The following is a 57,671-nucleotide window of genomic DNA, read 5'->3' as shown; positions in this document are numbered from 1 at the left end:
AATCGATTGCGGTCAGGGCGGGTGAAGAAACTGTAATATAGCCTGAATCAGTTTTTAGGCGTCTCAAGAAATGGTTATTAATCTCATTTCTGCTCAGGTAATTAATTTTTATCCCGGCGGTAACTGTATTTCGGAGTACCGGGAATTCCGTAACAACAAAAAACTCCTGAGGTTTTTGATGGGAAGATCCATAAAATCCGGCAGCACTTAGCAATCCTGCATAATAGGAACGGTGGAGCGAATTCATCAGGTCGTCGATGAATAATGAAGGGGGCAGTATTCCCATACCTGCATATTGCGGGGGGAGAATAATGTAAAATCCACGGAACACCGACCGTATTTTCTTTTTTATCGCTAAGCGGGATATTGTGGCTTGCACAGCCTCATCAGACAGAGCAACAAATTCTGATCTTGCTTCTTCCAGAGTGAAAGAATATCGGCCAAAAGACTGTAGTTTCTCAATCCAGTGATTCAAACGGTTCTTTATCAATGCAATGTTTCCAATATTTTTTTGCGTTACACTACAATATACATTATTTATCGCAAAATTTTTAGTAAAAATGATTTCCATAAAAAAAGGCTGCACCCTTCTTTTGATTCAAAAGGTGCAGCCTTAAAATTATCCGGATTGAATTACTTCAGCTCGGGGAGTCTTCCGGGGGTGAGATAACCTCCGAAGGAGTCAAGCTCGTCTTCGAGTTTTCTGACTTCAACTTCGGCCATCCTCTTGATGATCTCATAGAGAGGAGGGAATTCCGATTTCAGAACATCATAGGCAACCCTCTCGTTCTTTGTGACGCCTGAGGTCGAACGCCAGTGCGTCCAAAGCAGTGTGTTAAGCCTCTCGTTGATAGTAACCGGAGATGGTGGATTCTCTTCCGCACTTGGGAAATTCGATTTCCTCTCGAATTTCAGAAGCACCGTATTGAGAGTGTCCAGTATCCTGTCAACCCTGCGAAGAGGCTCATAACCCGTACTTGGTGAGTAAAGTGCCGCCTGCTTAAGAGCGTTAACTTTTCCGATCAGTTCGGTCAGGTAAATATAAGTGCCGCGTACAATCCGCGAAAGTTCGCGCACATCAGACTGAAATTTCACCAGTTCCGCTCTGTCGACGGCGGGGAGAGTCGTGTTCCGGAGAGCTTCCGCCTTGAACTCAACATTATCCGCAAGTGGAGATACACCCTCACGGTCTACCATGAAAATGGTGGCGGTGAATTTTCCTGGCATCACGAGGTTGGAACTTTGCGTCTTCATGTTCGAGTTGAACTTATCGACTTTCAGATTCGTAATCATCTGATGTTTTAGATCCCAGTTGATCCTGTTAACTCCTTTTGTGGCAGGTTTCGTGAGTTTTCTCACAATCTGTCCTGTTTCATCCTCGATCCACACGAGGAGATACGGCGCGACCTCACGCTGTTCGGCATCAAGTTCCGCGTCAGTCGGTATCGGTATCGGCTTCCCTTCCTTAAACAGGTCGGCTTCTTTTGCCTTCCGGATCTCCTTGAGGGTTTTCGGCACTTCCTTTATGTAATAGGTGATATTTACACCGAACTCGGGATTTGGTGCTTTGTAGTAAGTGTTGCCAGTCCCGTATCTGCCCGCCATCTCGATGAACATCAGGCCGTCCCTGACACCAAAGATGTGTCCATCTTTCTGTAGCAGTTCATTTGTCACGCTTCGGAGCGGCGTGTAATCGTCGAGAATATAAAATCCCCTGCCGAAGGTCGCAATTACAATATCACCTTCCCGCTTGTGAAGGAAGATATCTCTCACGGGGATATCAGGCAGGCCGTTCTGGAGCTTTATCCACTTGTTACCACCGTCCACGGTGAAGAAAAATCCGAACTCGGTACCCGCAAAAAGGAGATTTGGATTTTCAAAATCTTCCGCAATACTCCAGACAGAGCCGTTTTCAGGAAGTGAGGCAGAAATTGGTTTCCACGATTTCCCTTTATCCTCACTCTTAAGGATGTAGGGTTTAAAATCATCCCGCAGGTGGTTGTTGAAGGAGGCATAAACCACATTCTCATTGAATCGTGAAGGAAGGACATCACTTACATAAGTGTATTCAGGAACTCCGGGGAAGGAACCAGCCTTGCTCCAGGTCTTTGCATCTTCGGTGATCTGAATCAGTCCGTCGTCAGTGCCTGCATAGAGAAGATTCTCTTTTACGGGGGATTCTGCAAGTGAAACAATCGTTCCAAAAAGTGAAGTCGAACGGTCTTTGGCAACCGCATCCACTCCCCAGTATTTATCCATAACGGGGAAAGAATTTCTGTCGATTCCCGTTGTCAGGTCGGGACTGATCACTTCCCAGTTGTCACCCCTGTCATTGGTCCTGAACACCATATTTGCAGCGGTGTAGAGCCGTGTATTTTTATGAGGACTGATAAAAAGAGGGGTATCCCAGTTCCATTTGTAAGTTTTTTCACCTTTTCCGGGTTCAGGTCTGATATCGATTGCTTCACCGCTTTTTTTATCATATCTGACCATTCCTGCATACTGTGACTCCGCATAAACAATGTCGGGATTTTCAGGATCGACAGCCGACCAAAAACCATCGCCTCCGTTGGTAATAAACCAGTCGGAGTTTACAATGCCGTCAGAACTGAGTGTGCGTGAGGGTCCTCCCATGCTGCTGTTATCCTGTGTACCGCCGTAAACATTATAGAAGGGAGCAGAATTATCAGCAAAAACGCGATAAAACTGAGTAACGGGAAGGTTTTCTTTGAAGTCCCAAAGTTTTCCGCCATCAAAAGACTCGTAGATACCGCCATCCCCACCTATTAAAAGGTGGTTTGTGTTTGAAGGATTTATCCAAAGGGCGTGATCATCCACATGTCTGTCATCTACTCCGAGTGCAACCCAGGTCTTTCCTGCATCAGTGGTAACGCGGGAAACCACTTCCATCGAATAAACCTTATCGACATCCTTTGGATCACAGTAAATCTCGTTGAAATATTGTCCTGAGGAGGCATAATCGCTCATTTTCTCCCAGGTTGCCCCACGGTTGGTGCTTCTGTAAAATCCGCTCTGATTTTCGGCTGCTTCCACAATCAGGTACAAAACATCAGGATTAACAGGAGAAATATCGATTCCCATACCGCCAAGATGCACAGAGGGAAGCCCCTTCATAATCTTTTCCCATGTCTCTCCGCCGTCCTCTGATTTATAAACAGCAGATTCGGGTCCACCGCCAATCTTTCCGTAAACATGTCTTCTTCTCTGCTCCGAAGTGGCATACATGATATCAGGATTTCGGGAATCGAATGTAACATTATTGACACCCGTGTTTGTACTGATCTCGAGCACTTTTTTCCATGTTTTGCCACCGTCAACGGTTTTATAGAGGCCTCTTTCACCGCCGGGTCCCCAGACCGATCCTTCAGCAGCAACGAAGACAATATTTGAATTTCGGGGGTCTATAACTATATCGCCAATTTGACGGGAATCTTTCAAACCCATGTTTTTCCACGACTTGCCACCGTCAACCGATTTGTAAACACCGTTTCCATAACCGAGTGCGCGCTGGTGGTTGTTTTCACCTGTACCAACCCAAACCACATGCTGATTATTGGGATCGAGGGTTACACATCCGATCGAGTAGGCTCCTTGATTTTCAAATACAGGATCGAATGTGATGCCTGCATTCGTGGTTTTCCACACATGTCCGCTGGCAACGGCTACGAAATATTCGCTGTTGTTTTTCGGGTTTATGGCAAAATCGGCGATTCTCCCGCTCGTAAGTGCGGGTCCGATGTTACGCCATTTCAATCCACTGAAGTTTTCCTTTTGAAGAGGGTCTTTTTTCTCTTTCTCTTCGTCCTGTGCGAAAAGTACACCGGTCACGAGAAGCGGGATCAAGAACAATTGGATGAGTTTTAAACGCATAAAGCTTTTCTCTTGGTGGTTTAAATTGAAAATTTTTTAACTCTCGAAAATAAGAAAGAAATCGATTCCCCTGCTTTAAAATGTACAGGCGGTTCTATTTTGTTTCGGTAACCCATTTAAATACAAATTTCTTAAAAATGAAAAATTTTTTCTATTAAATGAGAGATATACGGGAATTTTATAAAGTAATCAACGGGAAACAGATTTTCCGTTTGGCATACTTCTTGATTCACGAGCAGTTGGTTCAAATTGCCTGATGCGGTTTTCATCATCGTTCGCACAAGGAATTCGAAGATTTTGAAGGAAGGAATATAACCATGAAGACTTTTTTCTCTTTTTTTGTCGCCATCTCAATGATGGTTGTTTCAACCTCTGCACAGGGGGTTACAAAACAATCACTGCCTGACATGCCATTCCCTCGAATGAACAGCCAGACCGTAGCCACTTCAAGCGGACTCTACCTCGCAATAGGTGGTCACTCCTCAGGTTTTACTCGAATGAACACAGTAACTTCAGTCGCACACAACGACTCTGCCTGGGCAAACTTCACCCTCACAGACTTCAGAGATGCGACCGGAATAGTGCATCTCAGTGACTCCACCTGCCTCCTGATCGGTGGGATGTCTTCCGATCTGGGAGTGGGTCAGCTCAGCACAACCGAAAGGGTTTACCCGAATCTGTTGCAAAGTGCCGCAGGACCAGCCCTCCTGAATGCCCGTACAATGGCTAACGGTGTCCAGCTTGCAAACGGAAAAGTGTTAGTTGCGGGATGCTGGTACAGCGATGTTGCAGCGGCAGTCGGCGAGGTTATCGATCTGGCAACTAATCAGGTTACTCTTACCGGCAATCTGAATCAACCACGGGCTTATCCTACTTTTGTACCGACTTCCGACGGTGGTGCCATCATGTTCGGCGGCTGGGGAGTCTATGGCGGTTTGTTTTCCGGAGCAGTTGAGGAGTACAATCCGGCAACCAATACATTTACTAAAATCCGTGACAATCTTTTTGCAGACGATCCCGATTACAGGGTGGTAACCGATTTTGGCGAAGACATGCAACACAAAAAACTCTCGAACGGTAAATATGTCTTTCTTGCCAGAAAATTTCAGAATGGTGAAGGCTGGAGAGTCTTTACTGTTGATCCGGTTACAAAACAATTCGAAGTAATCGTCCCATCACTTCCGATAAGCCAGACAGGCACCGGCTTTACATATCTGTATCTTTCTCCAATTATTGATACCCGGGTAAATGATCTGGTGATGATCCCGCAAATATGGACCGATCCCCAAGGGAAGAATCATGTGAGTATACCATTTTTCTTCCATCAGTTTACATCAACCATTGTGTTCCCTGTTTCAGATGTAATACTCGATCACTGGCCTTATTACTCCTCCAGGTCTTTGTATATCACCGAACAGCAGCAATATTCCGGAATCATTTTTATGGGTGGAAACCTGACGAGCAACTTTGACGCTGTACCGAACGCATTTATTGCCCAGTTGTGGACACATGCAGGAGTTGATGACGGTTCAGGAGCAATCGAAGGTTTCACACTGGAGCAGAATTATCCAAATCCGTTTAATCCGTCAACTGTTATAAAGTTTTCTCTCCCGAATCAGGGAAATGCAAAACTCACTCTTTATGATGTAACAGGAAAAGAAATTGCAGTAATTGCAGACGGTATGTTCGAATCAGGAAACCACTCAGTGAATTTTGATGCAACGGGACTGACAAGCGGAGTATATTTCTATACCCTCTCATCAAATGGAAACTCGATCACAAAAAAGATGACTGTGATTAAATAGGGATGAATTTTTGAAGTTTGAGGTTTGAGGTTTGAAGTTTGAAGTGGATTTTTGGAAGGTCTGATTTCTTATTGTAACTATTTCAAATAAGTAATCAGATCTTCCTCAGCGTAAATCCGTTTAATCTGCGTGCATCTGCGTCCCCTTCAAACCTCAAACTTCTGACATCAGACTTCAGCCTTCATAACCAGGATTGTGATGTCGTCTCTCATGGGAACATTATATGTAAAATTATTGACCGAGCGGATGAACATTTGGAGGATTTCTTCGGCAGATTTATCAGTGCACTTGAGGAGGTTTTTCTCGATCCGTTGAGTGCCATATTCGTGCCCGTGCTCATCGACGGCTTCGTTCAGACCGTCGGAATAGACCAAAAGTATGTCACCGGGTTTTAAAGTTACAGAATGCTCATTAAGTGATTTTTCAAAGATTCCCCTGTCCCTCATTCCTATTCCGATGCCGTCAGGTTTTATCTGCGACACTTCCTTTTTTTCGGCATCATAATGAACAAACGGCATATGCCCGGCTCTGAAAAGTTTCAATTCATTTTCATTTTCCACTTCTACTCCGGCAGCGGTAAAGAAAAGTCCCGGTTTAAAAATGGCATTCAATACTTTGTTTAATTCCACGAGGATGTTGCGGGAGTTCTCCTCTTCCTTCGTCAGATACATCAACAGAGAGTGAACCCGAACCATATAGAGAGCCGCAAGCATCCCTTTCCCGGAAATGTCGCCGAGAAGGTAAAGATGCCTTTTCTTTTCATGGTTGAGGTGGAACCAGTTGAGAAAATCTCCTCCGACAGTCTTTGCAGGTTTTGAGTAGGATGCCACCTGAAGCATTTCATATTGAGGAGGTTCCTTCATAATTAACTCTTCCTGAATGCCTTTCGCGATGTCGAGTTCGTTGGCGGCTGTAAGTTTTTCAGCTACCTCGAAGGCAAGAAGTGCAACTATTGTTAAAAATGAGAGACCTGCCCAAAACCACAGATTTGCAAGGTATGCATAGAAGAAAATGACAAATGCGAGTGAGAATGCAATTCTTCTTACCGGTGAGAGCTTGCTTAAAAAAGCGTAAATTATATCCTTTATGAGAGCAAAAGTCTTCTGCTCTTTATTCATCTTGGCGTAGTTTCGCTTTTTTGCACTCTCCAGATAAAACTGGTAAACTTCGGGTGCCTCCGACCGTATCAGCCGCTGGACATCACCGTCTTTAAGGTCGCTTGTGTAAAGTTTGTAGAGATTTGAAAATATTTTTGCCAATTAGCTTTCCTGATTAAGGAACAAAATTACGGAAAAATCACGCGGTCAAAATTAAATAATGATCTGCTGCCGGGAACAGGTTACAAACGGCGGAAATCAACGATAAAGGACCTGCAGCATCGGAGCCACCCTCTTCACCTGTGGCTCCGCCGCTCTCGGGAAATCTTTTTACTTTTTAACCAGGATGACTCCCCACATCGGTGGTATCTCGAGCAGATTATAAGAAGCCGAAAACGAAACCTCCTTACCGTTGAGAACATCAAGGTACTTCCCTCCCCTTAACACGGGGAATGATCTTTTTTCCGGTGAATTGTTCAGGAAGACCATCACTTCCTCGTTCTCAAATTTTCTTTCGAACCCAAAAACACCCGTCTCGTCATCAGCTTTTATGGTTTTGTAGCTGCCTCTACGGAGTGATGCATGGGCATTTCTTATCGTAATCAGTTTTTTGTAGTGCTTCAGAAGATCATGGTTTATACTGACTTCATCGGGAGTGGCTCTCTTGGTTCCGTCTGGATTGTAAACCTCGGGTTGATATTCAATATCGTCCCAAAGCATCGGTTTTCTGCAATCAGGATCGTTGGCACCCCACATCCCGACTTCGTCGCCATAGTAAACCATCGGTGCACCTACATAAGTCATCTGCAAAATGGCAAAGAGCATCTGCTTTTTGAATGCTTCGGGGGATGGTTTTCCTGTGAAATAATTTGAATTACCGGCGAACGAAATACCGTACCATTTACCCCAGTCGCTGTATCGTCCCAGATCTGCATTCATTGCGTGTGAGGCGATCCTGTTGGCGTCGTGACTTCCGAACAGATTTTGCTGGACATATTCGACCCCCGCCGGGAATGCTTTCCTCAATTTTTCAAGTTTTTTATCAAATTCAGAGGTTGATATTCCGGTTTTTTCCGCCATAATCCAGTCAGCGCAAGCGAAACCGAAATTGTAGTTCATCACGGCATCAAATTCATCGCCTTCGAGATAAGGCTTGATCACCTTGATCGAGTCGATCACCTCTGCAGTGAGGTAGGCTTCACTGTTTATCGATTTGACATGCTTTCTCCAGTCTTTCCAGAAGGGATGCTTAACACAGAAAGCCACATCGAGCCGCCAGCCGTCGATACCGTCAGAGACATTCCCGTCACCATTGGGGTCCATCCATCTTTTTGTGATATCAAAGATATACTTTTTCGGTTCGGCGACAATTCCGTTCTCATCCTCATTTATTTCTGGGAGTTCCTTTACATTAAACCAGCCGTCATATTCGAATTTTGTCCCTTTTTCAGGATCAGCGAAAGATTTTATTGCGAACCAGTTTTTGTAGGGAGAGTTTTTTTGATTTTTGACGATATCCATGAAAGCGGGTGATTTTAACCCCATATGGTTGAAAACTCCGTCGAAAATCACCTTTATTCCGAGTTCATGAGCTTGCTGAATAATCTGCAGGGCAAGTCTGTCTGCCGATGTCCATTTCCAGGTCGAAGGGTCATTAAATACCTCCGAGGCTATCAGTTTTTTGTCCCCTTCAGGGTCGGGTCCGAAAGTCGGGTCTATATGATGAAATGTAGCCCCGTCATATTTATGAAGTGAAGGTGCCATGAATAAAGGATTGAAATAAATTGCATTTATCCCCAGGTCTTTCAGATACCCGAGTTTTTCGAGAACTCCCTGAAGGTCACCGCTGTATCTTCTTCTTTGCAGATTGAACCAGATATCTTTACCGTTTTCCTTTTCCCACGGCTGAAGTTCATACCAGTCGGATCCCCATGGACTTATTTTCCAGGGAGATGTAATATCATGCGGGTATGCCCCGTCAATATCCTGAAGTGTCGGGTCGTTTTTCCTGTCGCCATTTCTAAATCTTTCAGGAAAAATCTGATACCAGACGGCATCTTTTGCCCAGTCAGGCACAAATTCAGCTTTATTCGCCATTAGAGAGTCTCCATTACCGGCAAAAGCAGACATCGTCAAAAGAACGAGTGCGAGCGCCGTTACTGATTTTGCAATACCGTTCATTTTAATTTCCATGATTCGTTACCTCAAATATAGCAATCGTGAATAATTTAACATTAATCCGTTCGCAGAGGTATTTTTAAATAAAAAACAATTTTCCTCTTTGTTATTACTATTTTTTTGGATAACTTTAGCTACATTTATTTGACAGTTCGAAAAATGTCACATAATCAAGGCATTTCCGGGCTGTAAATTATATAAGGAGACCTCATATGAGATCCTATCGACTTCTTTTTCTTCTCGTGGTTTTGTTTTCTGTGGCTAATGCTCAATGGGTAGAGCAGACCTCAGGCGTTACAGGCGCACTTTATTCCGCTTCCGCACCTACAGATCAGGTTTGCTGGGTTGGCGGAGCTGCCGGAATCGTACTCCGTACTGTTGACGGCGGAACAACATGGGCAAATGTCGGCGGTGCCGGAATCGCTAATCAGGATGTCTATGCAGTTTTTGCAATAGATGCAAATATTTGCTACATCACCACCTCCCCTGCCACAGGAACATACATCTACAAAACCACAAACGGTGGAACAACATGGGTTACCCAGTTGAACCAAACCGGCGGTTTCGGTGATGGTATATGGTTTTCTGATGCCAACACAGGAATTTTCTATGGCGACCCTGTAGGTGGCAGATGGACAATTTTCCGCACCACTAATGGTGGTACTCTTTGGGATTCCACAGGAATGTACCTCCCGTCAGAGGGTTTTGCCGGATGGAATAACGGTCTTTTTATGTCAGGTACCAATGTTTGGTTCGGTACCAACGGAACTAAAATATGGTACTCTACCAATTTTGGAGCCAACTGGACAGCTCAGCCTACCACAGGTCAGGTTAATTCATACACGGTGTGGTTCAACTCACCAACTGTTGGACTAACGGGTGGTTCAAACTTTATGGCAACCACCAACAGTGGCACAACATGGTCAGCTCTTACCGTTCCCGGATCAGGTAATATCAGCGGTATCACGGGTGAAGGTTCCAACTGGTGGGTAACCAGACAGGCAACCTCTATCTATGCTTCCACTAACAATGGTACTGCATGGACCACTGCCTACACTGCTACTGCCGGAAGCTACTACCATATCACAAAAGCCCGCACCGGAACAGCAGTTTGGGGTGTAAGAAGCAATGGAGCCATCACAAAAGGTTATGGAGCCGCAGTTCCTGTTGAACTCGCTTCATTTACTGCTTCCTCCAGCAATGGTTCAGTCGTTCTTGACTGGAGCACTGCCACCGAAGCAAACAACAAAGGTTTCGAAATCGAAAGAAAAGCTGCCGGCACTGAATATTCTTCAGTAGCTTTCGTAGCCGGAAACGGTACTTCAACCATTGTTCACAATTACAACTTCACAGATGCCAATCTTCAGGCAGGTAAATACACTTATCGCCTGAAACAAATCGATCTCGACGGAACATCTGCCTACTCAAAGGAAGTTGAAGTTGATGTTGCCATGGTGAATTCCTACGCACTCGATCAGAACTACCCCAATCCGTTCAATCCGACAACTTCGATTTCCTACAGAATTCCTGAAGCTTCCAATGTTGTTATAAAGGTTTATGATGTTATGGGTACCGAAGTTGCTACCCTTGTAAACGGGAAACAGGAAGCCGGCAATCATTCGATAGCTTTTGATGCTGCTAAACTTTCCAGTGGATCCTACATCTACACCATCAAAGCCGGAAACTTCACTTCTTCCAAAAAAATGATTTTAATGAAATAATTGTGAGTTAAACTCATAAATCATAATTCAAAAAGAGGTTGTTCATGAAAATGGACAACCTCTTTTTTATTATTGGTATATTTGCATTACGAAAAACAAAATATTTGCAGAATGAAATACGACAAATTACTTTTCCTTTTAATATTGTTTGCATCGACGGCATTCTCACAATCCAATAAATGGACAACTCTTGAAGAACTGACCCTTGTTCAGAAAGAACATGAAAAACTCTCCCTTTTTGAAGGTGAGTGGGATGTGCAGATTGAATTTTTCTTCGACACAGAAGGAGAAAAATCACTTAAGGGGACAGGAGAATGCAGAAATCAGATTGTACTCGGTGGCAGATTTCTCGAATCCCGTTCACAAAACATCGCTTTTGGCATGTCAATAACTTCAATTGCTTACCTCGGTTACGATGTACGGCTTCAGAAATACACTCTCTACTCAATGGACGAACTCGGAAATTTCGCAATTAATGCTTACGGTGATTTCAAAAAAGATGATCAAAAATTCATCTTTGAAGGGAGCAGTATGGATTATGTAACCCGTGAAGATCAGATGTTTCGAATAATCTACGACTTTGAAGGTGATTCACTCATCAAATATGAAGTCGACTTTTTACTCCCGGATCGCTCGTATAAATCGTATATAAATGCCGAATTCAGGAGAAAACAATGAACTTCTGGCTTGTAAAATCTGAACCTGATGTCTTTTCCATTGATGATCTCGCTAATTCACCTCTTCAGACAACCTGCTGGGACGGGGTTCGCAACTATCAGGCGAGAAACTTTCTCCGTGACTCGATGAAAAATGGTGACAAGGTGCTTTTTTACCACAGCAGCACAGACCCGACGGGTGTCGCCGGATGGTGTGAAGTGGTACGGGAAGGATACCCCGACACTTCCGCCTTCGATCCAAATTCAAATTATTTTGACCCGGATTCAACGCCCGATAAACCTGTCTGGATAATGGTCGACATTAAACTGGTTGAGAAATTTCCCCGGCTTGTCACACTTCAGGAGATAAAGGAAAACCCTGCTTTAAAGGATATCCTTTTAATCAAAAGAGGGAACAGGTTGTCAGTCTTCCCCGTAAAAGAGGAAGAGTTTAATGAAATTATTAGAATGAGAAGGAATTAATTCCCGCTCACTATTTGCTTGTTTTATAGAAAGAATCTCATTTTACTTATCTTTGCAGGTGCATTTTGATGATATTTATAAAAAGAAATTAGCCCGAATACTCTGATGATCCTTGATACCGATGTAATAATTTTTACTACCACCGCCTTTCTGAGCCTCTTGATGCTCTCCGCAATTTATTTGGCTTTTCGGGCATATCGAAAAAACAAAGGAATTGCTGACAACCTGCCTGAAAGAGATTTTCAACTCCCCATAGACAAGCAAAAACTTTATTTCTACGGCTCTTTTTTTAACCCCGACTCAAGCCTCCCTGTACGCAAAAGATTTATTCCCCTTTACATTTCAGTGGTTGCGCTTTATACACTTTCGATGCTGAGCTACTTTTGGGGAGCACTTCTCTTTGCCTGGCTTTTCAATTTCCTGATTTTCGCGGTGGTAATTTTTGTCGGAATAAAATTTATTAAAGTATTAATCGATGATCAAACAGCCTTAAAGATCAAATGAACGGAAGAAAAATGGATAATTTTACTGTTGTCAGCAATAATCTGGTAGTGAGAGATCTCACCTATCTTCGTGATAAAGAGACTCCTCAACGCGATTTTCGTAACGCCCTCGACCGCATAGCCTACTCGCTTTGCATTGCGATCAGTCCAAAAATTAAAATGAGGGAAGTGGAAGTGGAAACTCCGCTTGAAACCACCAAAGGGAAGAAAATAGCCACCCAGATAGTACTGGTACCTATTTTACGAGCCGGACTAAGCATGGCGAACGCCTTCCTGCAGCTCCTCCCTCAGGCAAAGATGGGACACATCGGCTTAAAAAGAAACGAAGAAACCCTCGAGCCTATCGAATATTACTACAAAACCCCTAAGAACCTTGAACACTCCCTTGTAATCATCCTCGATCCGATGCTCGCAACCGGCGGAAGTGTATCCGCAGCAATAAATATCCTGAAAGACAGCGGAGCAAATAATATTATCCTCGCTTCCATCATTGCGGCTCCCGAAGGTGTAAAAAGACTACTGAACGATCATCCCGATGTAGCTATCTATACCGCTTCTCTGGACAAAGGCTTAAATGAAAAAGGATATATCGTCCCGGGCTTGGGTGATGCCGGCGACAGGGTGTTTGGAACGCTATAATATTGAGGTTTGAGGTCAGAAGTTTGAGGTTTGAAAAACCTGTTGCCACAGGGGTTTTCTCTTAAGCATCAGATATTATTTTTGTCGGTTTATGAATTACTTCGAGGCAGCTCACAGTTCATAGATAATAGCTAATAACTTTTCGCACAAGGGCTCTTTCAGGTCAGTTCATAGATCATAGCTAATAGCTTTTCGCACAATGGCTCAAAATCCCCATCCGTGATAATCTGTTTAATCCGTCTCATCCGTGTTCAATTAAAAAAAACCCCTCTGCGTCCCCTGCGCACCCATCGCCCCTAAAACACAAATACACATCCCGAAAAATCAGGATGTGTATCAGTGAATAAGATTTTATAGCAGAAAAAGATTATCTAAAGAGATTCTTTTCCTGTTTTACATTCAATGCTTCGCCTACTTCGTAGAGGGCGCGCTCAAGGTCTTTTATGATATCCTTGTGGTTTTCGATACCAACTGACAATCTTACCATGCCTTCTGTGATTCCGGCTTCTTTGCGGGCATCGGGTCCCATCGAGAAGTGGGTCATACTTGCGGGATGCTGAATAAGTGATTCAACACCTCCGAGGCTTACCGCGAGCTGGCAAAGTTTGACGGAATTCATCATGATTTCACCGGCATCATAGCCACCCTTCAGTTCGAATGTAATCATACCTCCGTGCCCTTTGTGCTGTTTCAATCCTGTAAAGTATTGAGGATGTGAACGCAATCCGGGGAAAGTAACAGACTCAACCATATCGTGTTTTTCAAGGAATTCAGCCACTTTTTGAGCGTTTTCGCAGTGTCTTTCCATTCTGATGGCGAGTGTCTTAATTCCGCGGTGCACAAGGAATGAATTGAAAGGATCGATAACGCCACCCGTCTGATTCAACACTTTCTTAAGTGGTGTATAATCAGCAGCATCTTTTACAACTACAATTCCCGCAACCACATCTGCATGTCCGTTAAGGAATTTCGTCATGGAATGAATAATAACATCAACCCCAAATTCGAATGGTCTTTGAAGTGCAGGCGACATGAATGTATTATCAACACAAACTTTTGCACCGTATTCATGTGCAATTTTTACAATCTCTGCCAAATCGCTGATTGCGAGTGTGGGATTTCCGGGTGTTTCCACATAAACCAAAACTGTATTTTCTTTCATTGCAGCTTTTACTGCAGCAATATCGGTCGTATCAACAAATGTTGTTTCAACGCCAAATCTTGAGAAAACGGTCTTCAGCAGGGTATTTGTCGGTCCGTAAACAGCCTGCGAGCATACTATATGGGTACCTGCAGAGAGATAGGTAGCAAAAACAGTATTTATTGCTGCCATACCGCTTGCACATCCGAGTGCCTTGGCACCCCCCTCGAGCGCTGCAACAGAATCTTCCATCGCTTCAACTGTCGGGTTGCTCATTCTTGTATAGATGTGTCCCTTGCCCTCACCCATAAAAAGCGAGGCACCATGCTGTGCGGATTTAAACTTAAATGTTGATGTCTGGTAAATCGGCGGAACTACCGCCCCAAACTCATACTCATCAATGCCTGCATGAACACATTTCGATTCAAAATTGATGTTTTCGTGATCTTTCATATGTATCTTTCAAATTTTGTAAGAGTGATTTGAGAGACTCGAGTGACTCGAGTACTTGAGAAACTTGAGTATCCGAGTGACTTGAGTAACTGAGTGATAACCGCTTTTACAGCAATCTATTTTTGTAATTTTAAGAGCCAAAGATAATAAACTTAAATGATTCTCAGATACTCTGGTTTCTCGAGTCTCTCAAGTCTCTCAGATACTCTGGTTTCTCGAGTCTCTCAGGTTTCTCAAGTCTCTCAATAATAAATAGCCTGAACTTCAATCTCCTCTGTCGAGGCATCTTTGTCTTTCAGGAATTTGATAAAGTCGTTATTGTAGAATTCCTGATGATTTTGTTCAAAGTCGGTTTTCAACTTTTCGATCTCCTCGTAAGTGAGGTTGGTTTTGAAGTAGCTTTTAATGCCTTCATCATCATAGATCTTGAAGTAATTTCTTTGTTTATCCATGGTCTGTCTCCTTGGTTAGATTAAGATTTCGTCTGAATGAAGAAGGTCTGAGAAGAGTTCATCCTTTATCGATTCAGCGTTTCTCTTGGCGTGTGAAAGTGCGTTAATAATAAATCTGTTGGCAATAAACCGTTTACGGGACTCTTTTTCAGCCTCGTCGAGCAGCAGATAGCCTGTGTAAATGTAGCTGTAGAGTTCCACAAGGTCTTTGGCAGCCACTTCCTGAAACACGGGATCTTTTTTATCCTGAACATATTTGACACATTCGTTAAAGACGGCCCTTATTTCCTTAAGAAAATTCTGCAGTCTTGTAAGTCCGGCATCATAAACCTTTGCATCCTTTTTATCGAAGTACTCTGCGAGCACATCGGCATAAACACCTGAGGAAGCTGCGACAATCTGTAGTTGGGAAGTTCCTTCGTAGATGTTTGTAATCCTTGCATCACGGGCGAGTCGTTCGATCTTGAATTCTCTCATGTAGCCTGTTCCGCCATGAATCTGAAGTGCATCATAAGTGATTTTATTGGCAGATTCAGTAACGATATACTTTGCCATCGGAGTGAGCAGATTTGCAACTCTGGTGACATATTTAAGTCTCGCATTCACTTCAGCGAATGGTTTTCCCTCTTTTTTCAGCTTATCGATCACTTCTTCAAGTTTTTCTTTCAGATCAACCGTAATCGCGGTTGAATAGAGAAGAGACCTGTTGCTCTCGAGAGTGGTCCTCATATCCATAAGAATATTGGTGACCACAGGGAGATTAATGATCGGTTTGCCGAACTGTTCCCTTTCTTTAGCGTATTTCAGGGCTTCTTCATAAGCTGCCTGGGAGATGCCGAGAGCCTGCGCAGAAACTCCTGCTCTGGCACGAAACATAAGGTCTAAAACATATTTAATTAGTCCCATTCTTCGGGTACCAACCAGTTTTGCCGGGGTATCGTTGAACTGAAGTTCACAAGTTGGTGAGCCGTGGATACCGAGTTTGTGCTCAATTCTTCTGACTTTTACGGTTTCATCACCGTAGCAGGCAAAAAGGCTGAGACCGCGACCGTCCCTGGAACCGCTTTCGCTTCTTGCAAGAACGAGCAGCACTTCACCGTTGCCGTTTGTGATAAATCTTTTTACACCGCGAAGGAACCACTCCCCTTTTTCATTTTGATATGCGGAGAGCTTTACTGCCTGCAGATCACTGCCGGCATCGGGTTCTGTAAGTGCCATTGCACCTGTATATTCACCGGTCGAGAACTTTGGAAGAAATTCCTGAGCAAGTTCCTCATCTCCAAACTTCCTGATAGTGTCTGCGATATCCTGCAATCCAAAAAGATTCATCAGGGAGGCGTCAGCCCTGGAGATCATTTCCACAGAGACGAGATAAATAAAGAAGGGGAAATTTAATCCGCCGTACTTCCTGGGGAGGATCATACCCATCAGGTCAGCCTGAGCAAGCTGCTCAAGATTTTTTCTTGTACCGTCGGCATATGTTACCTTGCCATCTTTGAAAATGGCACCCTGGTCGTCAACACCTGCCGCGCGGGCTTCAATAAAATTGGCTGCAAGATCTCCCACCACTTCCAGCACCGCCCTGTAATTTTCCATCGCATCTTCAAATGAAACAGGAGCATAGTCATAATGGAGTGATTCCTTGTAATCTTCTTCACTAATCTGAATAATCTCTTTCACATCATCGGTACCAAACTGGTTGAAGTGAAACTGAATATCGACATTGTCGGTAAAATAATTTGCCATGTTTGTTCCTATTTCAACTTGCTCTTGTAAACTTCAATAAATTTCGGGATCACCTGTGTGGCGTCGCCGACAATTGCGTAATGACTTACATCAAATATTGGGGCGTCAGGATCGCTGTTGATGGCGATTATCTTTTTAGCTTCCTGCATTCCGGCACGGTGTTGAATTGCACCCGAGATACCTACTGCGATATAAAGTTTGGGTCGTACCGTAACACCGGTCTGACCTACCTGTCTTTCAGAAGTGATAAATCCTGCATCCACAGCGGCGCGGCTTCCCGCCACTTCACCCCCGATGGTGTGGGCAAGTTCTTCAACGAGTCTGAAATTTTCTTTGGTTCCGAGTCCGTAACCGCCTGAAACGATTATGGGGGCTGCTTTCAGGTTCACTTTGCTCTCTTCAATGTGCTGCTCCAACACCTCAACAAGGTCATCTTCTTCTGTCGGAACAAACTTTACATTCTCAATCTTTACAGGGTGTGGGTTGTCAACTTTGTGCATCTCCATAACACCCTCTCTCACCGTTGCCATCTGGGTCTCGGTGTCGGGAGTGATAATTGTTGCGATGATGTTTCCGCCAAAAGCAGGTCTGATCTGCAGCAACAGTTCCTTGTATTCCTGGTTCAGATATTTTACATCGGAGATTTGCAGGTCGGTGCAGTCAGCCGTCAGTCCGCTTTTTGTGAAGGATGCGACTCTGGGAGCGATATCCCTTCCGATTACGGTGGCACCAAAAAGCACAATTCTTGGTCGTCTTTCGGAAATAAGATTGTTCAATACTCGAGCGTATGGAAGTGTTCTGAAATATTTCAGTGCGGGGTCATCCACGAGAATCGATTCGGAGGCTCCGTATAAAAATGTATCTTCTGCAATTTGTCTTACATTGTCACCGATTACAACTGACTTTAACACTGAATCTGTGATAGCGGCAAGTTTGTTCCCTTTGGAGAGAAGTTCGAGGCTCACATCGGCGGGTTTACCGTTCCTGACTTCAACAAAAACCCAAATTTCGTTCTTTTTTTTCATTGTCTTATCCAAAAATGTGATCGGCTAAAAGTTGATCTACGAGCTTCTCGAGCCCTTCTTTTGTCGGCTCCACTCTGATGTGGTTTCCACCGCCAAGAACCACAGAATCCACTTTGTGAACTTTTGTTGGCGAGCCTTTGATGCCGCAGCGTTCGGGGTCGAGCCCCAGTTCATCCATTGTAAGTGTGGGGATGAAGAGATTCTTTTCTTCGTATTCATGCTGGAGTTTATCTGTGTAGAGAAGACTGTTTCCCTCTGTCATTTTTTCGAGATCCATCAGGGATTTTGCTCCCTTGTATGCCATCACTCTTTTTGCACTGAATGGTCTTGGTTCGGCGGCATCCTTAAGAACTGTCAGCAAAACGGGAAGTTTAGCCCTTACGATTTCGTAACCACCGTCTATTTTTCTTTTAATCTTTGCGTGGGTATTCGAAACTTCAAGAATTTCTTCCACATAAGTAACCTGCGGGAGATTGAGTTTTTCGGCTGTCTGAGGACCAACCTGAGCGGTGTCGCCATCAATCGCCTGTCTTCCGGCAAAAATAAAATCGAAACTGCCGATCTTTTTTATTGCCTCGCTAAGCACATAAGATGTGGCGAGTGTATCAGCACCGGCGAATTTTCTGTCACTTATCAGATAAACAGAATCGGCACCCATATAGAGGCATTCTCTTAGTATATCAGACGCTCTCTGCGGTCCCATGGTGATAGCAGTAACGGTCCCGCCGAATTTTTCTTTAATACGAAGGGCAAACTCGATGGCTACCCTGTCTTCGTTGTTAAATATTGCAGGGAGCTTCGAACGGTTGACGGTTCCGTCCTCTTTCATTACACTTCCCGAGATATTTGCGGTATCGGGAACCTGCTTCACTAAAACAATGGATTTAAACACAGTCTCTCCAAATTATAAAAACTTTCATTATTAAAATAAGGGTTTTTCTATTTTCAAGCAACAGGTTTTTTGCACAAACGAGTGTAGATTGATTCCTGAACTTATTTTATAGGAAACACTCAGACATGAAGACCAGCCTCAGCGGTCTCAGTACACAAAGATTGGGAAGCTTTGGGCAGAGGGGAATGAGAATATCTGTGAGATACAACGAAGATATCAACTGGGGAGATTTGCGCTGAGAAGAATTCCAAGAATTAATTCCAAAGGGTGAAATGGCGTTTTAGTGAGGGAAGTAATTGTCATGATTACTTTTGAAAGGAAGCAGATAGAAAAACCACTTAACTCTTCGTATTGTCATTCCGCGTGGAAAACTGAATTATTATGTTGAATTGATTTGAAAAAATTAGTATATTTGAAATGCTTTTATCGTCCAGTGCCTCCGAGCAGGCTCGATACCCCTTCATTGGGGGCTGGACGTCATTTTTGAGCCCGGTTCGAGAGAATCAGGGCTCTTTCTTTTTCAACCTCTTTTATAAAATCAGCCCATCTGTTATCTTCCGGAAATACTTTTAGTCCTTCAATTTTATCAGCTCTCCTGTTTTTATTCTTGTGATAGTAGGGTAAAATCTTTTTGAAGAAGGGATAAGAACTGTTTTGATCCAGAAATGCTCTGTAAACATTGTATGCACAAAGGTCTGCAAGTTGGACTCCATTTGACAAGTAGCTCTCTACAAAGAAAGGAATTTCGATAACATGTTTTATTTTAACTTTAGCAGATGTCCCATCTCTAAGAAAAAAGGAATGCTTCATGGCAATACTTCGGTTCAACTGTTTATTTGTGTTATCCAAAACAAATATTGAATTTTGCTTTGGATGTTCCGAATTTAAGAAGTTTTCTACCCTCTCCAACAATAATTCATAAACCTTCTTAAACAGTTTTTCCAAATCAAGATAAGTTTGTATTTTGCTTTTATCTACTACCACAGAAAAAATTGTTATATGGTTTTCTTCGAATTGGCTGTAAAACAAATCAATCAGCTGACTCAACTCATCTTCTGTCAAATATTTTAAGAAGGAATGATTTCTTCTGTTTCTGGGGATTCTAACATCAGAAGAGCGAATTTCAGCATCTGCCAGTTCTAATTTTACACCTTCAGTGTCATAAATTCTTTTGATTAATTGAAGTTTTTTATCATTAATTTTAGCTTCAAATTTCCTCCATTGATATTCATGCAAACCTAACGCAAGTAAAACAAATGGTTCGTCTTTTTTAACAGCAGGGTTTTTCTCCCCCGACTCATCCAGATAGAAAAAATACATCGGCCTCTTTCCTTTTCAAATAATTGTGGTTCTATCAAATAAAACCTGAATTTCCAGATTTTATTCTCCAGAAATCATTTTGCATAAAAATCAATGTCCAGCTTGTTGCTGAAAAAGCAAGACACCATTGGGAATCAATAAAATGCTAAAAAAGCTATTCTTAAGCTAATAAAATTCTTTGACATCGCATTTAATGTTCGACGACTTTTCACGGATGTTGTAGTCTAAGGGGGGGGGATTCATATGAGTCGGGGTGGGGACTAATTATGAGCCTCCCGCTTTTTATGGGGAATTACTTTAAGCCTCGACACAGGAAGAATGTATAACTAAGAAAGGTGATAAATTTCAATAAATCATACTCATGCGAAATGTATTTTATAATAGTGAGTAGAAATTATAATACTTTTGGATAAATTCTAATCGTAAAATCCTTTTTTTCACAGAAAGCAGTCGAGGTGCCTTTTGGAGCAGCCAAATCCTGTTCTAACCGCTATTATCGTCGACGATGAATTTCACGGCAGAGAAAATCTGAGGATGATAATCGAGAACTGGTGCCCTGAAATCAGGGTGGCGGGCACTGCGGATTCGACCGTTGAGGCAAAGTTACTCGTTCAGGAATTCAAACCTGATGTGGTATTTCTCGACATCAACATGCCCGTTCTCGACGGTTTCGATTTCTTGGGTGAATTCGATGACCGCGAATTTATGGTCGTGTTCGTAAGTGCTTATGCCGATTACGGAATAAAAGCTGTAAAAGCGGGAGCGGTTGACTATCTGCTGAAGCCGGTTAACATCAAAGAGTTAAAACTGACTGTTAAAAAACTGATCGGACTGAAGAAAAAAGAAGGGGAAAATGCCCCTTATTTTGAGGAGGAAAAACTCGTCATCCCGGATACCCATGGATTTAACATAATCGATCTGAATGAGATTATAAGGCTTGAGGCTGAAGGAAGCTATTCAGTTGTCCACCTCAGGGAGGGAAAATGCAGAATAGTTTCGAAGACACTTAAGGATTTTGAAGATTCTCTCCCTGAATCTCTCTTTTTCAGGGTTCACAAGTCACACATCATCAACCTGAAATGCGTTAAAGAGTATTCAGTTACCGATGGCGGATGGGTAAGGATGTCCGATGGCAGCAAAGTTGAAGTTTCCCGCAGAAAAGCCGCTGAATTTGTAAAGAAAATCAAATCGGGATTGAGATCGGTTTGACAGGTTTTACGCGAAATCTTGCCGGAAGTTTAATACTTTTCTGCCTGTCGCTGATTCTGAAAGCACAGACCCCTCCCTTTTATCACTACACCTCGAACGAGGGACTCGCCTCCTCAACAGTCTTCAGTATGATGCAGGACAAGGAAGGATTTATGTGGTTCGGCACCCTTCAGGGGTTGAGCAGATTCGACGGAAAGCATTTTGTCTCTTTCGACAGCAAGAACGGTTTGAACGCAAACTCTATCGTCTCTCTCGCACTGGGGCGTGAAGGAGAGATCTATGCCGCCACTTATGAGAACGGCATAAATATTATTAAAAACGGGAAGATTGACAATTTCTTTCGATATCCCGCAGGGAAGCAGTTCGCCATAACTTATTTACTGACAGAACCCTTTTCGAAGAATCCGCAAAAACTGTATGCCTACAAAAACGCAGGATGGATTTTTGTGGTTGATGGAGACTCAAAAAGAGGAAAAAGTGCATTATCCATAATGACGAATCCACCGGCAGTCCAAAGAATCGCTTCAATGGAAGAAGGGGGTTTCCTCGTGGCTGCAAAGCAGGGTTTATTCACTCTAAAAGATGGAATTTTTGCAAAAAAGAACATCTCCGGCTTACCTGATGAGCCGTTTTTCTCTCTTTTTATAAAAAAAGATGGCGGTTTCTTTGTCGGCGGGAAAGGAAAGATTTACGAAATATCCAACAATTCGGTTATAAACACTTACAGTATCAGCCCGGATGTGATTTCTGCTGAAGTTGTGGAACTGTTTTGTGACAGCAGAAATAATCTTTGGTTCTCTGTTTTAAATGCCGGTTTTTACATGATTAAAAACGGAGAGAAAAAGGTAATCGATATGGGAAAAAAGTTCGGTCTCCGGAATACCCATGTCAATGGATACCTTGAAGACTCTCAGGGCAACCTGTGGGTGAGCACTCACGGGAAAGGGGTTTTCTGCCTGAATAATCTGTATGTCTCCCGGTATAACGAGTCCGACGGCTTGAGCAACAATAACATAAATTTTATAGCAAGGGATAAAACTCTCGGGTTGTTTGTCGCATCGTTCGACGGATTGAATGTCTTCGAAGGTGAGGGATTTAAAAGAATTGAGACCCGCGCAAATGCCACCACAAATGAATATATCTACAATGTAAAGTTTTATGATGATCAGGTGTTTGTGTGTGGTGTTTTCGGCTCAAGGGGAATCAAAAGCGCAACATCTGCAGGCAAAGTTATCAATCTTGTCAATTATACTTCCTTCTGCAAAACTTCATCGGGGCTGTATCTGTTCGGCTACGGAGGTAATATCATATATGTGAAACCGGACTTCAACAAAAAAGACCTTGATACTCTTTTTTTTCCTGTCTTCGGCGAGAAAGAAAGTGTGAACCGTATCAATGATATAGTGGAAGACCGTCTTGGGAATATCTGGATCGCCACAGGTGCCGGTTTGTGCATGGTAAGAGAAATTAAGTTTACGGGTGGCAGACCGGTCGCTAGCAAAATGTTTTTTGACGGCGATTCAATACTAAACAGCAGGATCAACTGGATATGGAATGACGGGCGGGATAAAATCTGGTTCGCATCAGACAAAGGGATAGCATATTATGAGTTGTCAAGCGGGAAAATGAGGAGTTATGCCAGCATTGGCGGATACGACCTCTCCTCATCCACCTCTGTAGTCACTGACAAAAAAGGGAGAATCTGGATTGGTAACCTCAGGGGATTGTTTTTATACGACAATTCGAAAATAGAAGTCTTTAACCGGTTCAGGGGACTGGGCTCAAACGAGGTGTTCTGTCTTTTATACGACGAAGATAAAAACAGACTGGATGTCGGAACCAGCGGTGGAGTTTCGGTAATCGATCTCAATTATCTTGAAAGTTATTCCGCACCAAAATGTGATGTTGTTTTTACTGAGGTGAGGTCGGGAGGGAAATCCTTTTTCGGCAATGATCTCTTTGAACTTGAGAGGGATTATCACGACCTTTTAATCTCATTTTCAGCACTAAATTATTCCTCTCCCGGTTCAGTTAAATACAGATACCGGTTGGAAGATGAGTGGGTTGAAACTGACAACGATTTTATCAACGCGGTCTCATTGTCCCACGGAGAATATCAACTGGAGGTTTCAGCGAGGGATATCAACGGAGACTGGGGGAAACCGGCAACACTCAAATTTACTATTCGCCCGGGATTTTTCGAGTCAATCTGGTTCAAAGTTATCATCGCAGTTTTCTTTTTGGTATCTGGTCCCCTCATCCTTCGCTGGGAACTCAATCTGCAAAGAAAGAGGAGCAGGGAACAACTGGATCTCACGGAAAGAATTAATCAGTTGAAGCATCAGGCACTCTCTGCGATGATGAATCCTCATTTTGTTTTTAACTCCCTCAATTCCGTTCAGTATCTTATCAACAGCAACAGAAACGAGGAAGCCAACAACTACATAGCAACCATGGCAAACCTGATGAGAAAAAATCTCGAGACTGCCGGAAGTGGTTTTATCCTCCTTTCTGAAGAGATATACAGGCTGAGTTTGTATCTCGATCTGGAAAAACTGAGGCTTGGAGACAAATTTGTGTGGGAGATAATTACAGGTGATGACATTAACCCGGCGACTCTGATGATTCCAAATATGATCATCCAGCCCTTTGTTGAAAATTCCCTCTGGCACGGCATAATCGATTCGGGCAGAAAAGGAGAATTGACTGTCTCCTTCAATTTTGAAAATATTAAGATGCATGAAGAAACAGACACGGCTCTGATTATCAAAATTACCGATAACGGAGTCGGCATTCAGCAGGCAAAAATGAACAAAAAAGCTGATCATATCTCTAAAGGTATCGAGATTGTCGAAGAAAGGTTACGCCTGCTTAGCTCAAAAATGGAGATTCCACAACCAATCCTGTTCGAAGACCTTGGAGGTAAAAAGCCCGAATCTCAGGGGACGGAAGTGGTTATTTCACTTCCTTCCTCGCTCTACAAATTAACGGGAGGTTAAACACCGGGCAATACTTCCCCCCGTTAATTTCCTCTCATACCCCTTTAACTAACTGAAACACTCCGTTCGTTGTCTCTCTGTTTTAATTGTAAGACGGAGTGTGCAACTTGCAACAAAACAAGGAGTGTTTTATGAGTTTTTTACAGACAGTTATTAACTTTTTCTCACGATCCAATGGAGAAAAAGAGGCAAAACGGTCATCGTCACCTGTTATCATAATCAGACGGGGAAAAGACACGGGTTCACCACCTGAAGAGAAAAAGGCGAATCTAACCCCGAAGCTGATTTTTATCCCGCTCCTCTTTGTCCTCCTCGTCTCGCCCGGAGTTGCTCAGTGGCAGCAAACCAATCTCACCGGAGCCATCAACGGAATGTTCTATGACGGAACAAACCTTTTTGCAGCTACAAATGCAGGAGTACTAAGAAGTACCGATGACGGTGTAAACTGGAACGGTGAAAATACAGGTTTGACCACTCTGACCGCCAGGAATTTCACCACAAGCGGCAGCGATATATTCGTCGTTACACTTTCAGGGGGTATCTACAGATCGGCAAACGGACCCTCATGGAACTGGAGCCTTTTGCAATCGGGAAGCTTTCATTGTTTATTAACTTCCGGCACTACACTTTTCGCCGGATCGATCGGTGGTGGTATCTACATCTCAAACAACAATGGAAACACCTGGGCACAATCGAATACCGGACTGGGTAATCTGAATGTCTGGGCACTTTACGGGACCGGATCGGCGATTTATGCCGGCACAACCGGGGGAGTCTTTAAATCAACCGATAATGGTGCCACATGGGCAGCTGCAAACTCGGGGATATTATCCCTCGATATCCGCGGATTCATTTCAGTCGGTTCAACTCTTTTTGCCGGAAGCATCGGAGGCGGGATTTACAGATCAACAGATGCAGGTGCATCATGGACTTTCGTCGCCGGCGGGTCTGTTGATGCTTTCGCTCTTACATGCGGAACGGATATCTACGCAGGCGCAACCAACCTCGGAGGTATAAGTAAATCCACTGATAACGGACTAACCTGGGCGGGTGACAACTCGGGACTTACTAACACCTCTGTGACAGCAATGGTCTCGACTCCAACGCATGTTTTTGCGGGCACTTTCGGAGGGGTTTACAAAAAAACACTTTCATGTCCGGTTAATACCTGTACAACCTGGGATTTATTTAACTCTGGAGCGGTTACTACAACAGCCCCTAACATGACAGCATCGGCTGAAGTTATTGGCGCCGGTACATCGGCTCCATTTATGTCCGTTTTTACACCATATGTTTCGACAGGACAGCGTCTTTGGGTGGGAAACACCGGATGGGTAGCCGGAGCCCGTGACCCTAACCGGTACATCGAGTTTACCCTGCAAGCCACTGCAGGTAACCAACTTACCGTGAACAGTGTGGGCTTTAATTACGGTGACAACACCCTGACTACAAATCTCAACATACTTCAGTCAGAAGTCTATTTCTCCACTGATGGCTGGTCATCGAGCACACAACTTGGAGGAACACTCTTCTACCTTAATACTGCAATGCAGACATTTAATGTCTCTATTCCGGGCGGTCTTGTTGTACCCGTCGGACAACAATTTTCAGTAAGAATATATCCTTACTCTCCTGTCGGGAGCAGTCCGATGAGCCCTTCGTTTGCAATCCACAACAGTGTTCAGATATGCGGTGAATCAAACCCCTATGTACCACCAACTTCCACCTGTGTTACATGGAATCTGCTAAGTAACGGATCTGTTTCCACTATCTCAGGAAATATATCCGCCACACCGGAGGCTTTGTCTCCGGGCACCTCGGCACCCTTTATGTCAGTCTTTCTCCCTTACACAATCAACGGGCAGAGGCTTTGGTTGGGAACTGCCGGCTGGCCCGCAGGTAACCGCGATCATAACCGGTATATCGAATTTACAGTCTCACCAACACCCGGGCACAGCCTGACAGTGAACAGTGTTTCATTCAACTACTCTGACAATCCACTCACAACAAATTTAAATATCCTGCAGGGGGAAGTCTATTATACGGTTAACAACTGGTCGAATACTTTCCAGTTGGGAAGCACTTTTAGTTATTTAAACACAACGACACAAACTTTTAACCAGACAATTCCCGGTGGAGCTCTGGTACCCAATGGACAGACATTCAAAATGAGAATCTATCCCTGGTCGTCTGTGGGGAGCAACCCGATGTCTCCCTCGTTTGCCATCCATAAAAATGTACAGATCTGCGGAACAACAGATACCGTTCCACCAAACAACGCTTCAATCTGCGGAACCAAATTCAACGATTTGAACGGAAATGGTATAATGGATTTAAATGAACCGGGTCTCCCGGGGTGGCAGATCGGACTTGGAATCGCTACAGTTCCCTATGCTGTGACTGATGCCAACGGCGACTACTGTTTTACCAATCTCCCCGCCGGAAACTATACTGTATCAGAAGTGCAGCAACCGGGATGGGTTCAGACTTTCCCCGCAGCCCCGGGAACTCATTCTGTAACACTTGCGGCAGGACAGCAACTCGAAAATGTTAATTTCGGGAATATGAGAGCCACTCTCCATTGTGATTCCCTCTCGGCTACAGCAGTGAGGACAAATCCCGACGATTGCAAGTGGGCGCTAAGTCTGAATCAACCTGCGAATCTTCCGGGAATCGCATCAATACAGATTTTGTGTCTCGCTCCAAACCAGTTTACCACAGGAACAGGCTTGGGAACCAACTTCCAAAACTGGTTCACTTCAGGAAACAACATCTTTACACCTCCTTCAGGACTTGTACCGGGCGGCAACCTGAACAATTTCTTCAACATGTCGCTCCTCTATGTTACCTCTCCCCAGTTTGTTGTGGTAAACTGGATCGATACCTCAGGTAACATTGCCTGCTCCGATACTGTATCGCTAAATTGCCAGATTTCGTGCACGACAATTCTTGAAGATACTGTAATCTGTAATGATGGAAATCCGATTCTGAAATTCAGATTCAGAAATGATGCGGGCTTCGATATGAAGACCCTTCAATATACGGTTGTCTCTCCATCAGGTGTTACAGTGAATCCATCGAATGTAACCCTTACACCACCTGTCAATCCCGGTTCAATCTCGGGACTTCAAAGCGTGCTGATTTCAGGTGCTTCAGTTGGTGATACCGTAAGACTTTCAGTGAAGTTCACAAGTTCTGACGGTTGCTGCTGGTGTTATGGTTCAATTACGGTAGTTATCCCCGATTGTTACACTTTCTGCGATTCGCTTGGAGTAAGTGCTGTCGGAAACCCAAAGAATTGTTCGTACGACATATCTCTCTTCAACAACAGCACAATGGTCTTCTCGAGTGTACAGTTTGAGCTGATCTCAGGCGGAGTTTTCACAAACTTCACAGCTTCAACTACTGGCTGGGGCTTCACAAATGTATGGCCCAACAACAGCATTACACTCGTGAAAATGCCGATCTCCACCGGAATTGGAACAGGGACATACAACAACATCCTGAATATGAGCATCTCGCAATATACTAACCCTATCCAGAAAATTGTTGTGAGATGGATGAAAAACGGTGTGGTGATGTGTACCGACACTCTTCAGTTCAGTTGCACCCCGACTGTTCCGCCCGATAACGACTGCTCGCAGATTATTGACCAAACCCTGACCTGCAGAGCAAACGGCTCATTCATGCTCAAGTTCCGTGTGCAAAACAATTCAAACATTATTGCAACAGGATACGGTATTCATCCGACAGCACCCGGAGTAACATTCTCGAAAACCCTCGTGAATAATGTCTCCATCCTGCCGGGTCAGGTATCACCGTTTGACAGTTTGATTGTAACCGGAATTGCTCCAAATACATCTCTCTGTTTCCAGACTGCGATTTTTACGACCGTTGTACCGGGAGATACTGTTTATAACTATTGCTGCCACAGTGATACCATATGCATCACCACCCCCGACTGCGGTGCCACAGATATAAAAGATTCCGGGATTCCGACACAGTTTGAACTTCTGCAGAATTTCCCGAATCCGTTCAACCCGTCAACTACAATCGCATTTAACCTGCCAAAATCAGGAAATGTAAAGTTGAGCGTTTTCGATCCTCTCGGAAGGGAAGTGGCAGTACTTGTGGATGACTTCAGATCAGCAGGTTCATACAGAGTTAATTTCGACGCCTCGGCGCTGAACTCTGGAATCTACTTTTACAGAATAATTTCAGGCGAGTATAACCAGACCAGAAAACTTATTCTGCTGAAGTAGAAGAGGCTGCTTATGAGTTTTGAGCTATTATTTATGAATTAAATTGACTCAGGCTTAAATTCCGAACAAAAAAAGGTTGTCTCAATCTCAACTATTGAGCAACCTTTTTTGTTTTAAAAAGTATAACTTACGACTTGGAAATTCAACTTTTCCCTGGCTTTATAATCGATTTTAATGAACCCTTTTTCATCGTCACCAAACTCAAAAGGTAACTTTATGTCAAGAAATTTTTTCTCCCTGTTTCTCTTTTTAACTCTTTCTCTCTCTCCGCTGTTCGGACAAAAGGGAGTTGAATACCTTAGCCCGACCCCGACCGCAAGCGTAATGACCGATATCGCAGTGGTGGATAAAAACACCGCATGGGCATCGGGAACACTGGGAACCGTTCTAAAAACCACCGATGCAGGGAAAACCTGGCTGACATTAAAGACGGGTGAGGATATCTGGTACACTTCCATTTATGCAATCGATGCCGACAAAATCTTCCTCACTTCCTGGAACCAGAATCTGCAATCGACAACTGACGGAGGGAAAACATGGAAATCGCAACAAATCGGCAAGCTTTTCTATCTGAAAAAGGTCCAGTTTACTGATGAAAAAAATGGCTTCCTGCTCGGCAGCAAAGAAATTTCGGAAAATGAAATTGAGCCCGTTATTCAGCTTTGGGCTACAACCGATGGGGGTGCCACCTGGAAAGAAAGAAATGCTGCTCTCAAGATCGACCCCGCTGATTTCCGCTTCTTCACTCCAAAAATTGGAATTGCCACTGTAAAAGTGAACGACGGCAGCAACAACGACAACATCTACAGAACCATAGACGGCGGAGCGACATGGAGCGTAGTGAAAACTCCTCAAGACCTTGGTATTTCCGGATTCTCCATTACTGATGCCAAAACCGGATTCGCAGTTGCCGATGTCCCCGTAAAAAAAGGTGATAAAACCACTTCGAAAATGGTTATACTCAAAACCGTTGATGCGGGTGCAACCTGGACATCGATCGATATGCCAATGTCTGCAACTTCCAACGAAGGTAAGGAACCACATTTCATCTGGTTTATGGATAATAAAACAGGCTGGGTTATCAAATCAAATCCTTATTCCGAAACTTCGAGAGGTGACCTCCTCAGAACTGATGATGGTGGAAAGTCCTGGAAAAAGACCTGGTCAGCCGACGAGACCGGTATCAGCAGAATCGGGTTCTTCGATAAAAACAACGGCATCTTGCTCCCCGGCTTATGGTTCCTAACCCCAAAAATTTACAGAACAACCGATGGCGGCAATTCATTCAAACAGCTTGCAGAAGGACTTGACAATAATTTTACAACCCTGGCTTTCCCTGATGCAAAAACAGGTTTCGCTTCCAACAACAAGGGGGTAATAAAAACCGTCGACGGTGGTTACACCTGGAAGCAGTCTTTTGAAGCTAAATTCAGCTACATCGATCAGATTAAATTTTTTAATACCAGAGAGGGGCTCGCCATCCTGAGAAGTGATGATGGTAGTGGTACAATCTACCGGACAGGCAATGGTGGCGAAACATGGACATCCTCACCACTCGTCTTTAAAGGATATGCCCAGAAAATCATCAGCACCAATCCAAACACCATGTTTGCCACTGTAATAGAGCTCGATAACAAATCTGTCATCAAGTCTGTTGATGGTGGAAAAACATGGAAAGACCTGGTTACATACACGGTAAAGGAATTTGATCTGTATGACCTGCAGTTCATCGATGATAAAAACGGCTGGGTGCTTGGCACTATGGTTCTCCCCGGCGCTCCACCGGAGTCTTTTCCGACTGTGTTCATAAAAAGAACGACTGACGGTGGTGATTCATGGGAAGATTATATCCTCTACGGGCAAACAATGCCGTCGAACCTGACCTTTGTTGATCCGCTCCACGGCTGGTATGTTTCCAATATCAACGACACTTCAAGAGTTATGTCGAGAACCTCGGACGGCGGAAAAACCTGGGAAAATCTCCCATTCCTGCCGCCATACGAGTTGATCGAGTTCCTCGGATTTTCAGACCCGCTAAACGGCTGGATGGTTCGGGTTTACGGAGCCCCCCTCTCTCCCGGATTCGTTTACAGAACCAAAGACGGCGGAAAGACATGGGAACCCACATACACTATGAACTATCTGAACAAATTTGTATTCGCTGACAAAAAAACCATTTTTGGAGGCGGATACATGAGTCTGATAAAGATTACACTGGATAATTAAACAACATTGAGAACAATTTCAACCGAAAAACTTCCGATCTTTCTTTGGCTTAACGACATTGAGGATGGTGCGCTTCAACAGGCAAAAAACCTGGCGAACCATCCTTATGCCTTCGAGCATATCGCAATCATGCCTGACAGCCACGAGGGATTTGGAGTCCCCATAGGAGGTGTATTTGCCGCAAAAGGTGTGGTGTTGCCCAATGCCGTTGGTGTGGATATCGGCTGTGGAATGTGCGCCCTGAAAACCTCTCTTACTTCCATCTCTACCGAAACAATTAAAAAGATTTTGGGGGGAAGTGCCGAATACCACGGCGGTATAAGGTCTTTGATACCGACGGGATTTTCACACCACAGCCGAAGACAGGATGAGAAACACATGCCCCGCGAGCCGCAACACTTCACCCTGAAACAATATCCTGTTGTTGTGCGGGAGTATGAGGCGGCGCTTTCACAGGTCGGTACCCTCGGTGGAGGGAATCATTTCATCGAGATTCAGCAGGGTTCGGATGGACATATCTGGATAATGATTCACTCAGGTTCCCGAAACATCGGTCTAAAAGTTGCAGAACATTACAACAAACTCGCCAAGGAACTGAATGAGAAATGGAAAAGCCCCGTTCCGCAAAAACATGATCTCGCTTTTCTCTATCTGAACAGCGACGAAGGACAACAGTATCTCCGCGAAATGAACTACTGCGTCGAATTCGCACTTGCAAACCGCAAACTTATGATGGAGCGAATTAAAGATGTTTTTTCACATGTTACGGGCTGCTCATTTGATGAGATGATCAACATAGCACACAACTACGCCATAGGTGAAGAACACTACGGTGAAAAGGTGATGGTACATCGAAAAGGTGCCACATTTGCGGATAATGAGACCACGGGAATAATCCCCGGAAGTCAGGGTACCACAAGTTACATTGTGAAAGGGAAGGGGAATCCAAAAAGTTTTAATTCCTGCTCACACGGTGCCGGAAGAAAAATGAGCCGTAAAAAAGCCCAGCGTGAACTCGATATCGACAAGGAAACCCGCAAACTCGAGAAAAAAGGAATCATCCATGCAATCCGCTCCCGCCGCGACCTCGACGAAGCCCCCGGTGCCTACAAAGACATAGACGAAGTGATGGCAAACCAGCAGGATCTCGTGGAACCTGTCATTTCGCTGAAACCCCTCGCTGTGATTAAGGGGTAGGGCTGTTGATTTCTCTTTGTGTCTTGTAATTTGATAAATTAAGTTGTACATTAACTCTGTACAATTTGGAGCTTTATTATGTCATCTGTTTATACCTACACGCAGGCGAGAGAAAACCTCGCAACGATTCTTGATACCGTTGCAAAAAATAACGAAGTGGTAATCATCAACCGAAGAAATGCCGATAATGTAGCACTGATCTCCGAATCGGAATTGAATTCGCTTCTCGAAACGGCTCACCTCCTCAGATCACCAAAAAATGCGGAACGATTGATGGAAGCTATAGCCGATGCTTTGGCGGACAAAATCCCTGCCCAGTCGATCGAGGAATTGAAAAAGGAAGTCGGGCTTGAGTGATCAGCCTTTGGAATGTGCCTTCCATTCCCGATTCAGAGAGGAACTCGCCGAATGGGTAAAAATCGACCGGCGGGTAGCACTCAAAATTCTCGACTTGATCGAGAATGTTATGAAAAACCCGTTCACAGGACCCGGCAAACCTGAACCCCTGAAATATCTGGGACCCAATATCTGGTCCCGAAGAATAACACAGGAACATCGCCTCGTTTATCTTGTTTCACAAACAAAGATAAACTTCCTGCAATGCAGATATCATTATTGATGGAGAGCAAGGCTCCTTACTTCCTTATCCTGAATTTTGCGTCGGGAAGAGGGATATACCCGTCATCATTTGGAACCGGCGGGAATTTCATGTTTCTCCACCTCTCAGCAGCTTCCTCGATCAGTTTTTCTTCTGTGGCTACAAAATTCCAGTAGATTTTTCTTCCTTCGGGGAATGGTTCGCCTCCCAGAATGAATATCGTGCTGTCAGGCAACAATTCCATCTCATCAATATCGTTCTTCTCAAATACAAGCATCTGACGGGGGTCATATCGAACTCCATCGTATGTGATCCCGCCATCAAGGATGTAGAGTCCGACCTCACCGAACAGTTTATCTTTCAGTTTGAGAAGCGCTTTTTCCTTGTTTTTGACCTGAATCAGGAACAATTTGCTGTAAACAGGCACTGTTGATTTCCTCCCGGATCCTTCACCGGCAATCAGTGTGAATTCGATGTCACCCTCTTCCCAAACGGGAATTTCTTCCTTTCCAGCATGGAAAAAATCGGGTGTGGTCGATTCCAGCTCTTTTGGCAGAGCTATCCAGATTTGCAAACCATGTAATGATTTCTCACCACCACGAAGATACTCCGGGGTTCTCTCCGAATGGACAATCCCCTCCCCCGCCGTCATCCAGTTCACCTCTCCCGGTTTAATTTCTATCTCGGTACCGAGCGAGTCCCGGTGCATAATCGTACCTTCAAGAAGGTAGGTAAGGGTGGAAAGTCCAATATGTGGATGTGGACCCACATCGAGATTTTCACCGGGTGAAAGGAGAGCGGGACCCATGTGATCCATATAGATGAAAGGACCGACAAGCCGTTTTTCTCTGAATGGCAGCAATCTGCCTACTGCAAAATTTCCGATATCGGCTTTCCTCTCAGGGATAATAAAATCAATTTTGCTCATCGTTTCCTCTCAATACAGAAGGTGTTTTTTGTCTTTGTTTCTCCAGCCGGCCTGACTCTCGAAATCCACGAAATATATCTTCAGGTCAGCCTGGCTTTCGTAATCAACGAAGTATATCTTCACATCCGCCTGACTCTGATACTTTACAAAGTACCACTTCCCGTCGTTTTTACCCGCCTGGCTTTCATACTTCACTTTGTAAACCTTCAGGTCTGCTTGACTTTCGTAATCGACTACAAATACCTTCACATCCGCCTGACTCTGGTAGTCAACCGAATAGATTTTTTGTGCTTCAATTTTCCCAGCAAACAGCAGGGCAATGGTGATGAATAATAATCGCTTCATTTTTCCTCCGGGGTGGATTTGAAAATGTTGTCCGATCCCTAAGTTTTGTAATTTTTTCATACAATTTAAAAATTATAATACCCGTATCCTACAGTCCGCCTTCTGATCATCTCATCCGTTTCCATTTCTCTCCGTGAAATCTGTGCTCAATCCGTGGAATCCGCGTAACCATTAATTAATCTCTGCGTTAATCCGTCAAATCCGCGTGTCTCTGCGTACCCAAAACCTGTTTCATACCTCAAACCTCTGACTTCAAACTTCAAATTTTCTGCCTTCCAACTTCATATTTCTTCACCATCTCTTCGTCGACCGTCACCCCTGTTCCGGGACCATCGGGGATGGCAATAAATCCCTCATCATCAAGCGTTACAACGGGTGAGACGATATCTTCCTTAAAATATCTTTTGGTTTCGGAAGTGTCGCCGGGAAGAGTAAAAGCCGGTGCAGTCTGAAGGTGGATACTGAAAGCCCGTCCGATACCTGTTTCATCCATGCCACCCGACCAGACAGGAATTCCGTTTTGCTGACAATAATTCGCAATTCTTACCGCCTCTGCCATGCCGCCGACACGCCCCTCCTTGATGTTGATGATCCGGCATGAACCCAGTTCCACTGCCGTAATTGCATCTTCGAATGAATGAATCGACTCATCGAGACAGAGGGGAGTTTCCAGTTCCCGCTGAAGCTTTGAGTGAAAATAAATGTCACTATATGAAAGGGGTTGCTCTATCATCGTAAGACCAAACCTGTCGAGCTTGCCAAGATGGGCGATATCATCGAGTGAATAATCACCATTTGCATCCACCATCAACTGCAATGAAGGGAAACTCTCCCGAACCGCAGCAACCCACTCGATATCCTTCCCCTTTTTGATTTTCATTTTCACCCGGTGATACTTAAGATCGACCGCCTCCTGAACAGCCGCAAGCAACTCATGAATGGAATCCTTTATCCCAATGCTTATTCCCGACATTATCCTTTTCGGTTCAAATCCAAACATTTTATAGAGAGGCACCCCATCAATTCTCGCAATTAGATCGAGCAATGCATTCTCGACGGCAGCTTTTGCCATCATATTCCCCCGGATGTGTCGCATCTCTGTTTCAAACTCGGCAAAGCTCATCCCCTGCCTCAAAACCGGTAAAACAAACTCTTTAATTATGTGCATACACGAAACCGTGGTCTCGGGACTGTAAAACGGATCCGGATCAGCAACACACTCTCCCCATCCCGACACTTCCCCGCTCGATATCTTTATCAGAAGTGCCTCCTTGCAAGTCCATGTGTAAGAACTGATCGAAAAAGGCGTCACAAAAGGAAGACTCACCGTAATCGCTTCGATTGAGGTGATGGGGGGAATAACTTTTGTCTGGAGTTGGGAAGTCGAGTAAGATGACATAATTTGACTTTCAGAGGGTTTAAATAATAAATTTTTCAGTCAGGAACAATATAAATATTTTTTTTGGATTGCAAGAGGAAGTCGGTTATGAATCCGCCTAGCGATGATGGATGAAGGCTGAAATTATAAAGCGCTGAAAATCCCTTCCGTGGAATCTGTGTTTAATCTGTGAAATCTGTGGAACCATTAAACCCCTGAGCGAACATCTCCCGAAGGGATGCCTTCGGCATGTCGAATCTGCGTGTACCTGGTCCGCCGGGACGGACCTGCGTCCTTTTAAAAATGATCAAAATGTCAGATCAGGATCGCTAATTGTATTGAACTTCGAGGCAAAAAATTGAGGAGCACCGAAAACTCATTCAGCCAGCATAACATTTGATACTTTACCTTTATATATGGTAACTGTCAGTCCTTGATCGATATAGTAGAGTTCAATGGAATCACCAAACTTATCTTCCTGGTAAGGTTCACCGAGGATTTTTTTAACATCAGCAAGACTGTCAGAAATTTTAAATGTTTTGCCATTTACATTGACTTTTGTTAAAGGGTCTTTGGAGCTGACAAGGGTAACTTTTCCTTTTTTATTAAAGTAGACTTTCATTGCAGGCTTTTCAAACTTCCAAAGCAATCCCAACACATCAACCGATTTCGATTCCGGTTTGCCAAGCATGCCCGTAACATCTTCCTGCGACATTCCAAGTTTTACTCCCCCTATCTTAATATCATCGGATGTAACAAGTGCCTGTCCATAGATATTCACGGAGAGAAAGGCAACAAAAATAAACATAGGGAATGTGAACAAGCGAACGAGAGAGTTGTTTTTCATAAGTTTGATTCCTTATAATAAATGGTTGTTATTAAAGCAGTTACACTTTGGTAAATGTTTTTTGTTCCATCGGGTTTCGTGAAATACCGGGTAAATTCAGATTAAATTACTCCACTTTTACTTGAAAATTTCAAGTGTAATGCAGTTCGGGATCAACGATATCTTTACGCTTAAGATTGTCATCGAAACTCCCAAAATTGCCAATTTTTATTTTACTGAGTTGGTGAATCTATCCAGTATTTTCACTATTCGGACGATTTCGGTGTGTTTCGAAGACACTAAATTGAAGGGGATTTTGCAATACAGGTTTAACGCAACCAGTGTTTGATCTCTATCCCAAGGTTTCATTTCTCGCCTCTTTTATTTTGTATCTATTTCTGATTTTTCAACAACTGCCTTTAAAACAACATTCAAATTTTTCTCAATCTCACATTCCCATATAGTCAGTACATTCCATCCAGCAGAAATGAGGTCTTGAACATTTTGCATGTCTCTTTCCATCGTTTTGGTGATCTTGCTATGCCAAAACTCCTTGTTGGATTTTGGAAAGTTTCCATTCTTACATCCCTCATGATGGTGCCAAAAACAGCCGTGAACGAAAATTACCAGATTATGCCTTTTCAGAACGATATCCGGTTTGCCGGGTAATTTCTTTACATTAATCCGGAACCTGAAACCCGCTCTGTGAAGGGCAGATCGCAGTGTTTTCTCAGGAATCGTGTTGGACCCCCTGATTTTGCTCATACAAGAGCTTCTTTTTTCTTTAGTCCAAATGTCCATGACGAATCACACAAAGATTTTCGTTATGTAAACTTCGAAGTAAGATTGGAATGACATGTATCAGTGAAATTATTTGATCTTCTCATCCACATAACCAATGAACTTTGAAAGTGTCCAGATTTTATCTTGATACGGCCTTGGGAAACTGCTGATATATTGTTTGGGTACTACAAGCTGTACTTTGGATCTTTCCATTTCCTCCAATTGATTAACTGAGATACCCTGCTGAAGAGTGAACAGATGTTTTACAGGAATTTTCTCAGCTTCACCAAGTATCTGACGCCATCTGTCTTTGCAGGTGGTTTTCGCAGCAAGAAAGGCGATTTTGTTGCTCCCGATGGAAGATTGTCTGTATAGATCGATTGTGGGGAATATAAAATCAGGTCTGCTGTTACTTTCAGTTACACATTGTGCACAATAACTGATTTGATGGATATCAAATATTTTTGAGAGGTGGTGTTCAAGGGATTTTCCGGCACGACTTTTCCTTCGGTTCAATACTGTGTTGGCAAACTCAACGAGTTCCTGCACAGATGAAAATGGATTCGAAATTCTTGGAGTATATCTGAACACCTCAATTTGTCTGAATAAATCATATTCGGTATTTAACCAGGAAAGGATAATGTTATCCGGATTCCTCATTATATCAGAAGAGGATACTGAAAACACCTTATTATAGCAATTTTGGGCGGTCCGGGCAACTTCTTCTGTGAAAGGGAAATCAACTGTAAGATTTTTAATGTATGAATCAAACATGCCGGACAATTCTTCATCAGGAGATTTAACCTCCATTTTCGGGATTATTTTATTTGTCTCAGTACTTGAGATACCGGCCGCATTGAAAAATTCATCGATCTCTTCATCTCCCGAAATAACGAATGCCTTGTAATCATTCGCAGTCATTTTACAGATCACAAGCAGGTCTCCCACTCTATCGTCAGAAAGAAAAGGAAACCCTTTTCCAAATCTCGTTAACCGGTATTCATTTCTTGTGCCCGTACCGTAGTAAATAAACCGGCTCGTTGTTCTAAAATCTTCCTGCCACAGGATGGAGATGTTGATATCTTTATTTGATCCTAGAATTCCCGGTTCTGTAAAAAACATTGGCCAGGCACTTTTTGGCATGTAATAGCCGGACTGGTGTGCACCATTGGCTCCCGTATCGTTCGCTGTTATAAAGCGACAAAATGTTATTTCGCTTTCTGTCGTACTCTTGATTGCCTTGGAAGTTAGCTCATCCATATGATTTTTCTATATATATTTCATAATTTGTTGTGCGACTGCCTGAATGAGGGGCATAACGACGGAATTACCAAACTGTCTGTAAGCCTGATTGTCTGAGACCGGAATGATAAACTCATCAGGGAATCCTTGTAATCTGGCACATTCTCTTGGGGTCAATCTTCGAGGATTAATGCCGTGTTGCGGGATTAATATTTCAGAACCGTCTTTATAATACCTTGCACTTAGCGTCCTTGATATTCCATCCAAATCGGCTATACCAAAGCCAAAGCCGTTTCCTTTTAGTTTATGTTTCGCCGAGTAATCCTGAAGATAATTCCACAGTTTGTCTGATAATGTATATTTTGGGTTTGGTTCCTTGTCCAGGATATCACCCAGTTTTTTATTTGCAACCGGCAAAAGTGGAAATTCAAAGATGTTTAATTCCGGATAATAATCTTTGTTAAACCCCGTAATCATTATTCTCTCACGGTGCTGGGGGACAAAGTGTTTTCCGTCCATAACCCTGTAAAATACAGAATAGTTGAGCTCGGAAAGTGTTTTTAAGATAACTTGAAAAGTCCGCTTTTTATCATGACTGATGAGATTTTTAACATTCTCTAAAAGGAAGGCTTTTGGTCGTTTTGCCTGCAAAATTCTGGCGATGTCAAAAAACAATGTACCCTGGGTTTCATCAAGAAAGCCATGACTTCGTCCGAGACTGTTTTTCTTTGAAACACCGGCAATCGAGAAAGGCTGGCAGGGGAAACCCGCCGTAAGTATATCATGATCAGGAATGGATTCCTCAGGTATCTTTGTGATATCCCCATAAGGTATCTCACCAAAATTTTCCTTGTAGGTAATCTGTGAAAATCTGTCCCATTCGGAACTGAAGACGCACTCCCCGCCGGAGTTTTGAAACGCCATTCGTATTCCACCAATCCCTGCGAACAAGTCAATAAATTTGAATTTCGGATTTACAGGAGGAGGGAAAGGAACCTTTTGCAAGTCATCGAACAGTTCCGCATATGCGTGTGATGGTTCACTTACACAATCACTTGTAACTTCAACTTTTTTCACAACTGCTTCTTTGGGTACAGGAATCTTTACACCTTGCATACTTATCTTCTTTGTTTTTTTATGGCTTGTCATATTTATCTCAGAGGCAGAATCAACGGGTACGAATCCCGTACGCGCTACTATTCAGAATATTGTATTCTAATGCGGGCAGAGATCAATCCTTTCTCTCGGTCAACAAATCATCATATCCAACTCCCAGGCTCGAAGAAATCTTCTCCAGGATTACCAGCGTGGAATTCCTTTCGGCTCGTTCGATCATACCGATATAGTTTTTGTGTATTCCGGCTCTAAAGGCGAGCTCTTCCTGGGATATTTGCATTTTTTTGCGAAAAAAGCGGACATTTTCTGCAAAAACATTAAGAATCTTTTGTTCTGATATCATTTAGCTTTATTCAAATGGTTAGTATTATCTATACTATAGTATAGAAAGATAACTGTAAGTGGCCAAGTTTGCCACCCACTGTAGTGGGGAATTAAGGTTTGTGAGAAATTATAAAGAAGGAAATTAGGCTACTTACGAACTATTAAAAGAAGCTTCAAACCCTCTCCCCCAAGGTCTCAATCTCCTCGGGGCTGATTGCAATCGCATATCCTTCTGCGAGGAGTTTTCTGTTGCCTTCTGACATGGGGGATCGTTTGTCATCGGGGTGGTTGAGGACGAAGAGTTTTTTCCCTTGGATGCGGGCAAATTCTGCGGTGTACATGGTACCGCTTTTGAGGTCGGATTCGATGATTACGGTGGCGATTGAGGAGCCGGACTGAAGGCGGTTCCTTGCTTTCAGATTGGATGGTGAGAGTTTGATTCCAAATGGGTACTCGGTGGCGACACATCCGCCGGTCCCGCTGATTTCGAGAGCGAGTTCGCCGTTTTCAGGGGGATAAATGGTTTGCAATCCGTGTCCGGTGAAGGCGACGGTTTTACCACGGTCGGAAATGCAGCCTTGATGTGCGGCTGTGTCACACCCGCGGGCGAGGCCACTAACAACGGTGTAACCTGATGAGGCGAGCACCTGTCCTGCCAGAAATGCCATTTCCCTTCCGAATTCCGTGGGCTCCCGGGTACCAACCACAGCAACCCCGGGCGAAGCATTCAGCACCGAAAGATCCCCCATAAAATAGAGAATTAATGGCGGGTCAGATATGGTTCGAAGCATTTCAGGATAACCATCATCCCAAAACGAGACACATCCCGCTCCCTGCTCAAGATGAAACTCAATATTTTTTACGGCTTGCAGATATGCAGCATCCAGCTCCTCTTCTTTTACAAGAAACAGCGGATCAACTTCCTTAATCGCCTTTTTGAGGGAGGTGCTGTCCTCGACACGGTCGGAGAATCGGGCTATGTTCGCCTTTTTCCTGTCATTTATTCCGGTGATCCTTGTTAATGCAATGCAAAAGGGGTAGTCTGTCATGATTCCGTAAAAAGTGAATGATTGTTGATGTAAAGATAAGAAACGGGGGGAATTCAGCCATCAGCCATCAGCCTTCATTTATTAGTACGATACTCTTATATTTAAGGTTACCTTTTTAAATAATTATCGAGTATCACGCGTTGAAAAAAATTCTTTTCGCATCATTGTTTTCCTTTTTGCTTGTGAATGCATCTCAGGCGCAGATAAGTTCCACTGTAAAGGAACTGGTGTTCCCTCTTACGGTGCTCAAGAGCAGTGCCGTTAACTCATTTTATCTTGTGAATCATTTTACTTCAGCGAAAACTGTCAGAGCGGTATCACTTCTCGGTGTGTTTTCCACAGGTGACACAATGGTTACGATTAACGGCAAAGACAGTGCTCTGATAACGGTCAGTTACGCTCCCGTACAGAATGTTACGAACAGATCATTCCTCGCTTTTTATACTGATGACAGCTCCGCCTCATACACCATCAAGCTTACGGGATCGGGATCCACAGGCGACAGCTACCAAAGCACCACTTTCGACAAATACGATGCAGACCTGAAGACAGCTCTCAACGCACTGGTTATCAACCACACTTCACTCGGCTACAATTCGGGCAGAGACAGGATGTTTGAAAATATCGATAAACAACCCGGCGACACAATTGAGTGCGTCTATACAGGAATTAAAATCAAGGCTGCCACGAGAACCATTGCCCAGGGTTTGGGTTTCGATACTGAGCATACCTGGCCCCAGGGAACCTTTTCGCAGGCGGAGCCGATGAGATCAGACATTTACCATCTCTATCCGACCAATTCTACCGCAAACAACACAAGAAGCAATTATCCTTTCGGCGTGGTTACAAGTGGTGTGAGCTGGACGGGCGGCGGAAGCAAACTCGGCTTGAATGGTGCAACCACAGTCTTCGAACCAAGGGATGTGCACAAGGGAAATGTAGCCCGCTCGATGCTCTATTTTATTCTCAGATACCCGACAAACTATCAGAGCTATCTGACGGCTGCTCAGGAGTCGACCTTCAGAATCTGGAACAGGACCGATACGGTGGATACAAAAGAGAGACTTCGCAACACGGCAATCGCTTTTTACCAGGGGAAGAAAAATCCGTTGATCGATCACCCTGAATTTATTGACCGTGTTTACAGTTTTATAAATAACACCTCGGCAACACCGTCAGCAAAACTGAATGTCTATCCAAAAGGTGTGGTTTTCGACACGGTGTATGTGAACGATTCGGCTTTCGTTTCGATGTGGCTTGTTAATTCAGGCAACAAAAACCTCACTATTGCATTGGGATCGATCAGCAATCCTGCGTTTAGGTTTGTGAATCTGCCCGTTCAGATTGCCGCCAATTCTGCAGTTGAAGTAATGGTTTCATTCAAGCCAACCGCCACAGGAAACTTTGCGGGACTGATGGACATCAACAGTGACGGCGGGAATTTCTCAGGTGTGATTAAGGGAGTCAGCGATATTGGGACAGGAATTGATGACAACGAATCACCGGCTTCAGTGAACCACAGCTTCGCTCTTCTGCAGAATTATCCAAATCCGTTTAATCCCGAAACAAAAATCGGCTTTACGGTACCGAATGTTACGGGTGGACTTTCTTTTGTGAAACTTGCAGTTTATGATGTGACGGGGAACGAAATTGCAGTTTTGGTCAATGAAGAAAGAGCTCCCGGCGACCACTTTGTGACATTTGATGCGTCAAATCTGCCCGGAGGTGTTTATTTTTACAGAATGCAGGCGGATGGCTACACTTCAACCAAAAAACTGGTGATGCTGAAGTAGGACTATATAAGAATTCGGAAAGAAACCTAAAATGTATGGAACAGAAACTAAAAGATCGGCGGGATACTTGAGAGACTTGCAGAAATTTATCGTGGTTGGCGACAAAGTTCTCGTGAAGCCTGTTGAAGACGAAGGAAGAACCCACGGCGGACTCTACCTTCCACCGGGCGTTACTGAGCGGGAAAAAGTTCAGAGCGGATATGTTCTGAAGACGGGTCCCGGCTACCCTATTGCGATGCCGGGTGACGATGAACCGTGGAAAGAGAAGGATTCAACAAGGTACATCGGTCTTCAGGCACGCGAAGGCGACATGGCAATCTATCTGAAAAAAGATGCCATTGAGATAGAGTATGACCGGGAAAGGCTCGTAATCGTACCACAGACAGCAATTCTTCTGCTGATCCGTGATGACTTCATGGTGTAATTCTATTAAAACAGGTTATATGTTTATGAAAAAAGATATCAAGCAGTTATTGCAGACACTACAGGAATTAAAGCCTGTGCTTACTTCCCGTTTTGCAGTTAAGAGCATTGAGGTTTTCGGCTCGTATGCGAAAGGTGAGGAAAACAGACAAAGTGACTTGGATTTACTTGTTTCATTTGAAAATACACCAGGACTCTTCAAGTATATGGAGTTGGAAAATTTTCTTTCTGATTCACTCGGTATCAAAGTTGACCTGGTCATGCGGGATTCAATAAAACCTCAACTGGCAAGTTCAATCTTTCAGACAATCATAACTGTATGAAAAAGAATAGAAGTTAATGCTCAAACACTACACACATGTTATATGGGACTGGAACGGGACACTTTTTAATGATGTTCATGTCTGTCTTGATATAATAAACAACATTTTGGAGGCAAACAGCTACAACCGCCTCACATTTGACAGGTACAGGGAGATATTTACCTTCCCGGTGAAGGAATATTACAGGGCTGCGGGTGTTGATTTTGGGAAGCACCCCTTCGAAATTATAGGGAAGGAATGGGCTGATACCTACGAAGTTCGCCGCCACGAAATGGATCTTTTCGAGCAGGTGGAAACGGTGCTTTCAAAAGTGGCGGGACACGGCATCAAACAGTACATCCTTTCTGCTTATGTAAAAAAAGAACTTCTTGATGTGGTGGAGAAACACGGTCTGACGGGCTATTTTGAAGAGATTCACGGCCTCGGTGATGTGTATGCACACAGCAAGCTGGAACTCGGACTCGATCTGATAAACAGACTTGGTGATGCCAAAAAATCGGCAGTGCTGGTGGGCGACACGCTGCATGATTATGAAGTGGCAAAGGAGATGGGCATCGACTGCATCCTTACTGCTTCAGGGCACCAGACAAAAGAGCGACTACTTGCCGCAGGTGTCCCTGTCTTTGACAGCATAAATGACTTTGTGGAAGAACTTAAATGAAGGCTGAATTTTGAAGGCTGAGGGATGAATTTCTGAAGTTTGAAGTATGAATTTTTGATGTTTGAAGTATGAAACAATAGCCTTCGGTTTTAACCGGAGGGGCAAAGAAAATTTATTAGCTTAATTAATCGCTTTTAATCAAATAATTGTAATCCCATGAGAATATCCACAACCCTTGTTGTCGCAGTATTGCTGTGCCTGAATGTCTCTGCACAGGTTAACAAAAGTGACAATCTGATAACCTATTTTAACAATCTGATTTCGGTGCTTCCGGATACGACACCGCACGGTGTTTATGTTGAGCCGACTTCCGAGCAGATGAATATCTGGGAACGGGCTCTGAATGCGATGTTCGCCGGGAATTACTCGACAGCCCATGGAATTGCCGATTCCATAGGTTATGAAGTGGTTTCTTTCATGGATACGGAACCCAACCCCGACAAGCAATATTACTTCCTCGAGAAGAAGGACACAGGTTCAAACTATTGGGGCACTGTAGTCTTAAATCCAAATCCCCTCCGGCAGAAACTTTTTATCCAGTCACCACATCCCAAATACGATTATAATACAGGGAAGCAGGGAATTCATGTCTTTAAGCAGGCAGGCGCAAGGGGTTTCTACATTTCAGGGACGCACAGATGCAACTCATTGGCAGCCTCGGAATGTGCCGGAACAACGACAGTTTGTTCGGGAGTCGATGAAGCATTCCGAAAATCGGATCAGCCTCACAATCTGATTTCCGCTCTTCAGCGGTCAACAGAAGTTTTTGATGAGCAGATTTCGGGCATGATTGCCATTCAACTGCACGGTTTTACAAAAGGCACAGGTGATCCATATGTTATAATGAGTAATGGCACAAGAGACACTCCTTCAACCGACTGGCTGACCGAACTTATGAACAACCTCGAGGCGCAGGACACATCCTTGACCTATGAGCTTATGCATGTAAACACCTCCTGGACAAAACTTGCAGGGCTAACGAATGTTCAAGGTCGCTATCTGAATAACAGCAGCAGTCCGTGCAGCTCTTCCGCTTCGGTTGCATCGGGTAGATTCCTCCATCTTGAGCAGGAAAAAACAAAACTCAGGGATGACATCACCGGCTGGAACAAGATGGCAAACGCCATTATTTCCACCTTTGGAGAAGACCCCCTCCCTGTGGAACTGAATTATTTCCAGATCAGGGAAGAAAACGGGGATGTTAAACTGTTCTGGGGAACAGCGACAGAGGTTAACTCTTATGCGTTCTTTGTTGAACGAAGAAAGCCTGACTATGAGTGGATGCAGATCGGCTCAGTTGAAGCAGCGGGACAGAGCAACTCTGTCAAATATTACTCTTTTACCGATATAAAACCTCAACCTTCGAGATATGAATACAGATTAAAAATGGTTGATAACGACGGGACTTATGAATATTCAGGTGTGAACAGTGTGGAGGTTCTGGTGCCGAACAGTTTTGTGGTCAGTCAGAACTACCCCAACCCTTTCAATTCCGATACTGTTTTCGAAGTGGTGCTGCCTGTTGCTTGTGAGCTGACACTCGAACTTTTTACCGTTCCGGGTGAGTTTGTCACAACAATCTACTCGGGTATAAATGAAAAAGGCGTCAGGAAGATTAACTTCTCTTCCAACGCCTTAAATTCGGGGGTTTATTTCTACAGAGCCGTCGCAAAAGAGACGGGGGGCAGTGTCCTCTTCAGTCAGACCAAGGCGATGACACTTCTTAAGTAATCAATCAAAGTATTGCCGCGTATTTTTTAACCATAAATGATCCGTTCGCTCCAAGTCTGGCATACAACCAGGCTTTCTGACCAAGGATGTTTTTTGATACTTTGCTGTCACTTCCGAGTTTGTCAAGAGTGACAATTGCATCAGAATAGCATTTGAAATCTTTGAGGACAAGTCCCTTCAGAAAGAGTTTGCTTTGCTCGTCAAGTTTATCATTTTTATTGATATCGGCGAGTGCAGCATTAACATCAGCCGTAAATTTCTTGTCGGCAACAATAATTACCCCCGCGAGGTCATAACTTGCTCCGAGTTTCGGTTCTTTTCCGAGAGGATACACATCCCATTTAAATCTTTGTTTTGAGTCAGTTTGAGTAAAACTCACTCCCGGAATTGTATATTTGACAAGAGTGTTGGTCATCCCTTTTACCGTACCGCGAAAGACCTCTTTGTTTTTTGAGTCCATTACGAGAAGGACATACTGTTTTTCGACGGGAGTTGCTTCGGTATATGCCGAATCATACCAGGTGAATTCCGGATTCTCGGAGATGATAAGTCCCGCAGGGGCTATTGGAATCACACCCTCAGCCCTGAAACTTGCAGGGGAGGAGAGTTCCTTGTCGATGTCGTTTTTAGCGGTTAGATTTACATTTTTTCTTGAAATGGCGTTAATTCCCGACTGAAGAGCGGAGGTCTGTCCGTTTCCGTCGTCAAGTCTGGAAGTCCCCGATTCCTTCCCCACAAAAAGTTTTTGTTTTGGCATCAGATTTACAATTTCTCCGTCCATGAAATAGATTGTTACTTTTGAATCGGAGTTGAGAGAAACAATGTCGCCTTCTTCAAGCGTTGCTCCCTGCAGAAGTGCTGTTTCAGTTTGAGTTGCGGGGTTTACAACTACGGGCGACCCCTCAGTACCCGTGACAAGAGCTACAGGAACACCGGGTGCATCAGATGCGAACGATATTGCAAAAAAGAGAAGAAGAGGTAAAAAGTAAACGATCTTTTTCATTGTGTCTTTCTTAAGGTTATTAAATCTGATTGTTTAACCAACCGACCACCGTTTTTGTTCTCAATGATGTAAATTAGTGTGATTCTGATCATATTTGCGTGCAATTTTGGTAAATTTTCCAATGCGATATTCCCAAACCCCAATTTAACATTTTTAGGACAAATTAAAAAGGAGCAATATGGGCAAGACTGTTCTTGTTTCGGGTAGTTCTTCGGGAATCGGACTTGAAGCCTGCAAACTTTTTGCGGAAGCGGGCTGGAGCGTTGTTGCGGGGATGCGAAATGCTGCCGGGAGAAAGACACTTCTTCATGATGCAAGACGGGTGAACATTATTGATCTTGATGTGACCGATTCTGAATCAGTGAAAAAAGCGGTTGAATACACAGTTACCAATTTTGGAGGAATTGATGTGCTGGTCAACAATGCCGGTTACGCTCTTACAGGCGTCTTCGAACACTATCATGAGGAGCTTGTAAGAAAGCAGTTTGACACCAACTTTATGGGAATCGTAAGACTGACGGGTGAAGTGCTGCCGCACATGAAAAAACAAAAAAGCGGAACGATAGTAAATGTTGCATCCGTCGGCGGAAGGGTTACATTCCCCTTTTACAGTTTTTACCATGGAACAAAGTGGGCTGTGGAGGGATTTTCCGAGTCACTCCAACATGAACTTGTCCCCTTCAATATCAAAATAAAGATCGTGGAACCGGGTCCGGTAAAAACGGATTTCTACGACCGTTCCATGAATATTCTCGAGCCCAAACCGGGAGATGGCTATGAAGATTATTTCACCACAGCCTTCAAAAACATGAATTCAGCCGGAAACACGGGAATTTCCGCAAAAAAAGCCGCGAAAAAAATTGTAAAAGCCGCATCCGATCCCGGCTGGAAGCTTCGATATCCAGTCGGTTCAAAAGGAATTCTTTATCTGAGAAGGCTGTTGCCCGATGTTTTGTTCAATGGAATAGTGAGGAGTATCATCCTTAGAGGTTTTAAAAACTCGAAGAAATAATCTATATTTAGGGTCACCTTAAATATTTCCTTTCACTGATTGGACTCATAATCAAAATGCCGGCCATTTTCACAGCATTTTTGGTCATCGTTTTGCTGTTTCAGGTGCATCCACAGACTTTGGATGCCACCCGATACAGTGGTCTGCAGTTTTCAGGGAATTATCACTTCACTTCCACTCCCCCTCTGAACCGGATTCCTTTACCAAAAGAAAAAAGGTCACTGTTCCACATCACCAAATCGAAAAAGATTTTTCCGGGAGATAAATACTCGATCGGGTTCGTCTTCTGCCTTTGGGAAAACACTACCGGCGGGGAGGTTTTTTCACTTAAAGGAGAAAAGTATCATATCTCATTCGTCTACAGAACAGCAGGAACCGACAGAACGGCTGTTTTTGAATTGCTGCTGGATGGTAAAAAGACGGGTATTTCATTTTCCATGCCTGTTGACATGGTTTATGACGGGCACTGGTTTCCTTTTCTGTTGGAAATAAACGAGCAAAACGGAAATATTCTGGTGAAAATGGACGGAAACAGCAGACAGGGTTCTTTCAAATCGATCAAAAAAAGCGAGGGTTTCGACCTCAGATTTGGAAGAGAGCCCGGTTCAGGTAATTGTCTGCCAATGATTTTAAAGGATTTGAAGTTCAGTTCCGCGGGTAATCTGCTGCATCACTGGCTGTTCACCGAGCTGACCGGAAGTTTGGCTTACGACAGCGAGGGGGGTTTGGACGCCGAAACAGAAAACTGTGAGTGGCTTATAAACAAACATTTCTATTGGGAACCTGCAATTTCTGCTGACTACCGGGAAAGCAACATCTATCCAAGAGCAGCACCCTCCCCAGAGTACATCCATATCGATAAAAATGGCATCCGGATTTATAACCTGAGAAACAAGACCCGAACAAAGATCGTCTACCCTATGAATGACTTTAAGTTCTTTATGGTAAGCCCGCTCAGGGAAAACGACAGCCTCATCTCTGCTCACTCAGGCTATCCTGACAAACCCGGTGTGCTGAATTTTAGAACGGGCAGGTTTTTGATGCAGATGGACAAAATCACACCCGACGGCCATCACTACGGGGGACAGTCCTTTGTGGACCAAACGGACACCACCGTATATTTATATGGAGGCTACGGCTGGTATAAATTTAAAAATATTCTGTTGAAGTATGACAAATACACTCAAAAATGGGACACATGCCTGACAAAAGGAGAAAAACCACTCCCCGGGACTTACTTTAGTATCCTGAAAAATCTTAACAGAAACCGTTACTATATATTCGGTGGAATCGGAGTGGAATCCGGCAGGCAGGAAGATGCACAGCACCCGCTTTGGGATCTCTTTGAACTCGACCTGAGGACTTTGACCTGGAAAAAAATCTGGAAATGGAACAATCCCGAAAATCTGATTACCACCGATCTTGCTGTCTGGGCTGACAGAAATCAAAGTGCGTTTTACTCAATCTGCAGAGTCTATGAAAAAGGGTTGAACAGAATTTACTATCTTTCCCTCTCCGACAGTAATATGGTTGCCATGGGCGACACTCTGCCGGGACAGAAGGAGGGGCTTGTGCCTAATGAGCTTTATATCGATTATGAAACGCAAATCGTGTATATCCGGAATTTCGCTGCGTCGCAGAACGATTCCATCCCTGTATTTCATAAAATCAGGACTCCAATACTCACTGATAAAGAACTCATGGAATTGAAGGAAGCATCAACTCCATTCAAGATTGAGAGACGGAACAGGATTCTCAAATACTCCGCAATCATCCTTGTTTTCATCGGGGTTCCCGCTGTTTTTTTCTTTTTCCTGATGAAAATGAGAAAGAAAAAAAGAGCGGAGTCTGAAAGCACTCCTGAATCGGGATATGATCCTGCGGAAAAGTATGTGTCACTCTTCGGAGGGCTGACGATTGTAAATGACAAAGGTGAGCGGGTTGATGAAGGATTCACTCCAAAACTGGCGGAACTGTTTGCAATAATCCTCTATTATTCCACACCCAACCCTGAGCACGGGGTACTTTTCAGCAGACTTGAACAGATTTTGTGGGTGGACATCCCTCCGGAGAACATAAAAAACAACCGAAATGTGGCATTCTCCAAATTGCGTTCTCTCATAACGGCGAATTGCAACATGACAGTTGTTACGGAATCTGATTCTGTAAAAATTATTTTCCCTCCCGATATGATAAATGAACAGAAGTTGATAAATGATCTGTTGGGAAGGGATTTGAACCTTTGGTCGGACCCCGATTTGAACCGATTTCTTAAGATTGTATCGCGAGGCGAGTACCTTGCTGAAATACATTCTGACTGGGCAACCGGAGTGAGAACCGAAATGGTATCAGCAATCATCAGGAAATCAGTGAGGATTCTGGATACCTTCTACACCAGGCAGGAGTATGAGACCTGTATTCAGATATCGGATATTATCCTGATTCAGGATCCCCTCGGTGAGGAGGTACTTAAATTCAAGCTCCGGTCCCTGACGCTTCTTGGCAGGGAACCCGAAGCGAAAAAAGAGTTTAACTCGTTCCGCAGGGGGTTCAAACGCCGTTACAAGGAAGAATTCAGTAAAAATTTTGGCGAATTCATCGAGTCAAAAAATGAATAACCGACCAATCGTCACCGTCATTTTCTTCCTTGTTGTCTGTTCATTCATGATCATCGCAACCGATTCATCTCTGACACGGGAACCCGGGCTCTTTTTTTACGGCAATCACAGCAAGTTGCAGAGTCTTGACGGGAAACAGATACGACTTTTAAACTCCCAAAAAACCAGATTTTCGATTCTGAAAGAGGATGTTTCGGGTTCCGGAGAGAAATTCGGTCTCGAGTTCGGATTTTCCGTCTGGTATAATAAAGTGTTCGCAAACATTTTTGAGATAAAAAACGGCTCTTACCAGCTTGCTCTCCGTTATCTCTATCACCCGGACTCTTCGAATGTGAATCTCCAGTTGAGAGTAAACGGCAAATTTGTCCTTTTGTCTTTTCCTGTTCCCCTCGCTGAATTCACCGAACACCGGAAGTTTACATTTAAACTCTCAGTCGATGAAAACAGGGGAAGTATCACAGCAATTTTGGACGGTTTACAGAAGAAAGCCGAGAGCAGGTATCTGAAACCGGGTTCAGCATCTGAAATTATTTTCGGCTCGATGTATCGTGACGGCGATTGCATGGATCTCATTCTTAGAGATTTGAAGTTAACCATCAACGGCGAATTGAAGCACAGATGGAAATTCACCGAAGTGTCCGGAAGTACTGCATACGACAGCGAAGGTGATCTTGATATTAAAATAGAGAACCCCGGCTGGCAGATGAGCTATTACTACAACTGGCAGCCGACACCTCTTCCCGACAGTTCGAGACTAAAGGATGTCACTTCATTTTACAGACTAAATACCAATAACAGAAAAGCTGCACTTGAAGAAAAGCCCAACGGAATTTTAACCGGAAACCTGCTCCCTGTCGAAATGGACAGTCTCGACCTTGTGTCAGTAAAACTGGATACCGTTTACAAAAGACTATATGCTGTTCTTCGTTCGTTGGAAAAGTCGGAAAAGAAACTGCTCACTTTCTCCCTCTATCTTCCTGCGATGACCGAAAAAGAGTACCGGGAGAGGCTCAATCTGATTCCTGAGCCTGGAAGAAGGCAATATCCCGGATGGATAACATACACGGGAGCAGGAATTGTCGCCCTGCTGATTCCCCTCTTTATTATAATTCGCCGGTTGAGACACAAGAAGAATGAACCTGTTACAGCAGGGAACCAAGTAGGCGAATTTTTCCCTGATGACATAAAACCCGGGATAAAAAACCTGATCACCCTCTTTGGGGGTTTGAGGCTGATAGACAGGGACGGGTCTGAAATCCAGTCTGAACTTACGCCCAAACTTCAGGAAATATTTTCAGCAGTCCTCTACTATTCCACATTTGGCAAGACTCCGACGGTGCCGCTCAGAAAACTCGAGAAGATAATATGGTCGGACATCCCGAAAGAGAAGCTTAAGAACAACAGAAATGTTGCCTTTTCCAAAATTCGGAAAACCCTTAACAAGCTCGACAGCGTAAAACTGGAGATAGATGACGACAGGGTCTTGTTGACAACGGCACCACCTGTCACCAATGAAATGGCAGAACTTGCCTCACTTTTCAGCCTGCTCGAAGTAAAAGGTAAAATTTCAATTGATGTTGTCATGGAGAAATTTACGGGCATCATTAAGGGCGGAACCATCCTCGAAGGGATAAAATCAGATTGGGCCGAGAGGGAAAGATTTGCACTCTCCAACCGGATATTGGAGATTCTCCTTTTGAGATGTGCATACCTTTATGAGTCAAAAGATTTCCATGCCTGCAACAAGACTGCCGGGTTCGTAGACCTTTTTGATCCTGCTAACGAGGAGGCATTTAAGTATAAATTGAGATCTCTTTTCCATCTTGGGAGGCATTCTTTGGTGGAAGAGGCATGGCAGACCTTCCAAAAAGAGTATGAGACTGTTTACGGGAAAAAATACCCTCATTCCATTCAAACGATCCTCAAAAACTAAAAATCGAACAAAAATCTCTTAAAAATCAATAATTTTATGAAAAAAGTTTGATAATTTATTAACTTTTTTCAGAATGTGCCGTTTCATTAATCGTTTCAGTAACCCCTCCCGCATATATTTCACCCGGTAATTATGATTATTTCCGTCCAGGGTATTCAAATCAGAAGTCTTTTGGGGTGAGTATAACCACCATCAGCAATTTAAAGGTAATCGATACAAGGGTAAACAAACAGAAGTCTTTTGGGGTGTGCAAAAATGCCATCATTAAATTGCAGGTAGTGGTAACAAGGGTAAGATAAAAGGAACCATCTTCGTGGGATGTCGGGGGCGACATCCCGGATTTTACAGGCAAGAATGTTAGTGAATGAAATTATATTGTTAGAGGGTCTTTGCAAAAAATAGCTTGGGGGGGTGCAACAGGTAAGCACCCCCGTAGCTATATCGAATTGTTATCTCGCATTAAGAGCTGAATCAAAATCAGCATTCACCATTATCTTCACCAGTTCATCCAGTTGTGTCTTTGCTTCCCAGCCAAGTTCATTTTTAGCTTTGGCAGGGTTGCCAATCAGGAGGTCAACTTCGGTAGGTCTGAAATATTTTGGACTCACTTCGATAACCACTCTGCCCGGCTTTAACTGCGAAAGATCTACCGGTCCTGTATATTTGGTTGTATATTTTCCGATGAGGGACTTCAGGTAATCTTCATCAACTGATTTTATCACACCTTTTTCATCAACACCCTCACCCTTAAATTCAATCTCTATTCCAAGTCCGGCAAATGTCATTTTGCAAAAATCTCTTACAGTATTTGTAACGCCGGTTGCAAGCACAAAATCGTCTGCTTTCTCTGCCTGAAGAATTCTCCACATCCCTTCGCAATATTCAGGAGCAAAACCCCAGTCTCTTTTTGAGGAGAGGTTGCCGAGTACGAGAGTTTTCTCTTTCCCTGTCACAATGGCTGACGCTGCCATGGTTATTTTTCTTGTAACGAATGTCTCGCCTCTTCTCGGAGATTCATGGTTAAAGAGAATGCCGTTGGAAGCGAAGAGGTCATAGGCTTCGCGATAATTTACAATTATCCAGTAGGCATAGATTTTAGCAACCGCATACGGCGATCTCGGATAGAAAGGGGTCTTTTCGTCCTGCGGAATTGCCTGAACCTTACCGTAGAGCTCACTCGTTGAAGCCTGGTAGAATTTTGTTTTGGCATTCAAGCCTGTTTCTCTCATTGCATCGAGAAATCTCAATGTTCCGAGCGCATCCACTTGTGCGGTATAGTCTGGGACATCAAATGAAACCTTCACATGACTTTGGGCAGCGAGATTGTAAATTTCATCGGGAGCGATTTTTTCGAGAAGTCTGTTAAGATTGCTTGTATCGACCACATCTCCATGATGGAGAAAAAATCTTTTGTTCCTTACCTCATCATTGTTGTAGATATGATCTATTCTTCCTGTGTTAAAAGAACTGCTGCGACGGATAATTCCATGTACAGTATATCCTTTTTCGAGGAGCAGTTCGGCAAGATAACTTCCGTCCTGTCCTGTAATGCCTGTAATAAGAGCTGTTTTCAATTGGTGTTTCCTTATTAAATTAAAAAAATCATTCTTTCCAAATAAAATCGAACAACATGTAACTCGCTGCTGCGATTACGACATTGTAACTGACCAGAGCAAAAAACTCGGGCGAAATTTCTTCAAATGTTACTCCATCCGAACACCGTTTTGTAATTTCAACCAGCATCAGAAGGAGCGGTAAAAGAATCGGGAATGAAAGTACGGGGTAAAGTGTCCCCTTCGAGTTTGCTTTTGCAATTATTGATGCTATAATGGTCGATGCAAATGCCAGTCCGGTATTCCCCAACACAAATGAGAAGAAGAATATAAAGACATTCTTCAGAACAAAAGCATCAAACAAAGCAGAATAGAGCACCAGAATCACCATATTCATGGCGAAGACAAGTATCAGGTTGTAAAAAAGTTTTCCCGTGAGAACAACTGTCGGGCTGGCGATCAGTTGCAGCAGAAGTGCCGTCCCTCTCTCCTCCTCCGAAACAAAAGCTCTGGAGAGCCCCGACATGGCGGTAAAGAAAATCACCACCCAAAGGAGACCGCCTGCGAGGGCTGAACTTATTTTCTCCTGCCCTATCGCAAAAAGGATAACGCTGATAGTGACAACAATGAACATCCCGAGAGCATTAATTGCATATCTTGTACGAAGCTCGGATGTAAGGTCTTTATTGAAAAGCCAAAGGGCTTGTTTAAACATCGTCAGTCCCTCCCTGCCGGTTTATGATCCATAATCTTGATGACCTCTTTGCACATGGCAAGTTCTTCTTCTTCATTTGTTGCGAAAATTACAATTTTCTCCTGTGCAACGCTTTTTGCGAGTTCGTAAACCTTTCCCTTGCCTTCAGCATCGAGATTGGCGGTCGGTTCATCAAGAATGATGAGTTCGGGGTTGTGGATAAATGCAAAAATTATTTTAAGCCGCTGTTTCATGCCCGATGAATAGGCTCTGACAAGGTCGTTTTTCCTCTTGAGAAGGGAAAAATGATCGAGAAGCGAGTCCATTTTCGCTTCATCAAGCTGCTTTCCCCTTATGTTCATTGTAAATTCAAGATTTTCCTTTGCGGTAAACTCATCGTAAAGTACGAGGTATGGGGAAGCGAAACCAAAATGACCGGTCGAATTAGCGGGTGTAAACTTTCTTCCGTCTGATTCGAGATAGACATCCCCTGATGTAGCGGAAATAAGCCCGGTTACCACCTTCACAAGTGTCGATTTTCCGGAGCCGTTGGGACCCGCCACGCCAAAAAGCCCGGGAGCAGACCATTCGAGGTTCACATCCTTAAAGATTACTCTTCTTTCGAATGTTTTTGTAAGTTTATTCAAGACTAATTTAGTCATCTAAAGTAAAATTTTCCTTTATTGCTTCAGTTCATCAGTTGAGAATTACAAGCTTGCCTGATTTATTCTGATCGTTTGCTTTGAGTATGTAAATATAGACACCCGAAGAGAGCTTCTGCCCAAAATTGTTGCGAACCTGCCACTTCACCAGATTCCTCAGGACACCCCAGGAAGGTTCTTCTCCCGAGTAGATCAGGTCTCCCGCCACATTGTATACATTAAGGAGCGTTGTGGTGTTTTGTAAAAATTTAAAAGGGAAATATATCACATCTTCTCTGTTTTTCCCGTATGTGAAGGGGGAGGGATAAGGATCATTTTCCGCATTTTGGGGTTGATCACCCCTCTCGATCACCACATTATTTATAATGGTTGCCGTTTTCGCCTGAAATGCCGGATTTTTCCCGAATTTGTCATAAAAACTGCCAAAAAGAAGAGCAGATCCTTCCGCCTGATAAGTGTATAAGCTGTACGAATAGTCGAGATACGAATCGGGTGAGTCGAACCATTTCTCGGTTGAATAATCGGTGACAATGGTAACAATGGTGTCACGGGAGCCATTTTGGGAATTCACAACCATCAGAGAATTATTGGAAACAGGGTGTGCTTTCAACGAGATATTCACTCTGTTCCCGGCAATTTCAGATTTCATGTAATTCACTATAACCGGGAAACGGGCGGCATCAGTGTAATATTTCCCGGGAATAGCTCTGTAACCCGTGAAGTAATTCCATCTGCCAAAACAGTTAAATTCTTCGGTTGCGGAGGAACCCGCTTCAATAAGAGAATTCGCAATCGCTTTTACTGCCCTGTCTCTGATCATCAATTCCCACTGTCTTTTAATAATATCATAGCCGAGTCTTTCCTTCATCATGAGAGAAAAAGGAGCAAGGTCGTAACCCGAATACTTTGATACGGAGAGTCCCGGGTTTTCGAAATAATCAGGCAAATATGCGAGATAGTCGTTTACTTCAGGAAATACAAATTCTTCCATTGAAGTGGATACGAGTTCGTGAAAGAAAATATCGGAATAACGAAGAATGTAATTTCCCATTTGAATTGCGTGATGAAATTCGTGTGCTGCCGTCACCTTTGCGGCAGGAAGTCCGGTTGTATAGAATCCTGCAAAATCATTGTCTATTTTTATATATGACGAATATTGCTCGAGAAAGGGTGAGACCTTTGTTTCTGGGATCGTCTCACCGTAGTAGTATTGAAATGCAACAATGTAAACATCATAGAGGCTGTCACCTCCGGCTGTATCGTCAGAGGGAGGTGCAGGATACTTCAGAAATGTAACTTCGAACTGATATGCGGAATCGAGAGCGAGAGCAAGACTGTCAACAGAATATGCAGGCTTTTGAAACCCCGATTTATCGTAATGAATCCGAAAAAGTTTTTTGGGAGACACGATACTTGTATCCAACACAGGTCGGGCTGTAATATCTTTAAATAAAGATTTTTGTTCAGGGTTTAACTCATTTTGGTAGAAAACCAGAGGAGAAAGTGATGGAAGCCCACATTTGTGGTTCTTCGCCGACAGGGGTAGTGATACCTGTTGAGTGGTTCGAAGATCTGTGAATACATTAAAAACAGAATCAAGATCGGGTTTATCCTGAGAGAAAATCAGGAAGGGAGATAAAATAATTATTAAAAAAGTATTCCGCATGAATGTTGTTTTGATCCTGCCTGTGAAGACCCGGTCATTTTATCCGGTTACGGAGGCGCTGTTCCCGTCTGTTTCCTGCCTGCTCAAACCGGCGAATTTCCTCTTCAGTTTCAGGGATTACTTTTGGTGCGGGTACGGGGTTGCCATCCTTGTCGATACTTACAAAGGTAAGATATGCACTGTTTGTATGTGCCCTGTTACCCGAATAAAACGATTCGGAGTGGATTTTTACACCCACCTCAAGCGAAGTATTAAATACTCTGTTTACCGATGCCTGAAGTGTAACCACTTCCCCGAGTTTGATTGGGTGGTGAAAATCAATTTTATCAACAGATGCCGTTACGCAGACTGCCTGGGCATGTTTCGCGGCGCAAAGGGCGGCACAAATGTCGATCCAAAGCATCAACTGCCCGCCCAAAAGATGTGAGTGGGGGTTGGTGTGGTTTGGGAGCACCAGCTCGGTCATTACGACCTGGGAGATTTTTACCGGTTTATCCATTCTATTGAGCCGAGAGTTGTGGCATCTTGAGGAGATCTGCCCTTATCGATTCAACATTCCGCGTGTTCGGATCACCTTTGTATCTGGCGAGGAAGAGTTCTGTTTCCTTTAGCGCTTCTTTATATCTTTTTCTGTCGACAAGGAGTGTAATCTTGTTGTATGAAGCTTCACCGCAGTATTTTGAATCGTGATATTTCTCGGTAAGGAATCCGTAGTATTCTATCGCAGCTCCATACATTCCCATTTTTTCATAGGTAACTGCGTTCGAAAAGACCTTCTGTGCGAGTTTATCGTTCATTTCGGCAATTTTTCTTTCAGCTTCCTCTACCTTTGGGTCAGTCGGGAAAAAGTTGATAAAAGCCTGAAATTCTTCGATTGCCTTCTCAGAGTACTTTTGGTCGAGGGCATAATTGGGCGACAATTCATAATAACAGTCGGCAAGCATAAATTGTGCATCTTTGATATACTTGCTGGCGCGCATAGTGTTGATCAGTTTGCTGAACTCGTAGGCGCCCATCAGGTATTCACTTCTCTTAAAACGGGACATCGCAAGGAAATACTGTGCATCTGCTGCAACTGTACTGCCGGGATATTGTATCAGTATACCTTCAAATTC

47 protein-coding genes (2 of these 47 cut by a window edge) are annotated in these 57,671 nt (G+C 43.7%); 21 read left to right on the top strand and 26 right to left on the bottom strand.

All coding sequences use genetic code 11. From position 1 onward, the window contains the following. Window positions 1-490, bottom strand: the 5' portion of a protein-coding gene (locus tag LCH52_13755; GenBank protein ID MCA0389549.1) for a type IV toxin-antitoxin system AbiEi family antitoxin. 320 nt of this gene lie to the left of the window's left edge; the window shows 490 of its 810 coding nt (coding positions 1-490); its start codon is at window positions 488-490; its stop codon lies beyond the left edge, outside the window. A 143-nt stretch (window positions 491-633) separates the two neighbouring features. Further along, window positions 634-3,891 (bottom strand): glycosyl hydrolase, encoded by a 3,258-nt coding sequence (locus LCH52_13750; GenBank protein MCA0389548.1) that lies wholly within the window; start codon window positions 3,889-3,891, stop codon window positions 634-636. A gap of 317 nt (window positions 3,892-4,208) precedes the next feature. Here LCH52_13750 and LCH52_13745 point away from each other — a divergent pair, with 317 nt between their 5' ends. After that, complete coding sequence (locus LCH52_13745; GenBank protein MCA0389547.1) at window positions 4,209-5,696, top strand: T9SS type A sorting domain-containing protein; 1,488 nt, start codon at window positions 4,209-4,211, stop codon at window positions 5,694-5,696. A 167-nt stretch (window positions 5,697-5,863) separates the two neighbouring features. Here the strand turns inward: LCH52_13745 and LCH52_13740 are convergent, their stop codons facing one another. Continuing rightward, on the bottom strand, window positions 5,864-6,955 hold the full coding sequence (locus LCH52_13740; GenBank protein ID MCA0389546.1) for a serine/threonine-protein phosphatase: 1,092 nt from the start codon (window positions 6,953-6,955) through the stop codon (window positions 5,864-5,866). Between the two features lie 168 nt (window positions 6,956-7,123). Beyond that, a complete protein-coding gene (locus LCH52_13735) occupies window positions 7,124-8,974 on the bottom strand; it encodes a glycoside hydrolase family 13 protein (GenBank protein MCA0389545.1) in 1,851 nt (616 codons plus the stop codon). 209 nt (window positions 8,975-9,183) lie between these two features. On the opposite strand from LCH52_13735, the gene LCH52_13730 reads away from it, so the two are divergent. The 5 genes from LCH52_13730 (at window position 9,184) to upp (ending at window position 12,973) form a co-directional block, all read left to right on the top strand. Next, on the top strand, window positions 9,184-10,692 hold the full coding sequence (locus tag LCH52_13730) for a T9SS type A sorting domain-containing protein (GenBank protein ID MCA0389544.1): 1,509 nt from the start codon (window positions 9,184-9,186) through the stop codon (window positions 10,690-10,692). Between the two features lie 111 nt (window positions 10,693-10,803). Continuing rightward, on the top strand, window positions 10,804-11,370 hold the full coding sequence (locus tag LCH52_13725) for a DUF1579 domain-containing protein (GenBank protein MCA0389543.1): 567 nt from the start codon (window positions 10,804-10,806) through the stop codon (window positions 11,368-11,370). Further along, window positions 11,367-11,831 (top strand): EVE domain-containing protein, encoded by a 465-nt coding sequence (locus LCH52_13720; GenBank protein ID MCA0389542.1) that lies wholly within the window; start codon window positions 11,367-11,369, stop codon window positions 11,829-11,831. Before LCH52_13725 ends, LCH52_13720 begins: the two co-directional genes overlap by 4 nt. 105 nt (window positions 11,832-11,936) lie before the next feature. Continuing rightward, a complete protein-coding gene (locus LCH52_13715; GenBank protein MCA0389541.1) occupies window positions 11,937-12,335 on the top strand; it encodes a hypothetical protein in 399 nt (132 codons plus the stop codon). 11 nt (window positions 12,336-12,346) lie between these two features. After that, window positions 12,347-12,973 carry a uracil phosphoribosyltransferase gene (upp, locus tag LCH52_13710; protein MCA0389540.1) on the top strand — a complete coding sequence of 209 codons (627 nt, stop codon included), beginning with the start codon at window positions 12,347-12,349 and terminating at the stop codon, window positions 12,971-12,973. 367 nt (window positions 12,974-13,340) lie between these two features. On the opposite strand, the gene LCH52_13705 is transcribed toward upp, so the two are convergent. The 6 genes from LCH52_13705 to LCH52_13680 form a co-directional block, all read right to left on the bottom strand. After that, the gene (locus tag LCH52_13705; protein ID MCA0389539.1) at window positions 13,341-14,567 is read right to left on the bottom strand and encodes an aminotransferase class I/II-fold pyridoxal phosphate-dependent enzyme; all 1,227 of its coding nucleotides are present in this window, start codon (window positions 14,565-14,567) and stop codon (window positions 13,341-13,343) included. A gap of 242 nt (window positions 14,568-14,809) precedes the next feature. Next, window positions 14,810-15,019, bottom strand: a complete 210-nt coding sequence (locus LCH52_13700; GenBank protein MCA0389538.1) for a hypothetical protein — start codon at window positions 15,017-15,019, stop codon at window positions 14,810-14,812. A gap of 15 nt (window positions 15,020-15,034) precedes the next feature. Continuing rightward, entirely contained in the window at window positions 15,035-16,765 is a 1,731-nt protein-coding gene (locus LCH52_13695; GenBank protein MCA0389537.1) for an acyl-CoA dehydrogenase family protein, read from the bottom strand. Window positions 16,766-16,773: 8 nt separating this feature from the next. After that, the gene (locus LCH52_13690; protein ID MCA0389536.1) at window positions 16,774-17,790 is read right to left on the bottom strand and encodes an electron transfer flavoprotein subunit alpha/FixB family protein; all 1,017 of its coding nucleotides are present in this window, start codon (window positions 17,788-17,790) and stop codon (window positions 16,774-16,776) included. A gap of 4 nt (window positions 17,791-17,794) precedes the next feature. Further along, window positions 17,795-18,682 carry an electron transfer flavoprotein subunit beta/FixA family protein gene (locus tag LCH52_13685; GenBank protein ID MCA0389535.1) on the bottom strand — a complete coding sequence of 296 codons (888 nt, stop codon included), beginning with the start codon at window positions 18,680-18,682 and terminating at the stop codon, window positions 17,795-17,797. Between the two features lie 477 nt (window positions 18,683-19,159). Further along, window positions 19,160-20,002, bottom strand: a complete 843-nt coding sequence (locus LCH52_13680; protein MCA0389534.1) for a DUF3800 domain-containing protein — start codon at window positions 20,000-20,002, stop codon at window positions 19,160-19,162. A 462-nt stretch (window positions 20,003-20,464) separates the two neighbouring features. Here LCH52_13680 and LCH52_13675 point away from each other — a divergent pair, with 462 nt between their 5' ends. The 7 genes from LCH52_13675 (at window position 20,465) to LCH52_13645 (ending at window position 32,514) form a co-directional block, all read left to right on the top strand. Next, window positions 20,465-21,211 carry a LytTR family DNA-binding domain-containing protein gene (locus LCH52_13675; protein ID MCA0389533.1) on the top strand — a complete coding sequence of 249 codons (747 nt, stop codon included), beginning with the start codon at window positions 20,465-20,467 and terminating at the stop codon, window positions 21,209-21,211. Next, window positions 21,208-24,210: a histidine kinase gene (locus LCH52_13670; GenBank protein MCA0389532.1), complete on the top strand. Its 3,003-nt coding sequence runs from the start codon at window positions 21,208-21,210 to the stop codon at window positions 24,208-24,210. Before LCH52_13675 ends, LCH52_13670 begins: the two co-directional genes overlap by 4 nt. Window positions 24,211-24,341: 131 nt before the next feature. Further along, complete coding sequence (locus tag LCH52_13665) at window positions 24,342-28,472, top strand: T9SS type A sorting domain-containing protein (protein MCA0389531.1); 4,131 nt, start codon at window positions 24,342-24,344, stop codon at window positions 28,470-28,472. A 216-nt stretch (window positions 28,473-28,688) separates the two neighbouring features. Beyond that, window positions 28,689-30,698: a hypothetical protein gene (locus LCH52_13660; GenBank protein MCA0389530.1), complete on the top strand. Its 2,010-nt coding sequence runs from the start codon at window positions 28,689-28,691 to the stop codon at window positions 30,696-30,698. A gap of 6 nt (window positions 30,699-30,704) precedes the next feature. Continuing rightward, on the top strand, window positions 30,705-31,895 hold the full coding sequence (locus tag LCH52_13655; GenBank protein MCA0389529.1) for an RtcB family protein: 1,191 nt from the start codon (window positions 30,705-30,707) through the stop codon (window positions 31,893-31,895). A gap of 75 nt (window positions 31,896-31,970) precedes the next feature. Next, entirely contained in the window at window positions 31,971-32,252 is a 282-nt protein-coding gene (locus LCH52_13650; protein ID MCA0389528.1) for a type II toxin-antitoxin system prevent-host-death family antitoxin, read from the top strand. Next, on the top strand, window positions 32,245-32,514 hold the full coding sequence (locus tag LCH52_13645) for a Txe/YoeB family addiction module toxin (GenBank protein ID MCA0389527.1): 270 nt from the start codon (window positions 32,245-32,247) through the stop codon (window positions 32,512-32,514). Before LCH52_13650 ends, LCH52_13645 begins: the two co-directional genes overlap by 8 nt. 16 nt (window positions 32,515-32,530) lie before the next feature. On the opposite strand, the gene LCH52_13640 is transcribed toward LCH52_13645, so the two are convergent. The 9 genes from LCH52_13640 to LCH52_13600 form a co-directional block, all read right to left on the bottom strand. Further along, a complete protein-coding gene (locus LCH52_13640) occupies window positions 32,531-33,421 on the bottom strand; it encodes a pirin family protein (GenBank protein ID MCA0389526.1) in 891 nt (296 codons plus the stop codon). 9 nt (window positions 33,422-33,430) lie between these two features. Next, window positions 33,431-33,766, bottom strand: a complete 336-nt coding sequence (locus LCH52_13635) for a DUF6150 family protein (protein MCA0389525.1) — start codon at window positions 33,764-33,766, stop codon at window positions 33,431-33,433. A gap of 259 nt (window positions 33,767-34,025) precedes the next feature. Next, entirely contained in the window at window positions 34,026-35,165 is a 1,140-nt protein-coding gene (gene menC / locus LCH52_13630) for an o-succinylbenzoate synthase (protein ID MCA0389524.1), read from the bottom strand. Window positions 35,166-35,520: 355 nt separating this feature from the next. After that, complete coding sequence (locus LCH52_13625; protein MCA0389523.1) at window positions 35,521-35,991, bottom strand: hypothetical protein; 471 nt, start codon at window positions 35,989-35,991, stop codon at window positions 35,521-35,523. 360 nt (window positions 35,992-36,351) lie between these two features. Beyond that, the gene (locus tag LCH52_13620; protein ID MCA0389522.1) at window positions 36,352-36,771 is read right to left on the bottom strand and encodes a very short patch repair endonuclease; all 420 of its coding nucleotides are present in this window, start codon (window positions 36,769-36,771) and stop codon (window positions 36,352-36,354) included. Window positions 36,772-36,840: 69 nt separating this feature from the next. After that, window positions 36,841-38,013, bottom strand: a complete 1,173-nt coding sequence (locus LCH52_13615) for a type II restriction endonuclease (protein ID MCA0389521.1) — start codon at window positions 38,011-38,013, stop codon at window positions 36,841-36,843. A gap of 9 nt (window positions 38,014-38,022) precedes the next feature. Then, complete coding sequence (dcm, locus tag LCH52_13610; GenBank protein ID MCA0389520.1) at window positions 38,023-39,144, bottom strand: DNA (cytosine-5-)-methyltransferase; 1,122 nt, start codon at window positions 39,142-39,144, stop codon at window positions 38,023-38,025. An 82-nt stretch (window positions 39,145-39,226) separates the two neighbouring features. Then, on the bottom strand, window positions 39,227-39,454 hold the full coding sequence (locus tag LCH52_13605; protein ID MCA0389519.1) for a helix-turn-helix domain-containing protein: 228 nt from the start codon (window positions 39,452-39,454) through the stop codon (window positions 39,227-39,229). A gap of 154 nt (window positions 39,455-39,608) precedes the next feature. Next, entirely contained in the window at window positions 39,609-40,484 is an 876-nt protein-coding gene (locus tag LCH52_13600; GenBank protein ID MCA0389518.1) for a DNA-protecting protein DprA, read from the bottom strand. A gap of 140 nt (window positions 40,485-40,624) precedes the next feature. Between LCH52_13600 and LCH52_13595 the strand changes: the two genes are divergently transcribed. The 5 genes from LCH52_13595 (at window position 40,625) to LCH52_13575 (ending at window position 45,415) form a co-directional block, all read left to right on the top strand. Beyond that, entirely contained in the window at window positions 40,625-42,277 is a 1,653-nt protein-coding gene (locus tag LCH52_13595; GenBank protein ID MCA0389517.1) for an endonuclease, read from the top strand. A 31-nt stretch (window positions 42,278-42,308) separates the two neighbouring features. Further along, window positions 42,309-42,701 (top strand): co-chaperone GroES family protein, encoded by a 393-nt coding sequence (locus LCH52_13590; GenBank protein ID MCA0389516.1) that lies wholly within the window; start codon window positions 42,309-42,311, stop codon window positions 42,699-42,701. A 25-nt stretch (window positions 42,702-42,726) separates the two neighbouring features. After that, window positions 42,727-43,023 carry a nucleotidyltransferase family protein gene (locus LCH52_13585; protein ID MCA0389515.1) on the top strand — a complete coding sequence of 99 codons (297 nt, stop codon included), beginning with the start codon at window positions 42,727-42,729 and terminating at the stop codon, window positions 43,021-43,023. Between the two features lie 16 nt (window positions 43,024-43,039). Beyond that, the gene (locus LCH52_13580) at window positions 43,040-43,684 is read left to right on the top strand and encodes an HAD family hydrolase (protein ID MCA0389514.1); all 645 of its coding nucleotides are present in this window, start codon (window positions 43,040-43,042) and stop codon (window positions 43,682-43,684) included. Between the two features lie 156 nt (window positions 43,685-43,840). Further along, window positions 43,841-45,415, top strand: a complete 1,575-nt coding sequence (locus LCH52_13575) for a hypothetical protein (protein MCA0389513.1) — start codon at window positions 43,841-43,843, stop codon at window positions 45,413-45,415. Between the two features lie 4 nt (window positions 45,416-45,419). On the opposite strand, the gene LCH52_13570 is transcribed toward LCH52_13575, so the two are convergent. Next, complete coding sequence (locus LCH52_13570; GenBank protein ID MCA0389512.1) at window positions 45,420-46,418, bottom strand: hypothetical protein; 999 nt, start codon at window positions 46,416-46,418, stop codon at window positions 45,420-45,422. A 178-nt stretch (window positions 46,419-46,596) separates the two neighbouring features. On the opposite strand from LCH52_13570, the gene LCH52_13565 reads away from it, so the two are divergent. The 3 genes from LCH52_13565 to LCH52_13555 are packed head-to-tail and all read left to right on the top strand — an operon-like array spanning window position 46,597 to window position 51,981. Continuing rightward, complete coding sequence (locus tag LCH52_13565; protein MCA0389511.1) at window positions 46,597-47,430, top strand: SDR family oxidoreductase; 834 nt, start codon at window positions 46,597-46,599, stop codon at window positions 47,428-47,430. A gap of 56 nt (window positions 47,431-47,486) precedes the next feature. Beyond that, window positions 47,487-50,048: a hypothetical protein gene (locus LCH52_13560; protein MCA0389510.1), complete on the top strand. Its 2,562-nt coding sequence runs from the start codon at window positions 47,487-47,489 to the stop codon at window positions 50,046-50,048. Beyond that, a complete protein-coding gene (locus tag LCH52_13555) occupies window positions 50,041-51,981 on the top strand; it encodes a hypothetical protein (GenBank protein MCA0389509.1) in 1,941 nt (646 codons plus the stop codon). The genes LCH52_13560 and LCH52_13555 overlap by 8 nt, the downstream gene beginning before the upstream one ends. Before the next feature lie 449 nt (window positions 51,982-52,430). Here the strand turns inward: LCH52_13555 and gmd are convergent, their stop codons facing one another. The 6 genes in view from gmd to bamD are tightly spaced (at most 34 nt apart) and all read right to left on the bottom strand, a layout consistent with a single transcriptional unit that may run on beyond the window. Continuing rightward, window positions 52,431-53,555 carry a GDP-mannose 4,6-dehydratase gene (gene gmd / locus LCH52_13550; protein ID MCA0389508.1) on the bottom strand — a complete coding sequence of 375 codons (1,125 nt, stop codon included), beginning with the start codon at window positions 53,553-53,555 and terminating at the stop codon, window positions 52,431-52,433. A gap of 28 nt (window positions 53,556-53,583) precedes the next feature. Continuing rightward, entirely contained in the window at window positions 53,584-54,249 is a 666-nt protein-coding gene (locus LCH52_13545) for a heme exporter protein CcmB (GenBank protein ID MCA0389507.1), read from the bottom strand. A 2-nt stretch (window positions 54,250-54,251) separates the two neighbouring features. Further along, complete coding sequence (locus tag LCH52_13540; GenBank protein ID MCA0389506.1) at window positions 54,252-54,890, bottom strand: ABC transporter ATP-binding protein; 639 nt, start codon at window positions 54,888-54,890, stop codon at window positions 54,252-54,254. Window positions 54,891-54,924: 34 nt separating this feature from the next. Further along, window positions 54,925-56,556 carry a hypothetical protein gene (locus tag LCH52_13535; GenBank protein MCA0389505.1) on the bottom strand — a complete coding sequence of 544 codons (1,632 nt, stop codon included), beginning with the start codon at window positions 56,554-56,556 and terminating at the stop codon, window positions 54,925-54,927. 34 nt (window positions 56,557-56,590) lie between these two features. Next, window positions 56,591-57,055, bottom strand: a complete 465-nt coding sequence (locus LCH52_13530; protein ID MCA0389504.1) for an acyl-CoA thioesterase — start codon at window positions 57,053-57,055, stop codon at window positions 56,591-56,593. A 1-nt stretch (window position 57,056) separates the two neighbouring features. Beyond that, window positions 57,057-57,671, bottom strand: partial view of an outer membrane protein assembly factor BamD gene (gene bamD / locus LCH52_13525; GenBank protein ID MCA0389503.1) — the 3' portion only. The gene runs 150 nt beyond the window's last position; only the last 615 of its 765 coding nucleotides appear in the window; its start codon lies beyond the right edge, outside the window; the stop codon is at window positions 57,057-57,059.

It is taken from the genome of Bacteroidota bacterium, from assembly GCA_020161395.1.
In the GTDB taxonomy this organism is placed as follows: Bacteria; Bacteroidota; Ignavibacteria; order Ignavibacteriales; family Ignavibacteriaceae; genus UTCHB3.
This window is presented reverse-complemented; position numbering and strand designations above follow the sequence as displayed.

Bases quoted from the DNA above. Each gene is read 5' to 3' on its own strand.
- LCH52_13680 (MCA0389534.1), bottom strand. From the start codon at position 20,002: ATGTATTTTTTCTATCTGGATGAGTCGGGGGAGAAAAACCCTGCTGTT.
- LCH52_13540 (MCA0389506.1), bottom strand. From the start codon at position 54,890: ATGACTAAATTAGTCTTGAATAAACTTACAAAAACATTCGAAAGAAGA.
- LCH52_13575 (MCA0389513.1), top strand. From the start codon at position 43,841: ATGAGAATATCCACAACCCTTGTTGTCGCAGTATTGCTGTGCCTGAAT.
- LCH52_13545 (MCA0389507.1), bottom strand. From the start codon at position 54,249: ATGTTTAAACAAGCCCTTTGGCTTTTCAATAAAGACCTTACATCCGAG.
- LCH52_13555 (MCA0389509.1), top strand. From the start codon at position 50,041: ATGAATAACCGACCAATCGTCACCGTCATTTTCTTCCTTGTTGTCTGT.
- LCH52_13535 (MCA0389505.1), bottom strand. From the start codon at position 56,556: ATGCGGAATACTTTTTTAATAATTATTTTATCTCCCTTCCTGATTTTC.
- menC (MCA0389524.1), bottom strand. From the start codon at position 35,165: ATGTCATCTTACTCGACTTCCCAACTCCAGACAAAAGTTATTCCCCCC.
- LCH52_13600 (MCA0389518.1), bottom strand. From the start codon at position 40,484: ATGACAGACTACCCCTTTTGCATTGCATTAACAAGGATCACCGGAATA.
- LCH52_13530 (MCA0389504.1), bottom strand. From the start codon at position 57,055: ATGGATAAACCGGTAAAAATCTCCCAGGTCGTAATGACCGAGCTGGTG.
- LCH52_13625 (MCA0389523.1), bottom strand. From the start codon at position 35,991: ATGAAAAACAACTCTCTCGTTCGCTTGTTCACATTCCCTATGTTTATT.
- LCH52_13745 (MCA0389547.1), top strand. From the start codon at position 4,209: ATGAAGACTTTTTTCTCTTTTTTTGTCGCCATCTCAATGATGGTTGTT.
- LCH52_13730 (MCA0389544.1), top strand. From the start codon at position 9,184: ATGAGATCCTATCGACTTCTTTTTCTTCTCGTGGTTTTGTTTTCTGTG.
- LCH52_13735 (MCA0389545.1), bottom strand. From the start codon at position 8,974: ATGAACGGTATTGCAAAATCAGTAACGGCGCTCGCACTCGTTCTTTTG.
- LCH52_13585 (MCA0389515.1), top strand. From the start codon at position 42,727: ATGAAAAAAGATATCAAGCAGTTATTGCAGACACTACAGGAATTAAAG.
- LCH52_13590 (MCA0389516.1), top strand. From the start codon at position 42,309: ATGTATGGAACAGAAACTAAAAGATCGGCGGGATACTTGAGAGACTTG.
- LCH52_13700 (MCA0389538.1), bottom strand. From the start codon at position 15,019: ATGGATAAACAAAGAAATTACTTCAAGATCTATGATGATGAAGGCATT.
- LCH52_13640 (MCA0389526.1), bottom strand. From the start codon at position 33,421: ATGAGCAAAATTGATTTTATTATCCCTGAGAGGAAAGCCGATATCGGA.
- LCH52_13750 (MCA0389548.1), bottom strand. From the start codon at position 3,891: ATGCGTTTAAAACTCATCCAATTGTTCTTGATCCCGCTTCTCGTGACC.
- dcm (MCA0389520.1), bottom strand. From the start codon at position 39,144: ATGACAAGCCATAAAAAAACAAAGAAGATAAGTATGCAAGGTGTAAAG.
- LCH52_13660 (MCA0389530.1), top strand. From the start codon at position 28,689: ATGTCAAGAAATTTTTTCTCCCTGTTTCTCTTTTTAACTCTTTCTCTC.
- LCH52_13690 (MCA0389536.1), bottom strand. From the start codon at position 17,790: ATGAAAAAAAAGAACGAAATTTGGGTTTTTGTTGAAGTCAGGAACGGT.
- LCH52_13620 (MCA0389522.1), bottom strand. From the start codon at position 36,771: ATGGACATTTGGACTAAAGAAAAAAGAAGCTCTTGTATGAGCAAAATC.
- LCH52_13615 (MCA0389521.1), bottom strand. From the start codon at position 38,013: ATGGATGAGCTAACTTCCAAGGCAATCAAGAGTACGACAGAAAGCGAA.
- LCH52_13695 (MCA0389537.1), bottom strand. From the start codon at position 16,765: ATGGCAAATTATTTTACCGACAATGTCGATATTCAGTTTCACTTCAAC.
- LCH52_13605 (MCA0389519.1), bottom strand. From the start codon at position 39,454: ATGATATCAGAACAAAAGATTCTTAATGTTTTTGCAGAAAATGTCCGC.
- LCH52_13720 (MCA0389542.1), top strand. From the start codon at position 11,367: ATGAACTTCTGGCTTGTAAAATCTGAACCTGATGTCTTTTCCATTGAT.
- LCH52_13725 (MCA0389543.1), top strand. From the start codon at position 10,804: ATGAAATACGACAAATTACTTTTCCTTTTAATATTGTTTGCATCGACG.
- LCH52_13715 (MCA0389541.1), top strand. From the start codon at position 11,937: ATGATCCTTGATACCGATGTAATAATTTTTACTACCACCGCCTTTCTG.
- LCH52_13570 (MCA0389512.1), bottom strand. From the start codon at position 46,418: ATGAAAAAGATCGTTTACTTTTTACCTCTTCTTCTCTTTTTTGCAATA.
- LCH52_13635 (MCA0389525.1), bottom strand. From the start codon at position 33,766: ATGAAGCGATTATTATTCATCACCATTGCCCTGCTGTTTGCTGGGAAA.
- LCH52_13580 (MCA0389514.1), top strand. From the start codon at position 43,040: ATGCTCAAACACTACACACATGTTATATGGGACTGGAACGGGACACTT.
- LCH52_13565 (MCA0389511.1), top strand. From the start codon at position 46,597: ATGGGCAAGACTGTTCTTGTTTCGGGTAGTTCTTCGGGAATCGGACTT.
- LCH52_13560 (MCA0389510.1), top strand. From the start codon at position 47,487: ATGCCGGCCATTTTCACAGCATTTTTGGTCATCGTTTTGCTGTTTCAG.
- LCH52_13665 (MCA0389531.1), top strand. From the start codon at position 24,342: ATGAGTTTTTTACAGACAGTTATTAACTTTTTCTCACGATCCAATGGA.
- LCH52_13705 (MCA0389539.1), bottom strand. From the start codon at position 14,567: ATGAAAGATCACGAAAACATCAATTTTGAATCGAAATGTGTTCATGCA.
- upp (MCA0389540.1), top strand. From the start codon at position 12,347: ATGGATAATTTTACTGTTGTCAGCAATAATCTGGTAGTGAGAGATCTC.